We start from the raw sequence: 57,671 nt of genomic DNA, 5'->3' as shown, positions 1-57,671 counted from the left end.
AATTTAGAATTTGATCATGCTGATATTTTTGACGATCTAAAAGCGATTCAACGTCAATTTCATCATTTAGTACGTACAGTTCCTGGAAATGGACGTATTTTAGCACCACAAGGGGTTAAAAATATTGATGAAACATTAGCAATGGGTTGCTGGAGTGAACTGGAATATATTGGCAATGATGGTCATTGGCGCGCTGATAAACAGCGCGAAGATGGCAGCATGTTTGATGTTTACCTTGATGATCTTTTAGTGGGAACTGTGGACTGGGCATTAGTGGGCGATCATAATGTCAATAATGCACTCATGGCAATTGCGGCAGCTCGCCATGTTGGAGTAACGGCGAATTTGGCTTGTGAATCATTAGCTAAATTTATCAATACCAAGCGTCGATTAGAGTATAAGGGTCAGGTTAACGGGGTCACGGTCTACGATGATTTTGCTCACCATCCAACAGCGATTGAGCTGACTTTAGGTGGACTGAGAGCGAAATTAAATCAATCACGTATTCTTGCGGTGCTTGAGCCACGATCTAACACCATGAAGTTAGGGGTTCATAAACATGATTTAGCCCCTGCATTACATGCTGCTGATGAAGTATTTTTATTTCAGCCTGATAATATTCCATGGTCAGTACAAGAGATCGCTGATCAATGCCCTCAGCCTGCGTTTTGTAGCGATGATATCGATACGCTGGTGGCTAAGATTGTTGAATCCGCGCATAGTGGCGATACGATTTTAGTGATGAGTAATGGCGGTTTTAGTGGTATTCACGGCAAGTTATTAGCAGCGTTAACTGCCAAATAAAAGTGAGAGAGAATGAAACCGAAACAGATAACATTAGCATGGACGGGTGCGTCTGGTGCACCTTATGGTTTACGGTTGCTGGAATGTTTATTAGCGGCTGATTATCAGGTTTATCTGTTGATATCATCTGCGGCGCGAGTGGTATTAGCGACAGAGCATGGACTTAAATTATCAGCAGCACCAGCAACAGCACAACAACAATTAGTTGAGTTTTTACAATGTCCAACTGAAAAATTAGTGGTGTGTGGTAAAGAAGAGTGGTTCTCACCAGTCGCTTCTGGCTCGGCCGCACCTAAGCAGATGGTGATCTGTCCATGTTCAGCCTCAACATTAGCTTCAGTTGCTTATGGTATGTCTAATAATTTGCTTGAGCGAGCAGCTGATGTGGTGATAAAAGAACGCGGTCAGTTACTACTGGTGATCAGAGAAACGCCATTTTCTAGTATCCATTTAGAGAATATGCTTAAGTTATCGCAATTGGGCGTCACGATTATGCCTGCAGCCCCAGGGTTTTATCATCAACCACAAACTATTGACGATTTAGTAGATTTTATGGTGGCGAGGATATTAGATCATCTCAAAATAGAGCAAGGGTTAGTACCTCGCTGGGGTTATGAGCAACCTGAAAAATAATAGATAATATTAGTGTCGTTTATCAGCACGAGACACTATAAACGAAGGGTCTATATTTCTTGAGCATGTATATTGATGCCATACAAAGTTAGATAGACCCTCATTATCGATCAGTGGCTGTAATCAAATAGTCCACATACTGAGGCATAAAGCTCATTAGTCGTGATGTTACTGGTTGGGGTAATAAAAATCGTATCATCACCAGCCACAACACCTAAAATCCCTTCTGGTCGACCTAAAGAATCTAATAAACGTGCAATCACTTGTGCCGCACCAGGGCCGGTATGGATCACAACTAGCGCACTGTTAAAACCAACTTCCATCACTAACTCTTTTAGAGGGCTCGTGATTGTTGGAACACCCAGTTCAATCGGTAAACAATACACCATTTCCATCTTGGCATTACGGGTACGTACAGCTCCAAATTTGGTGAGCATGCGAGAGACTTTTGATTGATTAATATTATCAAAACCCTGTGCTTTCAACGCATCAACAATCTCACCTTGAGAACTGAATTTTTCTTCTTTTAAAATTAATTTAAACGCTTTAACGAGACGTTCTTGTTTGTCTGAATTTCGCATAAGTAAATATTATCTACAGGGACGAGGTAAACCATTTTTGCATAACCTGTGACTCACTGGCAAACAAAGTGAATCAAAATAAATATGTGAAGCCGCATTTTTGTTATATATAAAAAATTTTATTGTGACTTTTGTCATTGTTTTATCAAAACTAATTAATCTAATTTTGATAAATAACAGCCATTATTAAATATTTATTTTATTTGTCTGATAAAAGCGTTTGAGTGCATTTTTATGGGATTCTGCGTTACTTCGCAAAGCGAGTGGGTGAGGATTGTATTTTTTTTATGCTTAATATAACGTCCATAGATTGTTATTCAGTTACTACTATTGTTAGCTGAAGTCGATTGTACCCACGTCAAAAAATATACTTCTATCGTAAAGGAGAACGAACATGAAAGTTGCTGTAATTGGTGCGGCTGGTGGTATTGGTCAAGCATTAGCATTGTTATTGAAAAATCGTTTACCTGCAGGCTCAGATCTTGCTCTATATGATATTGCTCCTGTAACACCTGGTGTTGCAGCAGATTTAAGCCATATTCCAACCCCAGTAGCAATTAAAGGATATTGTGGTGACGATCCAACACCGGCACTAGAAGGGGCTGATGTTGTGCTTATTTCTGCAGGTGTAGCACGTAAACCGGGTATGGATCGTGCTGATTTATTCAATGTTAATGCAGGTATTGTGAAATCATTAGCAGAAAAAATCGCCGTTGTATGTCCAACAGCATGTGTGGGTATTATTACTAACCCAGTTAATACCACGGTTGCAATTGCAGCTGATGTGTTGAAAAAAGCAGGTGTTTACGATAAGCGTAAGTTGTTTGGTATTACCACACTTGATGTTATCCGTTCAGAAACTTTTGTCGCTGAACTAAAAGGTGTTTCACCGTGTGATATTCGAGTACCGGTTATTGGCGGTCACTCAGGCGTGACTATTTTACCATTGCTATCACAAGTTGAAGGTGTGAGCTTTACTGACGATGAAGTGAAAGCACTAACACCTCGTATTCAGAATGCAGGCACTGAAGTTGTGGAAGCAAAAGCGGGTGGCGGCTCTGCAACGCTCTCTATGGGTCAAGCGGCATGTCGCTTTGGTTTAGCGATGGTACGTGCGCTACAAGGTGAGCAGGGTGTTGTTGAGTGTGCATATGTTGAAGGTGATGGTAAACATGCTCGTTTCTTCGCTCAACCTGTATTACTGGGTAAAGAAGGGATTGAGGAAGTGATGGATTACGGTCACTTAAGTGCATTTGAGCAAAATGCATTAGAAAGTATGCTTGATACATTGCGTGGCGATATTACGCTTGGTGAAGAGTTCGCTGTAAAGTAAGCCAAGATAATTAACATACAAAAAATGACTAGCCCTCAATAGTTGGCAATCAATTATTGAGGGTCTTTTTATATCTGCGAAATATTAATAATAACGATCACAACCGTTATGGAGTTGAGGTTGGTCGATAAGATCAACGATATCAATTGACTGTAGTTGATGATCATGGTGGTGCTCAATGATCACTGAGTGGTGTTGATGATCAATGCCGATCACTTTTCCTACGCCATGACAAGATTCGACCCACATACCTGTGGTTAGATGCTTGATATCCATAGTCACCTTCTTAGCCTATAAGGCATAATAATTACGAGTAGCTATAGTATAGATCATCACAGATCGTGGCATCACAACGATAAGATATCGGTTACTAAAAATAAAAAAACCTGTCACCAAGGACAGGTCTTTCAATCGGAAGGGGAGTGTTATTTTTTACGTTGTACAGCCATATGCGCTAATGTGATAAGAGCTTGCTTGTAATCAGAATCAGCAATCGGTGCAAGAGCGGCTATGGCTTTCTGCGCTTCTTGTTCAGCACGTTGTTGGGTGTAGTCTAACGAACCATGCTGGCGCATACACGCTAAAATAGCATCAAGCTTATCCATACCATTAGCATGCATAATAGCGTCACGTATCATCGCTGCTTGCGCTTGATTGCCATGGTGCATTGCATGTAATAGCGGTAACGTTGGTTTACCTTCTGCAAGGTCATCACCGACGTTCTTGCCCATTTCTTTGCCATCGGCAACATAGTCAAGCACATCATCGATAAGCTGGAAGGCAGTACCTAAATAACGACCATATTCTTGAAGTGCGAGTTCAATATCAGCTGGCGCTTCAGCAATAATTGCCGCAATTTGGGTTGAAGCTTCAAATAAGCGTGCTGTTTTGGAGTAGATAACTTGCATGTAGCTATCTTCAGTGGTGTCAGGATCATTACAGTTCATTAACTGCAACACTTCACCTTCAGCGATCACGTTAGTGGCTTCACTCATGATGTCGAGGATCTTTAAAGATCGTAGGCTAGTCATCATTTGAAATGAGCGAGTGTAAATATAATCACCCACTAACACACTTGCGGCGTTACCAAACGCAGCATTTGCCGTTTCTTTGCCACGGCGCATATCTGATTCATCAACAACATCGTCGTGGAGCAATGTCGCGGTATGAATAAATTCAACAAAAGCAGCTGCTGTGGTGTGTTTATCACCGTCATAGCCAAGTGCACGTGCTGTTAATACTGCCAGCATGGGGCGAATACGTTTGCCGCCACTGTTTACAATGTAGAATCCGAGTTGATTGATGAGGGCAACATCTGAGTTAAGTTGCGCCTGTATCTTCGCGTCGACTTCCGCCATATCGTTGGCGGTGAGCGCTTGGATAGCTTTAAAATCCATTATACGTCCAGCAAGATTGTTAGCCGCGTAGGGCGGAAAATTTTTCGAATTGATACTGGAATCTTACACTAAAATAACCATATCGTCATAACCTCAAATACAGCTATTTCAAACAGTTTTTGGATTGGGTAGCTTTTCACCAATTTTCTTTCGAGAATGGCTTGCCACAAAGTCTCTTTTCGCGTAACATTCGCGCCCTATTGATGACAAGATTAAGCGCATACCCATTGCCCATTTTAGACGTGGCAAATGGCCTATGCGGAGAAGCGGAGTAAGACATGTACGCTGTTTTCCAAAGTGGTGGTAAACAACACCGTGTAAGCGAAGGCCAAACCTTACGCTTAGAAAAATTAGACGCTGAAACTGGCGCTAACGTTGAATTTGACTCAGTTCTTTTAGTAGCTAATGGCGAAGAAGTAACTGTAGGCGCACCGTTCGTAGCTGGCGGTAAAGTAACTGCTGAAGTTGTTACTCACGGTCGTGGCGATAAGATTAAAATCGTTAAGTTCCGTCGTCGTAAGCACTCTCGTAAGCAAATGGGCCACCGTCAGTGGTTCACTGAAGTCAAAATTACTGGCATCAGCGCTTAATAACAGGAGAATTTAAAGATGGCACATAAAAAAGCTGGCGGTTCTACTAATAACGGCCGTGATTCAGAAAGCAAACGCCTAGGTGTTAAGCGTTTTGGTGGCGAGTCTGTATTAGCAGGCAACATCATCGTTCGTCAACGTGGTACTAAGTTCCACGCTGGCACAAACGTTGGCCTAGGTAAAGACCACACTCTATTCGCTCTATCTGATGGTAAAGTGAAGTTTGAAGTTAAAGGTCCTAAAAACCGTAAATTCGTATCTATCGACGCTGAATAATTTTCAGAATCGACACGAATATTAAAGCCCTGCCTTTTTGGCGGGGCTTTTTATATCTGGAGGGTTTATGATTAACCGCGGCCCGATGATTGGTTTCTTTCTTGCGATGACAACTGCCGTTTTTTGGGGGGCATTGCCAATTGCAATGAAACAAGCTGTAGAAGTGATGGATCCTTTTACGATTGTTTGGTATCGCTTTATAACTGCAGCGTTGGGTTTAGGCCTGTTTTTAGCGTGGCGAAAGCAATTACCAACAATATCAAATCTTGGGCGAATAAGCTGGATGGTGCTAGTCATCGCCAGCGTTGGCCTTGCGGGTAACTTCGTGCTGTATAACAGTTCATTGAAATACCTGAACCCTCCTGTTGTACAAGTTATTATCCAATTAGCGCCAGTGATGCTGTTAGTATCGAGCGCATGGGTATTTAAAGAAAAATTAGGTCGACATCAAATTATTGGTGTAATCGCTTTAATTAGTGGTTTGATCTTATTCTTTAATGAACGGCTGATTGAGTTGTTTACCAGTTTTTCTGGCTATACTCTTGGTGTTAGTCTTGCTGTTGCCGCTGCGTTAGTGTGGGTCGTTTATGGCTTAGCGCAGAAATGGTTATTAAGACAGTTTTCATCAGCACAAATATTACTGATGATTTATATCATCTGTGCTGTAATACTGACGCCAATGGCACAACCACAACAAATTTTAACAATGGATAACCGCCAATTAGGGATGCTGTTATTCTGTTGTGTTAATACGCTTGTTGGCTATGGTGCATTTGCAGAAGCAATGGCCCGTTGGCAAGCATCACAAGTGAGTGCGGTGATCACACTGACTCCCTTGTTTACGATATTATTTGTCGATCTTGCGAGTTTGGCTTGGCCACAATATGTTGCGACAGTCTCTTTGAATATATGGGGCTATCTCGGTGCTATGGTTGTGGTAAGTGGCGCTGTTTGCTGTGCTATAGGCCATAAGTTTATTCGCCAAAGCAAATAGTCAAGGTCCATAACAATAATTACTACGCGATGATCTGTGCTAAATGCCGTTATCGCTGTATGTTAAACGCCACAGTGCGGAGAAAAAAATGAAGTTTATAGATGAAGCGGTTATTCGCGCCGATGCCGGTGATGGCGGTAACGGTGTAGTAAGTTTTCGTACTGAAAAGTACATTCCTCGTGGTGGCCCTGATGGCGGCGACGGTGGTGACGGCGGTGATGTTTACCTGTTCGCTGATGAAAACTTTAATACGCTAATTGATTACCGTTTTGAACGTTTCCATGCTGCTGAGCGTGGTGAAAATGGTCGCGGCGGTAACTGTACGGGTAAACGTGGTGCGGATAAAGTATTAACCGTGCCAGTTGGTACACGTGCCATTGATGAAGATACCGGTGAAGTGATCGCCGATCTTACTGAACATGGTATGAAAGTGATGGTTGCTAAGGGCGGTTTCCACGGCTTAGGTAACACTCGTTTCAAATCATCTGTAAACCGTGCTCCTCGTCAAAAGAGTATGGGTAGTAAAGGTGAAATTCGTCATTTACGTCTTGAATTACTACTTCTTGCTGACGTGGGCATGCTTGGTTTACCTAATGCGGGTAAATCTACCTTCATTCGCGCTGTATCGTCTGCTAAGCCGAAAGTAGCTGATTACCCGTTCACAACCCTAGTTCCAAGCTTGGGCGTGGTACGTGTCGATGCAGAGCGTAGTTTTGTGGTTGCTGATATTCCTGGTCTTATTGAAGGTGCCGCTGACGGTGCTGGCTTGGGTATTCGCTTCTTGAAGCACCTTGAGCGTTGTCGTGTGTTACTACACATGGTTGACCTACTACCTGCTGATGGTTCTGATCCAGTAGAGAATGCCTTTACTATTATCAATGAACTTGAACAATACAGCGATAAGCTAGGCAATAAGCCACGCTGGATCGTATTTAACAAAGCGGATCTTCTTGACGAAGAGCAAGCACAAGAAAAGATCACCGAAGTGCTTGAAGCATTAGCATGGGAAGGTAAGCATTACAGTATTTCAGCGTTAAATCGCATTGGTACTAAAGAGCTGACTTATGATCTGATGGCTGCTATCGACGCCTTGCCACGTGTTAAGTACGAAGTTGAAGAGCAGAAAGAAGATAAAGTCGACTTTAAGTGGGATGATTACCACGCTGAACAAATTAAGAAAGTTCAGGATGAAGACGGCGATGATGATGATTGGGATGACTGGAATGAAGATGATTACGATGTAGAGATCATCTATAAGCCATAAGTTTTGATCGTGCTTTATGCGAATAAGCCATACCGTTAAGGTGTGGCTTTTTTTTGTGCTTAATCAACGTATACGGTTGTAGGTTAGGTATGCTAGTTGTTACAAAATGGGTTTTATAATGGATTATAAATGGATATCAACATGGAGAGAGTACTGCAGCCATTAACCGAATCTCAACAACGGCAATTGACTCGATTGGCCATTGAAGCCGGTCAACGGTTATTACAACACGGTGCCGAAAGCTCGGTTATTATGGATGTGACGCGTCGACTCGGATTGGCATTGGGGGTGGAGCATGTTGAAGTATCATTATCAGCCAGCTCAATGGTGATCAGTACCCGTCATTTAGGCACCTGTATTACCACCACTCGTCGCTGCCAAGATAGCGGTATTAATATGCAAATAGTGACTGATATTCAACGTATTTGTATTCTTGTTGAGCGTGGATTATTGGACTGCCATGAGGTTCAATCACGGTTACAAAACCTCAAAACAGAGCGTTATAATCGTTGGTTAGTGGTGCTGATGATTGGCTTATCATGTGCGGCATTTAGTCGTTTAGCCGGCGGTGATTGGCCGGTATTTATACTGACGTTTTGTGCGTCATCAGTAGGGATGATTGTGCGCCAACAAATTGCCAGTTATCACTTTAATCCGCTGTTAAATTTCGCTGTAACCGCCTTTGTAACCACCTTAATATCAGGCTTAGGTGAAGTGTATAATATTGGCGAACAACCCTTTTTAGCCATGGCCTCATCGGTGTTGATGTTAGTACCTGGTTTTCCATTAATTAATGCTGTCGCAGACATGGTAAAAGGCTTCCCTAGTATGGGGCTAGCGCGCTGGACCATGGCGAGTTTACTCACGTTATCAACCTGTATGGGGATTGTGGCTGCGATGAATGTGCTTGATGTGTGGGGGTGGTTACTATGACGTTAATAATGGCATTACTCAATGATATGCTTCTAGCAATGATCCCCGCATTAGGATTTGCATTGGTATTTAATGTGCCTCAAAAAGCATTGAAATATTGTGCTATTGGTGGCGCAATTGGCCATGGAACACGATTTTTATTAATGCATTGGGGACTGTCAATTGAATGGTCAACCTTTGTGGCTGCGACCTTGGTCGGTATGATCGGTGTCCATTGGTCGCACCGCTTTTTAGCTCATCCTAAAGTGTTTACTGTCGCGGCGTTGATTCCAATGGTACCGGGAGTCTTTGCTTTTAAAGCCATGATTGCTGTCGTTGAAATTAATCACCGTGGCTTCTCATTAGCTTTATGGGGATTGATGATTGATAACGTGCTAAAAGCGATGTTTATTGTGGCAGCATTAGCGATTGGATTAGCAATGCCTGGGTTATTATTTTATCGTCGTCGGCCTGTGGTATAACTACAGCCAAATGATAATGCCGCACTGAGAGTGTGAATGGAGACGCAATAATGAAGATCAGTATGATCGCAGCAATGGCTCATGATCGGATCATTGGTAAAGATAATAGTATGCCGTGGCATTTACCAGCAGACTTTGCATGGTTCAAACGCTGTACGTTAGGTAAACCGATTGTAATGGGACGTAAAACCTTTGAATCTATTGGGCGACCATTACCGGGGCGATTAAATATCGTTATTAGTCGTAATCCTGATTTTAAAGCCGAAGGGATCACTGTTGTTAGTGATATTGCTGCAGCGAAATTAGCAGCTGGCGATGCGCCAGAGTTGATGATCATTGGTGGTGGTAGTATTTATCAAGCTTGTTTGCCGATTGCTGATAGTTTGTATTTAACCTTCATTGATGCGGATCTTGACGGTGATACTCAGTTTCCAAGCTGGGGAAGTGATTGGCAAGTGGTGACCAAAGAGCATCATGATAGTGATGACAACAATGCCTATGCGATGGAATTTGTGATCTTAGCGCGATCGTAGCAAATAACCACAATATCGATGATCAATAATGCCGACAATCACTGTCGGCATTGTTATATGTCATGATCAGGCGTAGAGCGGGCATTCGATGACAAATCGTTGCCCATCTTCCCAGCGTAGCATTGTTAAACTATTGCCCCAGACACAGCCGGTGTCTAGGCCAATACAATGCTGATCTTGGTGGCCCATCAACGCTGCCCAATGACCAAAGATGATGGTCTTTTCTATTGGTTGAGCACGTTGAACATCAAACCACGGGATCAGATCACCAACAGCGGGATCATTAGGTTGTACCTTGCAATGCATATCTAGCCGCCCTTGAGGATCGCAAAAGCGCATTCGTGTAAAACTGTTGATCGTAAATCGTAGTCGTTCTAATCGTGATAGATCCTGCTGCCACCAATCGGGGCCGTCACCATACATATTTTTCAATAACCATAAATAGTCATCAGACTGCAGCAGTTGTTCGACTTCACGTGCATGCTGACGGGCTTGTTCTAGTGACCATTGCGGCGTAATACCTGCGTGAACCATAACCAATGGATAGTGAGGGTGTTCAGCTAATAGAGGCTGGTGGCGCAACCAATCAAGTAATTCTTTGCCATCTGCTGCGGTAAAAATTTGATGGATATTATCGCTTTTTTTCGCGCGTGCTAGTTGGTGAGATACCGCTAATAAATGCAGATCATGATTGCCTAAAATGACCGTCGCATGATCACCTAATGCTTTTACAAAGCGTAATGTTTCTAAAGATTCAGGTCCGCGTGCAACCAGATCGCCCGCAAGCCATAAATGATCATGGTGAGGATCGAAATTTGCTTGGGCCAATAGTTTTTTTAAGTCGGGTAAACAGCCTTGAATATCACCGACAAGATAAGTCGCCATGGTGCTCCCATTAACAATGCGTTTATTAACATGAAATTAATCGCTAGGTTAATGAAGAATGTTCGGCATTGCTAGTCGAAATGGTGCCACTTCAACTTTAAAGTTATTACCAGCTTGATCTTCCATGGTGTATTGACCTTGCATTACACCAACAGGGGTTTCGATGATAGTACCACTGGTATAAGTGAATTCATCAGCAGCGTTAATATGCGGTTGTTTTCCGACGACACCTTCACCTTCAATAACCAATTTTTTACCATTGGCATCGGTAATTAGCCAATAACGTGTCAGTAATTGAGCGCTGCCACGGCCTAAATTTTTAATGGTGATGGTATAGGAAAATACATAACGTTGCTGATCGGGTTGTGACTGTTCTGCAAGATAATGACTAACAACATGGCATTTGATGGTTGGAGGAGATGAGATACTCACAGGCAATATCCTTTGCTGATGATTTACTCTCATTTTAGTATTGCTGGCTAATAAATAAAGAAAACCCTGTATAACACGTGAGATGTTACACAGGGTTATTGTGTTATGAGCGCTGTTGTTAAGGCGCGATAACGCTATTGCTCTTCTTTTTGGAAATTAGCATCAAGCCAATTAGCCATAGCAACAAATTGTTCTACCGTAATATTTTCTGGGCGGTGGCCTGGGTTAATACCCAATGCTTCCAGTTGTTCTGGAGTGAACAAGCCTTTGTAACAGTTACGGATCGTTTTACGACGCTGGTTGAAGCCTTCACGACACACACGATCTAGCCATTTAAGGTTAGTACATGGGAATGGCAATACTTCATACGGCGTTAAACGCACCACTGCTGAGTCTACTTTTGGTGCTGGTACGAAAGATTCTGGCGGCACTTCCAATACTGGCATTACTTTACAGTAGTACTGCGCCATAACCGTTAAACGGCCGTAAGCTTTACTACCAGGGCCTGCAGCAAGACGATTAACCACTTCTTTTTGAAGCATAAAGTGCATATCTAGTACGTCTTTATGGAACTCAAAAATGTGGAACATTAACGGAGTTGAGATGTTGTAAGGCAAGTTACCGAAAATACGTAACTTATTATTTTCTTTAATAAGTTGCGTAAAGTCGAAGCGCATTGCATCGCCTTCATGGATGGTTAGTTTTGACGCTAGATCGGGGTGGTTACGTAAACGCTCCGCCAAATCTCGGTCAAGTTCGATAACGGTAAATTTATCAACTAACTTGCCAACATATTCTGTGATTGCACCAAGGCCAGGGCCAATTTCTACCAAGTTTTGGCCTGGTAGAGGGTTAATCGCTGATACGATACCATCAATAATATATGGGTCTTTTAAAAAGTTTTGGCCAAAGCGCTTACGCGCACGGTGACCTAAATGGACTTGATCGCTGCTCATGCTTGTTTTTCTACCAATTCGAGGGCGTGGGATAGCGCTGTCCGAAGGCTACCTATATCTGCTTGCCCAGTACCTGCGAGTTCCAGTGCGGTACCATGATCTACTGAAGTTCTGATAAAGGGCAGTCCCAACGTAATGTTGACTGATTTACCGAAGCCTTTATATTTCAGCACCGGTAACCCTTGATCGTGATACATGGCTAATACCGTATCGGCATCAGCTAAATATTTTTCTTGAAAGATAGTATCTGCTGGAAATGGTCCAAGCAAATTTATGCCTTCTTGCTGACGCAGTTGTTCTAATGTTGGAATGATAGTATCAATTTCTTCCATTCCCATACAGCCGTCTTCTCCGGCATGAGGATTGAGCCCGCAAACATAAATTTTCGGCGACGCAATACCAAATTTAGTCACTAAGTCAGCATGCAAGATACGAATAACTTGCTTAAGTCGTTGTTCAGTAATAGCTTTAGAAACACTGCTTACCGGAATATGGGTTGTTACTAATGCAACCCGTAACCCTGTTGTTGCCAGCATCATCACAACTTGTGCTGTCTCTGATTGCTGAGCAAAAAACTCAGTGTGACCACTAAAAGAAACACCAGCGCGGTTAATGACCCCTTTGTGGACGGGGCCAGTAACAACCGCAGCGAACTCACCACTCATACAACCAGAAGCGGCGCGTTCTAATGTTGCTAATACATAGAGCCCATTTTGTTCGTCAAGTTGTCCACTGACAACCTCAGCGGCACTGTCTATTTGAGCTACTGTCATTGTTCCCGCTTGATGTGGCATCGCGGGTAACTCAGATTGATAGGGCAAAATAGTAAGCGGTAAACCTAATTGAGCCGCACGTTCTACCATAACCTGCGCATCAGCACAAATCACAAGTTGGTGCGGCCAATGTTGCTGACACAAGGCAATGACTAAATCTGGGCCTATTCCTGCCGGTTCACCTGGGGTGATCGCAATCCGTTGTGGGTTAGTCATTTGCTTGTTATTAGCCATTATTTACCTTATTCATTTGTTCGATGTAAGCACCCGCACGCAGTTCTTGTAACCAAGTTTGTGCTTCTTCATTGAACTTACGATTAAACAAAATTTGTGCCGCGCGGTTCTTTAAGGCAGCTTCAGTGCGATCGACATTACGACGACCTTCTACTTCTACAATATGCCAGCCAAACTGAGATTTAAACGGTTGGCTAATTTGATCGACCGGTAATGTTTCTACTTCTTTTTCAAAAGCAGGGGCATACATTGAAGGAAGTTGCCAACCTAGTTGACCACCATTGCTAGCAGAACCTGGATCTTCACTGTATTGTTTTGCCGCTGCGGCAAAGCTCTCTTTACCACTAATGATTTTCTGGCGAATTTGTTGTAATTCTTTTTTCGCTGCGGCGTCACTTAAAATAATGGAGGTTTTAATTAAAATATGACGTGCTTTTACTTCAACCGCAGATACTGTCGGCATGCCTTTAACGTCATTGATTTTTAAAATATGGTAACCAACGCCGCTACGGAAAGGACCAATGATACTGTCTTTGCTGCTGGTTTTAATTTGGTCAGCAAAAATTGTTGGCATTTCATCTTTACTCATCCAGCCCCACTCACCACCTTTAAGGGCTTTAGGACCTTTTGAGTAGCGGTAAGCCAATTCAGCAAAATTAGCGCCTTGTTTTAGCTCGCCATAAATCTTGTTAGCTTCTTGCTTCGCTTTTTCGCGGGTTGCTTTATCGGCATCATCATCAACAGCGATTTGAATTTGGCTGATGTTGTATTGCACGTTTTGCTGAGTTTGCTTTGCAAGCTGTGCTGCTAAACTATCGACTTCTTGTGGCAAAATGTTGACCCGCTTACGGACAATAATAGTACGCGCTTCAGAGGCTAACATGTCGTTACGTAATTGCTCACGGAACATCGAGAAGCTAATTCCAGCATTAGCTAACTGTTGGCGCAACTGGGCAACAGTGACATTACGTTGTTTAGCGACATCTGCAATAGCTTGATCAAGTTGGCTGTCATCAATACGTAAACCCAGCTGTTTTGCTTGCTGGATTTGTAGCGTTTCCATGATCAATTTATCCATCACTTGCTGGCGTAGGATATTGTTTGGAGGCAATTGTTGACCTTCCGCTGCAGCATTAAGATGAACGGTTTTTAGCATCGCATTAACGTCACTTTGTAAAATGACACCATCGTTAACTGTGGTAACAATTTGATTTAATTCTTGCGGTTGAGGGGCAGCCATAGCAGTTGCTGTCATCCCCATTAGCATTACGCTTATCGCCGAATACTTCCACTTTTTCATTTATAGTCCGTCATGTTGAGTGGCGATATGTATTATCGCCACGATCATTAATTTTTAAGTGTAAATGGGTCAGCATAGCCTAAGATATTGCCGCCATCATCAGAAGCTTGACCTAATGGTCGTGCACCTTGTAGTCCTAGCAGACTAAATGAGAAACTGACATTGCTATCATATTCAGTAAAGTCTTGACTTAATGGATCTTTCGCATAGCGATTATAGCTTAGACCAATCATCCAACATGCTGAGCGGTAAACTAAGCCTACACGACTCTCTAGCATTTTATTGACATTCATGTCTTGGAAATAATCTGCAGTAATATCAATATTATCGTTAATAGGGAAACCCGTCGATAGACCTAATTGTGAGATACCATCTCGTTTACCATTAGTATTAGGGATCACTGGATTTGGATTAGCAACGTATTGATTTAGATAATTACTGGATACGTAACGGTAACTTGGTTGAATGAAAACACGTCCATTACGGTATTCAACCGCGGTACTGCCTTGCTGGACTTCATTTTCACTTGAGTCATATTGCATTGAACTCTTGAAGAATAAATTATCATCAAGGTTAAATTCGGTTTCTAATGCAGTTGCAGAATAGCTTTTTGCTTCACTGCCATCAGCGACCGGTTTATCAATATAGAATATTTGACCCAATGAAAGGGTAAAACGTTCCTTAAAATTAGCATCATAATAACGTGTTGTGGCGCCGACCGTAAATTGGTTGGCAGGTGCAATGTAATCTTGACCACTGTAGGTACGGTCGCTAAACAAGCCATAATAGTCTTGTTGTAGACGGGTTGAATCGTAACCACCGCCATTATAATTAACAGGGTTATAAATCCCAGATTGATCAACATTTTTAACGTATAAGTATTGCAGCTGTGGCTCTAAACTTTGAGTGTAATGTTCACCCATAATGGAGGTGTCGCGCTCAAAATATAAGCTACTGTTAACTCTAAATTCAGGAACAGTGCGATCAACTGTTTTATCTAGGGTGCTTAAATCAGAGTTTTGTTTTACATCAAACTTTTGATTGTAATGAGCATAATTTAATTTTGCTTGGGTGGTAACCGACCACCATGGTGTCGCATAAGGTAAGGTTAATGTTGGATCAATAGTAACCCGATCTGCGGTTGGCTTAGTACGATCATCTGTATCAAATTTACTGATGCTCATCGGCAGCGTAAAATCTAAACCGTATGGTAGATCCGATTTGTAGTACGTGCTTGATAGTTGAGGCATTAGCCGGTATTGAGTGCCTTCGCCACTTTCTGTCAGTGGTTGAAAGTCACGTACCATTAAACTGGTGTCCCAGCTAGCATTACGGTATGCCAATGATGCTGTTTGCAGCAGGTTATTATCTTCACGTTGACCAATAATCGAATCAACGTCATCAAAATATTTAGGATCACTGACCTTGCTGTAATCAATATTCAGCAACCAGTTTTTATTAATAATTCCGCTGTGTGTCCATTGAATACCCCAGCGTTTATCATAATCTTGATGCTTTTTATCGTGACCTAAATATTCACCGATCATCTTGCCTTGACCAAAATCAGTCAAATAACGGAACTCAGAGGTTAATTGCAACCCACGATGGTTCATGTATTTAGGCGTAAAAGTTAGATCGTAATTAGGGGCGATATTCCAATAAAAGGGGGTTTCAAGCTCCATGCCGTTCTTGGAGCCGTAGGTAATCGATGGGTAAAGGAAACCGGTCAGACGTTGATCTGTTACTGGTACGCGTAACCACGGTAGATAAAAAATCGGGAAATCGAGTACTTCAAAACGGGCGTTATATAAATCTGCAAATGGTGATTCACCTTCACGCTCTAGACTACCAGCAGCAAAACGCCAGCTCTTATCGCGACTAGGACAGGTGGTGTAAGTGCCATCCTTCATTTCATAAAATTGAGTACCGTCAACATTGCGACGTTCAATTAACTTGGCATCACCACGACCAGCCTGACAGGTCATCTGGTAGACAGCGTCATCCATTTGAGCATCTTTAGTATCAAGATCGCTAGTTAGGCGTTTGGCATCGATATCCATGCTGCCATCTTGATAGAAAACATTACCGTTAGCGGTCACAATATTGTCTGGTTGTTGTAGGGTTGCTTTATCGGCAACAATCGTACGAGTCCCTTGCTTGACGATCACATCACCCGAATAAACGGCGGTTTTATTCTGCTGTGCTTCTACTCGGTTAGCACTGATATGGATTGGTTCGTTGTTGGTATCTTGTTGGCGATCTTTTTCTGGAATACAGACGCCACGTACCATCGCAAGAGGATCTTTGCTACCATGAGCCGCATCATTAGCGGGATCTGCAATGGTAGGTTGGTTGTGACTATCACCACTTGTAGGAGTGATGTCGGCAGCCATTGCTGGGCCATAAAGGGCCAAGCTAATCATTGTGGCTAGTAAACTGTGAGAGGTAAGTGACATCTAATTCAACATTCCTGTATCAATTTGGTGCAAGGCGAATTGTTGCGCTTTTTACAAGCATTCCCGACAAATGACAGCTATCATAATGCAAATTTAACGCGACGGCATCTTTTCAGCGCATGCTGTTGGGTAAACAGTGAAAAAATTAACGAATTACCAGAGAGTATAGAATGCAGAGAACAGGTATATGGGGAAAAATTTTCGGTGCTCTACTGGGAATCTTACTTGGCCCTAAATATATAGGTTTTTTAATAGGCTTATTTATTGGTCATCAATTTGATAAAGCTTATGCGCGCCAGATGAATGGCGGCTTTGGTGGATTTGGTGGTAAAAATGCCACTAATGCTGAGCGCCAAGCCGAGTTTTTTAATGCCTGTTTTGCCACCATGGGCCACATGGCTAAAGCTAAAGGCCGTGTGACTGAAAATGAAATTCGAGTGGCGAGTACGATCATGGATCGGATGGGGTTGCAAGGTGAGTCTCGTCGCCAAGCGCAAAATGCGTTTCGTGAAGGTAAAGAAGATAACTTCCCATTAGAAGCAACCCTTAATCGTGTTCGTAGCCGTGCTGGGCGGGCAGATTTATTACAGTTTTTCTTAGAACTGCAAATCCAAGCGGCATTTGCTGACGGTCAATTACACCCGAAAGAGCGTGAGTTATTGCATGTGATTGCGCGTTACCTTGGTTTTTCAGAAGCACAACTTGAGCAACGTTTGCAAATGCAAGAAGCCGCATTCCGTTTTCAACAGGGTGGCTTTCATCAGCAGTATCACCAGCAGGGTGGTGGTTTTCAAGCGCCGCCTACACGCGATCAGTTAGCGGATGCATTTAAAGTATTAGGTGTAAATGATGACGCTTCAGCGCAAGAAGTTAAACGTGCCTACCGTAAACAAATGAATGAACACCATCCTGATAAGTTGGCGGCTAAAGGTTTACCACCAGAAATGATGGAAATCGCTAAGCAAAAAACCCAAGAGTTACAGGCTGCTTATGATTTGATCCGTAAAGAAAAGGGCTTTAAATAGCCTATTAATCGCCACGATGGTTGAATCGTTATATAAAAAAGCGAGCGTAAAAGCTCGCTTTTTTATGGCTAAAAATCGAGGTTAAAGCTGATTTTTATCGGTGCCTAAATGGAAGCTATTAATATTATCAATCAATTGATTGACTAATGTTTGAATGGCAGAGTCTGAACCCCACGCCACATGTGGGGTTAAAATTAAATTTGGTAAATGACTATGGGCAATTAAAGGGTTCGATATTGGGGCTGGTTCTTGAGTAAAGACATCAATTCCCGCACCTGCAATTTGGTTTGTTAGTAATGCGTCAATTAACTCGACTTCATTTATTAAGCCACCACGACCTGTGTTGATAATAATTGCGCTTGATTTCATTAAAGCAAATTGTGGTTTTGCAATCATATTGGTGGTTGCTGGAGTGAGTGGGCAATGAAGGCTAATGATGTCGGCTTCACGCAACACTTGCTCAAAAGGGTGGTAACCATCTCGGCACTGGCTTGCTCCTGCATGCTCGGCAAATAACACCTCCATGCCAATGGCGCGTGCCAGTGTCGCAACAGCCTGACCTAAACTGCCGTTACCAAAAATACCTAGGGTTGAGCCTGCAACATCAGTAATGGAATGAGTGAAAAAACAAAATTGGTGCTGGCGTTGCCATTCACCGTTAGCGATATCTTGTTGATAACCTGCCAAGTTACGTTTGAGGGCAAAAATCATCGCAATAACGTGCTCTGGTACTGAGCGGGTGGCATAACCTTGAATATTAGCCACTTTAATATTGTGGCTACGACAGTAATCGAGATCAACATTATTGGTGCCCGTCGCAGCAATGGCTATAAATTTAAGCTGGGGTAATTGTGCCAGTACTTGACTATCAAGGATGACTTTATTAGTGATCGCGATCGTCGCATGTTGAAGTCGTTCAATGACTTGTGTTGGCGTTGTCGTTTCGTATTGATGCCATTGATGACAAAAATTAGGACGAGGAAGGCTGATATGCGCCGGAATGGTTCCATGATCAAGAAAAACGATGGTTTCCATGGGTAACCTCAATAAACAATGAATGCAGGCTTTACGCTAGCATTCATTATTCAAGATGCCTACCGCTTACGGGTAAATTGTTTGAGTCGGTGCTTGTGGGTAAAACTCACACGGTGCAAAAAGGTGCATCGGCTCATTGCTACCAGGATGGGTAAACGTTAGCTCTGCTGCATGCAATAACAGTCGTGGTGATGCTGCAATGGCTTCATCATTGGCATAGAACTTATCACCTAAAATTGGGTGTCCTAGTGCTTGCATATGCACTCGCAGCTGGTGTGAGCGCCCCGTGATTGGTAATAATCGAACTAAGGTGCTGTTTTCGTCGCGACTTAATACTTCATAATGTGTCACTGACGGTTTGCCATCATCAAAACACACTTTCTGACGCGGACGGTTAGGCCAATCACAAATCAAGGGTAAATCGACCGTACCACTATCATGTTCAAGATGTCCCCATACTCGTGCGTAATAGACTTTTTTGGTTTCACGTTCACGAAATTGCGCTTTGAAATGGCATTCAGCAGCTTTATTGAGTGCCAATACAATTAAACCTGATGTCCCCATGTCTAACCGATGTACGATTTGTGATTGCGGATATTGTTCTAATACGCGCGCAAATACACTGTCATGATGCTCAGGTTGACGACCTGGATTTGATAACAGACCTGCAGGTTTGTTGACGGCAATAATATCGTTATCAACAAAAAGGGTATCTAGCCAAGGATCGGTCGGTGGGTTGTAGTTCAACACAGGCAATGGTTTCATGGTGCGCTCGTTGGTGTGAGTGAAAAAATTGGTCAGCATACTAATATGAATACCTTACAATTGGTATGTATATAGCACTGCAGCGATAAAAAACCGCCGATAGCATGCAGTAAACATATCATCGGCGGCTAAATTTTAGAGCGGTAACATCAATAATTAGTTGTGGCTTACAACTATCAGACGTAATGAATCGAGTTGAATCTGAGCTTTAGCAATGTAGTCTGTTAAATCTAAAATTTGAGATTCAATTAACTCTAGCTCGTCATCACGAATGTTCGGGTTAACTGCTTTTAGTGCTAGTAAACGTTGATGTTCAGCACGTAATGTCGCTTCCATCTCAGCTTGTGCTTGGCTACGTACAGAGACTAACTCTTTGTCAATTTCACGTTCAGCATGAGCAATAAGAGTATGGATATCTTTTTGTACTGAGTTAACCAACTTACTGCCTAAATGGCGGTTAATCGGGCTTAACTGACGGTTAAAGCTTTCAAACTCAACATTGGCAGACAGGTTGTTACCTTTACCATCAAGCAGAATACGAATCGGTGTTTTCGGTAAGAAACGACCAATGCCTGATTGTTTTGGTGCTTGGGCATCAACCACGTAAATCAGCTCTAATAACAATGTACCGACTGGCAGTGCTTTATTTTTTAGCAATGAAACAGCCGTTGTACCCACGCCTTCGCTTAATAGTAATTCGATACCACCTTGAATCATTGGGTGCTCCCAACTGATAAAGTGCAGATCTTCGCGTGATAACGCAGTGTTACGATCAAAGGTGATCGTGCAGCCGTCATACGGTAAGCCTGGGTAGCTTGCGACCATCATGTGTTCTGAAGGTGTAACAACAATGGCGTTTTCACCTTTATCGTCTTGGTTAAGACCGATAGTGTCAAATAAGCCCAGCGCGAAAGAAACTAAGTTAGTATCGCCGTCTTTGCTACTGATTTGCTCAACTAATTGTTGCGCTGCTTCACCACCATTAGAGTGAATTTCAAGAAGGCGATCGCGACCTTGCTCTAATTTCGCTTTAAGTTGGTTATGCAGTGCTGCACTTTGAGTGATCACCGCTTCCAATGCATCATTGTCTTGCTTATCGCTGGCAAGTAGCGTGATTAAGTCCTCACATACCGCTTCATAAACCGGACGGCCTGTTGGACAGGTTTCTTCAAAGGCGTTTAAACCTTCATTAAACCAGCGTGCCAGTAATGCTTGTGAAGTACCTTCAAGGTGCGGCACATGAATTTCAATTTCACGTTGTTGACCAATACGATCTAAACGACCAATACGTTGTTCTAGTAAGTCTGGGTTACTTGGTAAATCAAACATCACCAGTTGGTTTGCAAATTGGAAGTTACGTCCTTCAGAGCCTATTTCAGAACAGATTAATACCTGAGCGCCACTTTCTTCTTGAGCAAAATACGCAGCTGCTTTGTCGCGCTCAATGATCGACATTCCCTCATGGAACACCGTTGCACGAATACCTTCACGTTCACGTAATGCTTGCTCTAACGTTAATGCCGTTTGTGCACGAGAACAGATCACTAATACTTTTTCATTACGATTAGCTTTTAGCATATCTAACAGCCAGCTAATCCGAGGATCAAAGTTCCACCATGTGGCAGACTCACCTTCAAATTCTTGATAGATATCTTCTGGGTAAAGCAGTTTAATCGCTTTTTCGTTAATGCTTAATTTACCTGACATCATGGCAGCAACACGCATTGCGGTGCTGTACTGATTTGGCATTGGCAATGGGTACATATTAAGGTGACGCTTAGGGAATCCTTTGATTGCAGAGCGAGTATTACGGAACAATACGCGACCGGTGCCGTGGCGATCCATTAGATTACGGATCAACTCGTGGCGTGCTTCAAGGGCCTCAGCATCATCTGCAGTGGTAGCATTTTCAATCGCAGTGATCATCGGCTCAACATCTTGACCTGCCAATAAGTCGATGAGTGTTTGCTTAGCGTTGCTATCAAGTGTTTCACCTGCCAATAATTTCGATACAGCATCGGCAACAGGTTCGTATTGACGTTCTTCTTCAACAAACGCTTCATAATCGTAAAAACGGTCAGGATCTAATAAGCGTAGGCGAGCAAAGTGGCTTTCACGGCCTAATTGTTCAGGGGTTGCTGTTAGCAATAATACCCCAGGGGTTTTTTCTGCAATCGCTTCAACTACTTGATATTGACGACTAGGACGCTCTTCGCTCCACTCTAGGTGATGGGCTTCATCGACTATCAATAAATCCCAATCGGCATCTAGGGCTTGTTCAAAGCGACGACGACTTTTGCGTAGAAAATCCAATGAACATAATACAAACTGTGCGGTATCAAAAGGGTTGGCAGCATCGGCTAACGATTCAACACAGCGCTCTTCATCAAAAATAGAAAAATGCAGATTAAAGCGGCGCATCATTTCTACTAACCATTGGTGCTGCAGGGTTTCTGGTACCAAAATTAGAATACGTTCAGCACGACCAGACAGCACTTGCTGGTGGATAATCATGCCTGCTTCAATGGTTTTACCTAAACCAACTTCATCAGCCAGTAATACACGTGGTGCGTAACGACGACCGACTTCATGAGCAATGTAAAGCTGGTGTGGAATTAAACCTGCACGCATGCCACACAGGCCACGTAATGGGCTTTTTAACTGCTCATATTGATTTTTTAGGGCACGGTAACGTAGTGCAAAACGATCCATGCGATCGATTTGACCTGCAAAGAGCTTATCTTGTGGTTTATTGAATCGAATTTGATGGCTTAAAAAGATCTCTCGTAACGCAACATCACTTTCTTCGGTGTCGGTACGGGTACCGATATAAGTGATAATTCCTTTATCTTCTTCGATCGCAGTTACTTTTAACGACCAGCCTTCATGGCTTTCAATCACATCGCCAACATTAAACATTACACGGGTAACGGGTGCATCATGGCGAGCGTATAAACGGTTTTCATCTGATGCTGGAAACATCAAGCTAACAGTGCGTGGCTCAATAGCAACGACTGTGCCCAAACCTAAATCACTTTCTGTATCACTGATCCAACGTTGACCCAAAGCAAATGGCATAGTGCTAAAAACCTTCTAATTATTTGATATAAAGGAAAATGTTATAATTCGCGTTGTCTGTTTATCGTCTATAATAAAACTAAAGGCATAGATGGATAATACGCCAACCGCATAACTCAAAAATGGGGGGAGTTATGTTACTGCATGATGTGATTAAGGTCACGGTGAAAGTGTCTAAAAGAGGCGTGAGTCTCATTGTCATTTTAGTTTCATTTATCTCGGTCTTAATAGTTATTGTGTCACTATTTAACTAAATCACTGATTTTGAAGTAAGCTAAAAGAGGGTAGTAAGTTGCTTGCTATCCACTCTACCAAGGAGGTGCTTATGGACAACGCCGAACGGAAACTATTTGTATTAGATACAAATATTCTGCTTCATGAACCTCTCGCTATCTTCTCTTTCCAAGAGCACGACGTGGTGATACCCATGACGGTTTTGGAAGAGCTAGATCGTATCAAAGACAGTAAACGTGATGTTTCCCGTGATGCAAGGGTAGCTATTCGCGCCCTTGAAAATATTTTTCACGATGCAACCCCAGAGCAAATTGCAGCGGGTATCACCTTTAATGATAAAATTGCTCACAATGGCACTATCGCTATTTTTGCTGACTATGAAGTTAAGCAAACGGTACATGCGTTTAGCGATAAAGCCGGTGATAATCGAATTCTTAATAGCGTACTTTTTTTACAACAAAAACATGCTCCAAGAAGCGTAGTCTTAGTCACTAAAGATATCAATATGCGCCTACGAGCAAAAGGTGCTGGAGTATTGAATGTCGATGACTATCGCTCAGATCAATTGATTGATGATGTGGCTTTACTTAGTAAGGGGTTTCATCGTTATAGTGGTGATTTTTGGAGTAATGTTGCGGAATGTCATTCTGAAAATCGAGGTAGCTCAACCTTACATACCTTGCCAAAATCGTTATTTGAAAGCCCTTATGTGAATCAATATTTACTGGATGATAGTCAAGAATTTGCCGCGCGTATAAAAACGATTGAAGGTGAAGAGGTCACCATTAAAGATATTAGTTATGAGCGCTTAATGCACCGTCAGGCATGGGGAGTGCATCCTAAAAATATTTATCAGGGAATGGCGTTGGATGCGATGCTCGATCCTAACATTGATTTGGTGATCTTAACCGGCCCTGCAGGGTGTGGTAAAACCATTTTAGCCATGGCAGCGGCACTGGAACAAGTGATAGAAAAAGGCATGTATGACAAAATTATTGTCACTCGAAATACCCCTGAAATTGCTGAATCTATCGGTTTTTTACCGGGTACCGAAGAAGAGAAAATGCTGCCGTGGTTAGCTGCCGTCACCGACACCATGGAAGCGCTACATAAACATGATGTCTGTACTGATGGCTCAATGAAATACATTTTTGATAAAGCCAATATTCAATTTAAATCGATAAACTTTATGCGTGGGCGTTCCATTCAAAATGCGTTTGTATTGCTGGATGAGTGCCAGAATTTAACCGCTTCTCAAATTAAAACCATTATTACCCGTTGTGGTGAAGGCACTAAGTTGGTGTGTTCGGGTAATTTGGCGCAAATTGATTCGAATTATTTATCACCTGTGACATCAGGCTTAACCTATATTGTTGAACGGTTTAAACATTTTGATGGTAGTGCCAATATTTATCTTAATGGTGTGGTACGAAGTCGTTTAGCCGAGTTTGCAGAAGAAAACCTTTAAGCTAATTATTGTGTTATTGATTAGCTTGACAAAATAAAGCGGGCTCAACGCATGGATGTGTTGAGCCCGCAGTCATTTATTTGGCTTATTTAATCTGCCGTTAATCCAAGATAGCGGCGTAAATCTGGGTGTTGCGGATGATTGAGAAGGGCGTTGGTATTCCCCTGAGCTTTAATTTCACCGTCATCAACAAAGATACACTTATTGGCTATTTTGTTAGCATCTTCAGGGCTATGAGTGATCATTAACACGGTAATTGCTTGCTGTTGCGCTAATTGTTGTACCAATTTGAGCATGTCGTTACGCAGGGCGGGATCAAGTGCCGAGAAGGGTTCATCAAGCAATAATAGTGGCCGTTGACGAATAAGACAACGCGCAAGGGCGACCCGTTGTCGCTGACCTCCGGATAGGTTTTCGGGTAAGCGGGTTAAATAGGATTCTAGCCCAACTTTGGCTGCAGCGTCGTGTACTTGCTGTTGCTGCTGAGGGGTAAGTTTCAGACGTGGATCAACCCCGAGCGCAATATTTTCATAGACGCTAAGGTGAGGAAATAAATTGTGTTCTTGAAACAACATTGATAATGGTCGTAGAGCGGGATCCAATCCAATAATTGACTGCTGGTGGATATGAATATCACCACTATTTGGTTGTAGAAAACCAGCAATAAGTGCTAAGAGCGTACTTTTCCCTGCGCCACTTGGCCCAATAAGCGCAGCAATATCCCCTTGCTGAAGGCTAAAGTTAAAGCTTAACGTCATTGGCTGTTCATGTTGGCGTTGCGGCTGATAGGTGTAACTGAGTTGGTTGACATTAAGCATGGTGTTTACCTTTAGTGCGTCGAGGTTGAACGCAGTATTCAATCGCGCTAAATAAGCCCAAACTGAGCAGTAATAGTAATAATGCCGCCACCGCAGCCCCATCCATACGGTAACTGCCCATTAATTGAAATAAATACAGTGGTAGGGTTTGGAAATCTTGACTGCCAAATAAAGCGATCGCGCCGAGATCGCCTAATGACAGCACTAAACTAATAGCCAGTGATTGTGCGATTGGTTTACGTAAGGCTCGCCATTCTACTAATCGTAACCGCGACCAGCCGCTCATGTTTAAACTTCGACATAACGTGTTGTATTGCTGGGCAATGTGTAACATCGGTTGGCTAAGCGTTTTGATCACATAAGGCAACGCCATTAACGCATTAACCCCAACCACGACCCAAAAAGCGGCGCCATAGGCATCAGTGTATTGGCGTAATAGTAAGAAGATACCGGTGCTTAACACTAACCCTGGAGTGACTAATATAATGGTACCGATCATCTCGATACTATCGGCACCAATAGCGTGTTTATTTAAACGTAACTGACGGCTAGCCAATAGGATCATCACTCCAAACACAAACGCTAACCCACATGCTACTAGCGCTATTTGCAGTGAATTAGCCACTGCATGCCATAATGCTGGCTGTTGTAATAACTGCGGTAACTGGCGATTAAGTCCTGCTACAAATACCGCAATAATCGGTGGGATCACCAGTAATATCGCAGCGGTGATCCAACTCCAATCCCAGCATTTTGCGCGCCAGTTATCTTGATAGTTGGCCACATTGTTACCAACAGAAGCGCTAAAAGTTGCTAGTGGTTTTGCAAAGCGGTGACTAAGTAGTACTAATCCACCACAAAGTAGCATTTGCCACAGCGCTAAAATAGCCCCTGTAGCAAGATCGAAGTCATAGCGAATCGCTTGGTAAATTGCCAGTTCAATGGTGGTTGATTTCGGGCCACCACCTAGCGACATGATCACCGAAAAACTGGTAAAACACAGCATGAAAATGAGCCCAGCAACATGAGGTAATTGTTGGCGTAGCCGTGGCCAAGCAACGAACTTAAATTTATGCCAGCCGCGAATGCCTAAATGGGCCGCTAATTGATGTTGTTCATGGGGGATTGATTCTAGACTTTGAAGTAAAAACCGCACCGCTAACGGCAAGTTAAGAAACACATGCGCCAGTAAAATGCCGCTTAAACCATAGATGTTTAGCCGTGGTAATCCCAACAGGTTTAATCCATGGCTAATAATGCCACTTTTACCGTAGATAGCTAATAGACCAAACACCGCCACTAATACTGGCATTACGAGCGTCATTGCAAACAAACGTAATAGCAGCTGTTTACCAATAAAATGGCGTCGTGATAGCGCGTAAGCTATTGCAATTGCAGGTACGATACTAAGTAGCATCGATAGCAAGGCTTGGTAAAAACTAAATCGAGTCACATGACGTAGATAAGGATCGTGCCATAAGCTACTTAGTTGCCATTGCCCAGCATGGAGTATCAGGCTAGTGATCGCAGCGATCACCAATAAGAGAATAAGCCCAGCACTGAATAGTCCGGGCAATAGTTGAGTTACAGGTTTATTCACAGCGGTATGCCATTATTGGGTCAGCGCTTGCTGCCACTCTCTAATCCATGTTTTACGCTTTTGAGCCACTTCATCGGCACTAAATTCTAATGCTTTATCAGGAATGGTTAATTGCTTAAAAGCGGCTGGCAGTGGCTGTTTGGTGACCGGATACATCCAGTTGTGAGTCGCGATTTGAGATTGAAAAGCGTCACTAACAATAAACTGCATAAATTGATCGGCAAGTTTAGGATGGGGGCTATTTTTCATTTTAGCGGCCACTTCCACTTGCATATAATGGCCTTCTTTAAAATTAGCCGCTTTATACTGGTTTTTGTGCTCTTCGATGATGTGATAGGCCGGTGAGGTGGTGTATGACAATACCATATCGGCTTCACCATCAAGGAACATGCTGTAAGCTTCTGACCAGCCTTTAGTTACCGTCACCGTATGTTTGGCAAGCTGTTGCCATGCAGCGGCGGCTTTATCACCATATACCGATTTCATCCATAGCATCAGCCCTTGCCCTGGGGTTGAAGTGCGAGGATCTTGATAGATGACACTGATATTTTGATCGTTAACCAGCGCTTTTAAACTGGTGGGTGGATGGGGTAATTTGGTGCTGTCATAAACAAACGCAAAATAGCCATAATCATAGGGAATAAAGGTATCGTCATGCCAGCCTTTAGGTAAGGTTAATTTACTTAGATCAACATGTTGTTTTGCCAGTAGTCCCGTTTGTTTGGCTTCAGTCATCAGGTTGTTATCAAGCCCCAATAGAATATCCGCTTGGCTGCGGTTGCCTTCTAAACGGACTCGATTAAGAATCGAGACGCCATCTTCTAAAGAGACAAAGTTAACTTTGCAACCATCGCATTGGGCTTCAAAGGCTTTTTTGATAATAGGCCCTGGACCCCACTCAGATGAAAATGAGCTGTAAGTATAAACATTAAGGGTGTTATCGGCCGCTAAGGCGTTATTTGACAATAACGCTATCGATATTAGCGGTAAAAGTGTGTAACTGATTTTCACTATGCGCTCCTGATGTCAGCATCCTGCGAACAAAATAAAAGAGAGAGCGGCACAGGCTTGAGAGGGTAAATATCAGCTGTAATAGCAGATGGGCAATGGTAGATACCAGTGCGTTTCTCAATTCCTACGCCAGCATTACCTGGTTCAGGTTCAATGGGTTCTGCTATATCAATCAAGATAATAACAACAATCTCAGCCTAGTGGCTCCCCAATGAGAACGCGAGTATTGTACCTGTAATGGTTGTTAAGTTATAGCTTCCTATTTAACAACCAGTTGTAATCATATTTGAGGCTATTAGTGTTGATTTTATTATCAGTGCGGTAATGATTTATATGCTGTAATAACGCTTGTTGATTGCCAAAATCACTACTATACCAATCATAAATAGACGATAAAGTGGTTTGTTTGGAATTGATTCGTACCCCTTTATCACTATTGATAAAGCGACTGGCAGCTGCATCAAGTTGGCTATTTAGTTGCTGGCTATCAAACACGTGTGGCAGTAAATCGGGACAGCCTAAACTGGCACAATTAACCGCATAATGGATACGAGGATCACGCCAAATAGGGCGCAATATTCGATGTTCAATATCGTTAAGACTAAGGGTTTTATTATTGATGGTTACAATGGCTTGATCCCATGGTCCAAAACTGAAAAAGCCGCCCAGTTTAGTGATTGAAGTTAGAGGATAATTATCAATGATCAATTGTACTGTTAGGGCATTGTATAGATTAACCCAGTAAGCAAATTGCACCTTGCGATTATATTGGCGTGGGTCAAGTTTAGTTAAGTGACTAATATAATTCTGTAATAGTTGTTTATCAGCAGGGGTAACTGCGTTGTAGCGAAACAGTGTTTGTTGAGGTTGTACGACTAAATATTTATCCAATAGCTGTTGCCATTGGTGATGATCAATTTGACGTTGATCTGTGGCACGTTGATCTTGCCAATAAGGTAATAGATCTGCTTTTGGCGCTGCGAAAAGATTCACCGACCATAACATTAATAACAAGCCTAAGATTACGCGCATAAATATTCCATTGATAAAAGAAGATAACAATTAAGACCGCCATAAAATGGTATTTATTACACTGTACATTATGACATGCTAAACAAACGCCTGCTGATGAGCAGGCGTTTTTATTAGCCGAGCGAGCTACGCAAGATAAGTGGGAATATTGGCTTCGTAATCGGTAATTTTTGCTTGGTGTTGCAGGGTTAAGCCAATGTTATCAAGTCCGTTTAATAAGCAGTGACGACGAAATTCATCAATTTCAAAGGAGTATTGATGGCCATTAGCACTGACAGTCATAGCTTCAAGATCAACCGTGATCGTTGCGCCAACGGTTGTTTCAACAAATTCAAATAATTGATCAATTTGTTGTTCGGTCAGGCGAACAGGAATCATTTGGTTATTGATTGAATTACCATAAAAAATATCAGCAAAGCTAGGTGCAATCATGACTTGAATGCCGTAATCAGCCAAGGCCCATGGTGCATGTTCGCGCGATGAGCCACAGCCAAAGTTTTCACGTGCCAGTAAAATGGTTGCGCCTTGGTAGCGCGAAGCATTCATTATGAAATCAGGATTAGGCTGTTTACCAGCATCGTCTAAAAAACGCCAATCATGAAATAAATGCTGCCCAAAACCTGTACGCGTCACTTTTTGTAAAAACTGCTTTGGAATAATGGCATCGGTATCAATATTGGCAGTATTTAATGGCACCACCAATCCGGTATGTTGAGTAAAACCTGTCATGTTCAAATCCTTTTGTTACGCAGATACGGGATCAAGTTGGCGAATATCGATAAAGTGACCAGCACAGGCTGCCGCAGCTGCCATGGCGGGGCTAACTAAATGGGTACGACCATCACGACCTTGGCGACCTTCAAAGTTACGGTTACTAGTAGAAGCGCAGCGTTCACCAGGGCCTAAGCGATCGTTATTCATTGCTAAACACATTGAACAGCCAGGTAGACGCCATTCAAAACCTGCATCAAGAAAGATTTTATCTAATCCTTCTTGCTCTGCTTGTGCTTTGACCTGTTCTGAGCCTGGAACGACTAAAGCTTGAACGTTAGCGGCCACTTTACGGCCTTTAGCAATCGCTGCTGCTGCGCGCATATCTTCAATACGTGAGTTAGTGCAAGAACCGATAAACACTTTATCGACAGAGTAATCAGACAGTGATTTTTGAGCTTCTAATCCCATATAAGCTAATGCTTTTTTTGCAGATGCTTGTTCTACAGGATCAGTAAAACTTTCAGGTGCTGGAATAGGCTCATCTACCGCAATCACTTGACCAGGATTAGTACCCCATGTGACTTGTGGTTTTATATCCTTAGCATCCAGTGTCACTACCGCATCAAACTCGGCCTCAGGATCGGATTTCAAGGATGTCCAGTATGTTACCGCAGCGTCAAAATCAGTACCTTTGGGAGCAAACTTACGATCTTTAATATAATCAAAGGTGGTTTGATCCGGTGCAATTAAGCCAGCTTTAGCACCAAGTTCAATTGCCATGTTACAAACGGTCATTCGACCTTCCATAGACAAATCGGTGATTGCTTCGCCACAGAACTCAACCACATAACCGGTTCCGCCAGCTGCGGTGGTTTTACCGATAATGGCCAGTACAATATCTTTAGCGGTAATGCCTTCCGCTACTTTGCCGTTAACTTCAATCTTCATGGTTTTAGCACGAGATTGTTTTAGAGTTTGAGTGGCTAATACGTGCTCCACTTCTGAGGTACCAATACCGAAAGCTAAGGCACCAAATGCACCATGGGTAGCGGTATGTGAGTCACCACAAACAATGGTCATACCGGGTAAGGTAATGCCAAGTTCTGGCCCCATCACATGGACAATACCCTGATATTTATGGTTCAAGTCATATAATGTAACCCCGAAATCAGCGCAGTTCTTGGCAAGTGTTTCCATTTGGATTCGTGCCATTTTACCTGATGCGTTGATGTCTTTGGTTTGAGTAGAAACATTATGATCCATAGTGGCAAAGGTTTTAGCGACTTGGCGAACACGACGACCTTTTTCGCGTAAACCATCAAATGCTTGCGGTGAGGTAACTTCATGCACTAAATGGCGATCAATGTACAAAATTGGGTTTTCACCCGCTGCTGCAACAACGACATGAGCATCATAAACTTTTTGATATAGTGTTTTAGCAGTCGTTGATGATGTGTTATTCGACATAATGATGCTCCTTATGCTTGCTGAATATAGGCTGCGATTTTGTCACCCATTTCGCTGGTGGTTAGGGCTACACCTGCGCCAGCTAAGTCTGCCGTCAGCTCTCCTGCTTCAAGTGCTTGAGCAACCGCTCTTTCTATGGCGCGTGCTGCTTCTTCTTCACCAAGGCTATAACGTAGCATTAAGGCTGCTGATAGAATCTGTGCAATTGGATTGGCAATATTTTTACCTGCAATATCAGGTGCTGAGCCGCCTGCAGGCTCATACATACCAAATTTTTGTTGATTTAAACTTGCAGATGGCAACATGCCCATTGAGCCTGTGATCATGGCGCATTCGTCAGAAATAATATCGCCAAAAATATTTGAACATAGCATCACATCAAACTGCGATGGATCTTTAATGAGCTGCATGGTGGCGTTATCAATGTACATGTGAGTTAAGCTGACATCGGGATAATCTGCGGCAACTTCTTCAACCACTTCTCGCCATAAAATTGAGCTTTGCAGAACGTTAGCTTTATCAATTGAGCATACTTTTTTACGGCGTAATCGTGCCGATTCAAACGCAATTTTTGCAATCCGCTCAATTTCATAACGATGATAAATTTCAGTATCAAATGCTTTTTCTTGCGCCCCTTCACCTTCACGGCCTTTGGGTTGACCAAAGTAAATACCGCCAGTGAGTTCGCGTACGACTGCAATATCAAAACCCTGCTCAGAAATATCAGCGCGCAGTGGTGAGAAGCGTTCTAACCCACGGTGAATTTGTGCCGGACGTAGATTACAAAACAATTGGAAGTGCTTACGCAACGGCAATAGAGCGCCACGTTCAGGTTGATCGTTAGGGGCTAGGTGTTCCCATTTAGGGCCACCGACAGAGCCAAATAACACCGCATCTGCAGCTTCACAGCCTTTTAGGGTAATTAACGGCAGCGGACAACCATGATTATCAATCGCAATACCGCCAACATCGAACTGGTGACAATGAAGTGTTATATCGAATTTTTGTTGTACCGCAGCCAATACCTTGTGCGCTTGCTGCATGACTTCTGGGCCAATACCGTCACCGGGTAGTACTGCTATATTATATGAACCTGCCATGGTAGATGCTCTCCGTAATGTACCAAAAATAAAATGGAATTCTTAATCCGTTATTGGCTATGTTGTTGTTTGATGGTTGCTATTTGATCTGCGCGATGAATACTATTGATAACATGGATCAGAGCCTGACCTGATGCCTCAACAATATCGGTGGCTAAACCGGTACCGTGATATTTGCGACCTTTATAATTAGCAATGATATCTGCTTGGCCTAAGCCATCTTCACCTTCGCCTTTGGCGGTAAGATCAAATTTATCTAATACGATTTCATAACCGGTTAGACGATAGATACATTGATAAAGCGCATCGACAGGCCCGTTGCCCACAGCGGCTTCACATTTTTCTTCGCTGCCACATTGAAGCTTAATACTAGTGGTGGCCATCACGCTGCCAGATTGCACGCTTAAATAGTTTATTTTGAAAAAGTCATCTTCATCGCGCAGATTAGCAAAATGCATTAATGCTTCTAGATCGTAATCAAATACTTGGCCTTTACGATCAGCTAGCTTTAAGAAGTCAGCGTAAAGTTTATCCAGATCATAGTCGTGTTCAGTGTAGCCTAATGTATCCATATGACTTTTAACGGCGGCTCGGCCTGAACGGCTGGTTAGATTTAAAGCCTGATTTTTAAGGCCGATAGAAGTTGGGGTCATGATCTCGTAGGTGTTCTTATTTTTCAGCATGCCATCTTGGTGAATACCTGAAGAGTGACTAAAGGCATTGCCGCCAACAATGGCTTTATTAGCTTGAATTGGCATATTGCATAACTGACTGACCATTTTACTGGTGCGGTGAATTTCGTCATGTTTGATATTGGTATGGACGCCCAAAAGTGATTGGCGAGTTTTAATGATCATTGCTATTTCTTCGAGGGCGCAGTTACCAGCACGTTCACCAAGACCATTTATGGTTCCTTCAACTTGACGAGCACCAGCTTGAATTGCTGCCATTGAGTTAGCGACTGACATGCCAAGATCATCATGGCAGTGAACAGAGATGACGGCTTTATCGATATTAGGCACACGTTCAAACAGTTGGCTAATAATGCCACCAAATTCACTTGGTAGGGTATAGCCAACAGTGTCTGGAATATTAATGGTATTGGCACCGGCATTGATAGCAGCCTCTACCATGCGGCATAGATTATCAATCGGTGTCCGGCCTGCATCTTCACAAGAAAATTCGACATCATCAGTATATTTACGTGCCCGTTTTACCGCGGCAACACCCATTTCAATTACATCATCATAGCTACGACGTAGTTTATCTTGCACATGAACCGTTGAGGTTGAAATAAAGGTATGAATGCGAAATGCTTCGGCGACTTTTAATGATTCAGCTGCTACATCAATATCTTTTGCTACGGCACGAGAAAGGGCGCAGATACGGCTATGTTTAATGTGCTTTGCGATAGTCTGTACTGATTCAAAATCACCGGGAGATGAGATAGGAAAGCCGGCTTCGATGACATCGACACCTAAACGTTCAAGCGCATAGGCTATTTGCAATTTTTCTTTAACGGTTAAACTGGCTGATAATGCTTGCTCGCCATCACGCAAGGTTGTATCAAAAATAATGACCTGATCTTTCATAGTGACATCCTTTTAAATATAAGCCGATATAAGGCTGAGTTCCGCATCCACTTGCGCTGGTCAAAATATGAAAAAACCCGCGCTTGTTTGCGCGGGTTTTGAAATCTTTGGTGGTGTTTCCCACTCGATAGCAACCCGCGTGATTATGTCACGATAAGGAGGAGAGCTAAGAGGATAGAGAAACGTGTTTTCATTTTATTAAAGACTTCAATTAATTTAGTTAACAAATGAATATCAAATAGACAGGCTATAGGTCAACCAAAAGTTGTGTTTTTTTTGTACTTTACATGTGGGTTTATGCTATCAACAGCGAGCAAGATGATGCTAAATCAGTTTTAGAGTAGGTGCTTACTAACGATAAGAGTAGAAGTTGATAGTTAATATTAATAAGAATATCAATTATATGTTTAATCAATAATATAATAATTAGTAATCGCTATTAATTGTTATATTTATATGTCGGTAATTATTAACTTAAAATATAGATAAAAATTAAATATATAGTAGGTGGGTATTATTTTTGTTGTGAATTTTAAATTGAAAATAAATGATAATTCTTGAAATAAAAACGCTATTTTATCTTATTTTATTAACGATTGTTTTATTTATATTAAAATTAAATGGCCTATTTTTTAATCTAAGGTATTGAAATTTAATGTTTTATTTTCCTGAATTATAATTAAATAAGTGACTGTTCATATTATCTTATTTTCTATTATTAGTTTCATCAATCTATATGGTTGATACTTAATGCATCCCAACAAGGGCATTCAAAGCAGACACTGTAGATAATTAAAATAACGTCTAAGTAAGTATGGCATTGCGATGCACTAATAATAATTAAATTTTAGAGGTATACCATGAGCCGAACGACTACTTCAGTTTCTGCCGTTGATAATTACAGTATGGAATCAACATTACGCAGTGTTGATCTTAATTTATTAACCGTTTTTGATGCTGTTATGCAGGAACAAAATATTACTCGCGCTGCGCAAAATTTAGGTATGTCGCAACCGGCAGTAAGTAATGCAGTTGCACGTTTAAAAGTGATGTTTAACGATGAATTATTTATTCGTCATGGTCGTGGTATTCAACCAACGCAACGCGCTAAACAATTATTTGGTCCATTGCGTCAGGCACTACAATTAGTAAAAAATGAATTGCCATGTTCTATCTTTACGCCATTAACATCAAACCGCACTTTTAAACTTGCCATTTGTAGCCCTTCTGATATGCGTTTTGCGCCAACAGTATTATCGACGATGCGCGATCAAGCACCAAATATTCAACTCCAACTAGAAGCTGAATTAGATGCAGAATTGCCACAAAAAATGCGTTATCAAGAAGTGGATTTTGTAATTGATTACGCACGATTTGACGAAGATGGTTTTTGTAGTACCGAGCTATTTTGTGATGAGTTAGTGGCAATTGTTGCTAATAACCACCCTCGAATTGGTGACAGTATCACTGCTGATGATTTTAATACTGAAATGCATGCAGTTCTAAAATCAGTATCAGATGTCAAAATGTTCGCTGATGACATTTATAACCACAGTGCAGTAAATTGTCAGGATGCATATCAAGGTGCAAGTCTAAACGACATTATGTTTGTGGTTAGCCAATCTGAGTTGATTGCTGTTGCTCCACGCTGGTTAGCTGAAGCGTCTGCTGATAACTTACAACTTAAGGTATTACCATTACCCTTTGCTAACGCCAAGATCACCGGCTACCTAAGCTGGCATGAATCTACGCAGAAAGATAAAGGTAATATCTGGATGCGTGATCAACTAATGGCTATCTGTGGTGATCTGACCAGCTAATAATTGATATAGCGCTACTATAAAGCCAGCTTAAATGCTGGCTTTTTTATTGGTTGAGTAAAATCATATCAGCTAACGTAATGGTATTTTAATTGGCATGACTTAAAGCTGATATTTCTGCGCTAATTATTTATTACGATTTTTGGTTATGAGGTCATGTTATTTATAGATTCTTACACTTTTATTGTTTAGTTAAAAAGTTATTGAAGACAATAAGTAAGCAGGTATACAGTGATATGGATCATTAGAACCTATAATTTAATATGCATTATAGTTGGCTTTTTAAAGACTGAATTGTAGACTGCACCTCTCAAAATAAGCTTACAAGTGTAAGCTAAAAAAATAGAGTACTTATGGCACAACATGATTTCCATATTGTTCACCGCATTCGTCAGCAAATTGCGCGCTTAGGCGACAGTCCTGCTTTACGTCATCAAGTTAATGGTGAGTGGCAAGATATTAGCTGGAATAATTTTGGTGAAAAAATTCAACAATTAGCATTAGCATTGTTAAATCAAGGGTTAGCAGTACAAGATAAAGTGGGTATCTTTGCTAATAATATGCCTCGTTGGACTGTTGCTGATTTTGCCTCACTGTATAACCGTTGTGTTACGGTTCCTATTTATCCAACCAATACCGCTCAACAAACGGCTTATATTCTGCAAGATTCGAATGTTAAAGTACTGTTTGTTGGCGAGCAAGCACAGCTAAATACTGCTGTTGCGATAGCTGACCAATGTCCAAATTTAGAACGCATTGTCGCCCTAACCGATAATGTGGAATTACCTCAGCACCCGTTAGTTTGTCATTATGCCGATTTTTTAAAGACCGCAAGTGCAGAGCATCAGCCTGAACTCGATAGGCGTCTTGATAATCTCGTAATGGATGATTTATTAACCCTGATTTATACCTCTGGCACTACCGGTACGCCAAAAGGGGTGATGTTAGATTACGCCAATGTTGCCTCACAAATTATTGCGCATGATGAACGTTTAGCACTCGATGAAGGCGATACCTCATTGTGCTTTTTGCCGTTATCACATGTGTTTGAGCGAGCTTGGACATTCTATGTGTTGCACCGTGGTGTGATTAACTGCTATCTCTCTGACACCAATAAGCTTAAAGAAGCATTGGTGGATGTAAAGCCTAATTACATGTCTGCTGTGCCGCGGGTATACGAGAAAATATATTCTGGCGTTCATGAAAAAGTGTCGCGAGCACCGTTTCAACGTAAGATTATTTTTACTTGGGCTGTGAATATGGGAGCAAGAATGTCACTTGCCCGCCAGCAATGTCGTGAACCATCATGGTTATTAAAAAAGAGTTATAACCTTGCTGATAAAATGGTGCTGTCTAAACTGCGCGCGGTATTGGGTGGTAATATCAAGTGTATGCCATGTGGTGGTGCTAAATTAGATGCTGGCATTGGTCGTTTTTTCCATGCTATGGGGATTAACGTAAAGTTAGGCTATGGCATGACAGAAACCACTGCGACGGTGTCTTGTTGGGATGATCGCTGTTATAACCCTGATTCAATTGGTATGCCAATGCCAGGTGCTGAAGTTAAAATTGGTAAAGATAATGAAATTTTAGTACGCGGTCCGATGGTGATGCGTGGCTATTACAATATGCCAGAAGAGACAGCGAACAACTTTACTGATGATGGATTTCTTAAAACGGGTGATGCGGGTTATATCGATGAGCAAGGTAATTTGTTTATTACTGATCGTATCAAAGAGTTAATGAAAACATCGGGCGGTAAGTATATTGCACCACAAGTGATTGAAGGTGCGATTGGTAAAGATCATCTAATTGAACAAATTGCGGTTATTGCTGACACACGTAAATTCGTATCAGCATTGATCGTACCGTGCTTTGAAAGCCTAGAAGAGCATGCACGTGAACTTAACATTAAATATCAAGACCGAATGGAATTGGTTAAACATAGCCAAATTGTTGAGTTAATTGAAAAACGTGTTATTGAGCTTCAAAAAGATTTAGCCCGTTTTGAGCAAGTGAAAAAATTTACCTTATTACCAAAATCGTTTTCGATGGATAAAGGTGAACTGACACCAACTCAAAAATTACGTCGTAAAGTGATTCAAGATCGTTACCATAAAGAGATTGAACATATGTACGAAGAAAGCCACAAAAAAGCCCAACAAAAAGACGACTAAGTTGTTTTTTGCTTATATTTAAGAAAGAAGCCCATTCGGCTTCTTTTTTTATGGCTGTTATATAGTGATAACCTCTAGTTTATTAGTTGGTAATAGTGGTTACTAGCAGCTTGTCAGATAATGTTTTATATAAAGCATTGGTAATTGCACCCGCAGCAGATAAAAACCGTAAATTCCTATTTTGATCTAGCAATGAATGCTGCAAAAGCGTTAAGGTTGTTAAGGTTATTCGTGGTTGTTATTGCAACTGTGATAAACATAGCATGCTTAGTCATGTATTTTATTAGGCTAAAAATAAGCCCTAACTATGTTTCATCGATCTGGAGACAAAATATGGAAATGTTGTCTGGCGCAGATATGATCGTTCGATCAATGATCGATCAAGGCGTTAAGCATATCTTCGGTTATCCCGGAGGTTCGGTTCTTGATATTTATGACGCGCTGCATGAAAAAAGCGATATTGAACATGTGCTAGTACGTCATGAGCAAGCCGCAGTACATATGGCTGATGGCTATGCACGAGCAACGGGTGATGTTGGGGTCGTGTTAGTCACTTCAGGCCCTGGTGCAACTAATGCGATTACCGGCATTGCAACGGCGTATATGGACTCAATTCCATTAGTGGTATTGTCTGGCCAAGTGATGAGTAATCTAATTGGTAATGATGCTTTTCAAGAGTGTGATATGGTTGGTATCTCACGACCGGTGGTTAAGCACAGCTTTCTGGTAACAAAACCTGAAGATATTCCCACTATTATCAAAAAAGCGTTTTATATTGCTGCAAGTGGCCGCCCAGGACCTGTTGTGGTCGATATTCCTAAAGATATGCTCAATCCAGCACAAACCTATCCGTATCAGTATCCTGAGTCGATTGCTTTACGTTCATATAATCCGACCACACAAGGTCACAAAGGCCAGATTAAACGTGGTGTTAAAGCCTTATTAGCCGCCAAACAACCTGTGCTCTATGTCGGTGGTGGTGCAATTATGTCAAGTTGCAGTGAGCAACTAATGACCTTAGCTGAAAGCTTAAATATTCCGGTGGTTAATACCCTTATGGGGCTTGGTGCTTTTCCTGGTACACATCAGAAATGTTTAGGCATGCTCGGTATGCATGGCACCTATGAAGCTAATATGGCAATGCATAACGCAGATTTAATTTTTGGTATTGGGGTTCGATTTGATGATCGAACAACCAATAACCTTGAGAAATATTGTCCAAATGCCACCATTATGCATATCGATATTGATCCCTCATCGATATCAAAAACAGTCGCGGTTGATATTCCGATTGTTGGTTCGGCAGAGACAGTACTCACCAGCATGATTAAACTGATTAATGAACAAGATAGTGTTGAGCATCAACAATTATTGCAGCCATGGTGGCAACAAATTGCAACTTGGCGTCAGCGTCAGTGTTTACAGTATGACACCACCAGTGAGCGTATTAAGCCGCAACAGGTGATTGAATCCTTGTACCGTCTTACTGGTGGTGATGCCTATGTCACTTCTGATGTTGGTCAGCATCAAATGTTTGCTGCATTGTATTATCCGTTTGATAAGCCGCGCCGTTGGATTAACTCAGGTGGACTTGGCACTATGGGCTTTGGTTTACCTGCCGCGATGGGGGTTAAATTTGCCTTACCTGATGCAGAAGTGGTGTGCGTAACGGGGGATGGCAGTATTCAAATGAATATTCAAGAGCTTTCAACCGCATTGCAATACGATATTCCCGTGAAAATTATCAATCTTAATAATCGTTTTCTTGGCATGGTAAAGCAATGGCAAGATATGATTTATCAAGGTCGCCATTCTCAATCGTACATGGACTCTGTACCTGACTTTGCCGCTATTGCAGAAGCCTATGGTCATGTGGGCGTAAGGATCTCTGATCCCAAATTGCTGGATCAGCAATTAGAGCAAGCATTAGCCTTAAAAGATAAGTTGGTATTTATTGATATTAGTGTTGATGAAACTGAGCACGTATATCCAATGCTTATTCGTGGTGGTGCAATGAGTGATATGTGGTTAAGCAAGACGGAGCGAACTTAATGCGTAGAATTATTTCGGTATTACTTGAAAATCAGCCAGGTGCGCTTTCTCGAGTGGTGGGGCTGTTTTCTCAGCGCGGTTATAACATTGAGTCATTAACCGTTGCGCCCACTGATGATGCCACATTATCACGGTTAAATATTACCACTCATGTTAAAGATGAAGCTGCTTACGAACAAATAGAGAAACAACTGCATAAGTTAATTGATATTTTAAAGGTCAGTAATATCACTGAATCGGATCATATTGAGCGTGAGTTAATGCTCGTAAAAGTCAAAGCCAGTGGTTTTGCTCGTGCAGAAGTGAAACGTACAGCTGATATATTCCGTGGTTTAATTGTTGATGTGACCAGTCAGATTTATACCATCCAAGTAACGGGTACCAGCGAAAAACTCGATGCTTTTTTAGCAGCGGTCGGTGAAGCAACAGACATTATTGAAGTTGCGCGTAGTGGGGTTGTTGGTCTTGCTCGTGGGGAGCGGGCGCTAAAAATATAGCTGCAACCGTATAAAAGAAAACCCATGCCATCAATGTGTCATGGGTTTTTTATTTAATTATTAGCGTAAAACTACAGATAAGGACTAACCGAGCTAACAGCATTTTTAGAGTGGTTATTTAGAATCGTTTGGGCAAGCTCAATATCACGATCTAATACCGCCTTCATTAATGCTTCATGTTCACCGTCATCATTGTAACGGCTATCACTATCTCGTAATTTGCTCAGCCAAATGTGGCGATAACGTTTAATTTGTTCGTAGATATCAACATAAAGATCAAGTAACACTGGTGAGTTACTGCCAGATAAAATAGCAATGTGAAAATCGCCATGGCGTTGCTCCCACTCAGAAAGATCAGCGTCATCAGAGGTTGGGTTAAGGCGGCTTAACTTATGGTAACTGGTAAGGATGTTGAGCTCCCAAGCTTCATTACCTTGTAAAATCGCTTTTCTTAACAGCTCATGTGAGATTAGTTGATGAGCATTGAAAAGATCAGTCAATTCCTCAACCGATACCGGTGCTACCCAGCAGCCTTTTTGTGGCGCAAACTTGACGTACTTTTTCCACGATAATTGGACAAGAGCTTCACGAATAGGTGAAGCGCCAACTTGATAATGTTCTTTTAAATCGGCAACAACAAGTTTTTGTCCGGGAGTCAATTTGCCAAGCAAAATATCTTGTCGTATGACCTCCATGATTTTATTTGTTTGCGTAGGACTGGACACAGTTTCCCTCTTTATTGTTATTGTTATTCGACACAATACAGACATAACATTGTCAATGTTATGTGTGCTAGTACCTATTGATAAGAAGTATAACTGGCTTTGTTTATCGCTTAAACATTAAAGAGAGGGATAAACAAGGATTCGAATGGATTGACACCAAGAATGTAACAATTACGAGCTATATATTTATAAAATGATATGCCAATAAAGTTTTGGTGGTGGTTATTTTATAAATCAAGTGAGGGTTGCTAATATTGAAAGCGAATAAGATTAAAAACAGCGTAATTTGTCCAAATAAAAAGGGAGCCAAAGCTCCCTTTTTTATCACTGTTTACGAACGATTATAGTACGTGAACAGATGCAGTATTCGTTGTGCCTGAAGCAACAAGTGCACCAGAAACCATTACAACGATATCGCCTTTAGCACCAAGACCAGTTTCTAACGCTAGCTCTTTACCACGAAGGTAGAATGCGTCAGTGCTGTCAATTGATTCAACAACAACAGGTGTAACACCTTTAGAAAGACATAGCTGTGCTGCTGTCTTAGTATTTGTTGTTACAGCAAGGATACGTGCTGTTGGGAAGTATTTACGGATTGAACGAGCAGATTTACCTGCTTCAGTTGCAACGATGATCAGTGGAGCACCTAGCTTCTCAGCTGTATCAACTGCACCTTTACATACCGCTTCAGTGATACGTAGACGTGGGCTATCTAGACGTGAACCTAGCTCAGCTTTAAGTACTTTGTCGGTACGAGAACAGATTTGCGCCATGATAGTTACAGCTTCAATTGGGTATTTACCCTTAGCTGATTCACCTGAAAGCATTACTGCATCAGTACCATCCATGATTGCGTTAGCAACATCACCCGCTTCTGCGCGTGTTGGACGTGGGTTCTTGATCATTGAATCAAGCATTTGAGTTGCAGTGATAACCACTTTACGAGCGCGGTTACACTTCTCGATCATCATCTTTTGAGCAAAGATAACTTCTTCAACTGGAATCTCAACACCAAGGTCACCACGAGCAACCATGATACCGTCAGATGCTTCAAGAATAGCATCAAAGTTATCAACACCTTCTTGGTTTTCGATCTTAGAGATGATTTGAATGTTAGCGCCGCCGTTTGCTTCTAGTAGCGCACGGATTTCTAGCACGTCTTCAGCCTTACGGATGAAAGATGCAGCAACGAAATCAACACCTTGCTCACAACCAAACTTAAGGTCAGCTTTATCTTTTTCAGCAAGTGCTGGAAGTTTTACTGAAACGCCAGGAAGGTTAACACCTTTGTTTTCACCTAGGTCACCGCTGTTAAGTACTTTACACTTAACTTCAGTTTCTGTTGTTTCCAACACTTCCATTTCAATTAGACCGTCGTCTACAAGGATAATGTTGCCTTTTACTAGGTCTTTAGCAAAACCAGGGTAAGTCACAGCCACACGGTCTTGGTTACCGATTACAGATGTATCTGTTGTGAAAGTGAAATCTTGACCAGCTACTAGAGTGAAGTCATTGCCACCTTCTAGCTTGATAGTACGAATTTCAGGACCTTTAGTATCTAGCAAGATTGCTAGTTCTTTACCTGTATTAGCCATAACTTCACGTAAGTTAGTGATACGCTGACCGTGCTCTTCAAAGTCACCGTGCGAGAAGTTAAGACGCATTACGTTCATACCAGCGTTAGCTAGTTTAGTAAGCATTTCTACAGATTCAGTTTTCGGTCCAATCGTACATACGATCTTGGTCTTTTTCATTGAGGATACTCTCCGGACGAACTTGCTACCCAAGGGAAAATTAACATTAACCATTACCAAATAACCAATTTATTTTGTTATCTGATAGTGAATAATGAATAAATAAAAAACTCTTTCAATATTACTTTAAAAAAGCGTTAATGCGCTTTTGTAAAGTTCATCTACATGCTAGAAAACGCCATTTAGTATGTCACTATTACGAGTTAACGAGCAGAAAAATGCCTATTAAACATTGATTTTAGTCTCAATATTCAAGCGCAGGATTATAGCAGATATTCCACCATTTAGCACCCTGAGATATAGCTGTTCATTGTCGATGGTGCGTGTGACATAAAAATGATGATTATGTGGAAAAATAAAAACAAAGCTTTGCTATTTATCAAGTGTCGGTGTGTTAATGATATTTTTTATGCTGGCACGACAGTAAAATATGCCGTATTGATGATATTACTGTCGTTGAAAACCAAAAAAGGCTGAAGTAAAAATACTTCAGCCTTTTGAAATTTTGGTGGCCCCTCCCAGACTTGAACTGGGGACCAAGCGATTATGAGTCGCCTGCTCTAACCACTGAGCTAAGGGGCCATATGCGGCAAATTATAGGGGATGGCGAAACGCTTGTCTAGCGATTAACACTAAAAAATTGTTTGCTTTTTCGACAGTTAGAAAAATAGAATAAGTCTCGCAAACTTTTAATGTCGTTATTGCATATAATAAAAAAGCGAGCTAAGAGCTCGCTTTTTTGATTACATTATCGCGTGTACTTATTCGTCAAGGAAACTACGAAGTACATCAGAACGGCTAGGGTGACGTAATTTACGTAACGCTTTTGCTTCGATCTGACGGATACGCTCACGAGTAACATCAAACTGCTTACCCACTTCTTCTAGCGTATGGTCGGTATTCATATCGATACCAAAACGCATACGAAGTACTTTAGCTTCACGTGGCGTTAGGCCAGCAAGTACATCGTTAGTTGCAGCACGTAAGTTTGTTGCCGTTGCTGCATCCATAGGTAGCTGAAGTGTTGTATCTTCAATGAAATCACCTAGGTGCGAATCTTCATCATCACCGATAGGGGTTTCCATTGAGATTGGCTCTTTAGCAATCTTTAATACCTTGCGGATTTTGTCTTCCGGCATTTGCATGCGTTCAGCCAACTCTTCAGGTAACGGCTCGCGACCCATCTCTTGAAGCATCTGACGTGAGATACGATTCAATTTGTTGATGGTTTCAATCATGTGTACTGGAATACGAATAGTACGTGCTTGGTCAGCGATTGAACGTGTGATTGCCTGACGGATCCACCATGTTGCGTAAGTTGAGAATTTGTAACCACGACGGTATTCAAATTTATCAACCGCTTTCATTAGACCGATATTACCTTCTTGAATAAGATCCAAGAATTGTAGACCACGGTTGGTGTACTTTTTGGCAATAGAGATAACCAAACGCAAGTTTGCTTCAACCATCTCTTTTTTCGCACGGCGTGCTTTCGCTTCACCGATTGACATGCGACGGCTAATATCTTTGATACGCTCAATAGACAGGCCGGTTTCTTGCTCAAGAATACGTAGCTTTAACGTCGAACGACGAAGATCTTCTTCATAGTTCTTTAGACGTTCAGCGTACGGCTTGCCTGAGTTAAGTGCTGTGTCAATCCAATCACTGTTTGATTCATTACCACCAAATAGGCTAATGAATGTTTTCTTTGGCATTTTGCTGTTATCAACACACATACGCATGATAAGACGCTCGTTAGTGCGTACCTTATCCATAGAATCACGTAGTGAGCTAACTAGACGGTCAAATTGCTTCGGAATCAGACGGAATTGCTTGAAGATCTCTGATAGCTCTTCAACGGCAACTTCGGTAGTAGCGTGTTGACGACCATTTTCACTAATAGCTAATGCCATTTTTTCATAGGACTGACGTAGTTCTAGGAACTTTTCACGTGCTAGTTCTGGGTCAATGCTGCCGTCGTCTTCTTCTTCGTCCGTCTCATCATCATTGTCATCATCGTCTTCAAGATCTTTATCTTCATCTTCAAGATCAGTTTCGCTTAGCTCTGAACCAATGTGCGTTGCTGTTGGTGCTGCGGTCGCTTCTTCGTTAGGATCAACAAAGCCTGAAATGATATCAGTTAGACGAAGTTCATCAGCTTCAACTTTGTCAAACTGCTCAAGTAAGTGAGCGATTGCTGAAGGGTATTCAGCAACAGAACATTGAACTTGGTTAATACCATCTTCAATGCGTTTTGCGATATCAATTTCGCCTTCGCGAGTAAGTAGTTCAACCGTACCCATTTCACGCATGTACATACGTACTGGGTCAGTTGTGCGACCGATCTCGCTTTCTACGCTTGATAATGCTTGCGCCGCTGCTTCAATGGCGTCTTCGTCGGCATTATCTTCAGTCATCATGAGTTCATCGGCATCAGGGGCAGTTTCAACTACCTTAATGCCCATGTCATTAATCATTTGAATAATGTCTTCAACCTGATCAGAATCAACGATATCTTCTGGTAGGTGGTCATTTACTTCGGCGTAGGTCAGATAGCCTTGTTCCTTGCCTTTAGCAACAAGTAACTTTAGCTGTGACTGCGGATTTTGCTCCATAGACGGTATCCAACTTCGGGTCTGAGTGATAATTTAGTATGCAGAGTTGCAAACCAGTCATTATAACAAATTTCTTAATTGTTGACTACTTATTAGACAGGGCGATTCAGCGTTAATAGCTGTAACTCCTGCTTTTCTTCGACTGATAAGCCGACAGTTCTTGATTTAGTCTGCAACTGTTCAATTTGTTGATTAACACATTGGATAATTATCTTATCCATTGCGTCTAAAAATACATCGAGGCTGTTGTCTTCATCATTTGACAACGGCAACTCCCACGCGGCAAGCCGAGCCATCATGGCTTCATTCTTGGTGCCACGCCAATATTCTAAAAGCTGTCCTGTGCTAATATTGGGGTTGCTTCGGCATTTATCAACTATCGATAGCAATAAATTTAAGCCAGCAAGCTCAATACCAGTAAATGCATCCATATCAAATTCAAGTTGTTGCACAAAGTGTGGATGCTGAATCAGCAAGGCAATAACTTCTCGCATCGGGGTGCGTTTAATTTGTACTTGGCCGACAGGCTTTGTGACTTGACCATGTTTTGAGAGTAATTGTTGTAATTGGGCTTCATCGGGTAAACCGAGTTTTTTACCTAGTAACTCACGCAAGTATAGTCGTAGCGTACCACCTGGTACTTTATCAATTAAAGGAACCGCTAAAGTGGTTAACTTGGCTTTGCCTTCACGACTGCTGGTATCAATTTGAACCATTAGACTGTTAAATAAAAAATCAGATAACGTTGTAGCGGTATCAATGCGTTGTTCAAATTGGGCTTTCCCTTCCGCACGAATACACGAATCTGGATCTTCGCCATCAGGTAAAAACATAAATTTTAACTGGCGACCATCGGTGAGGAAGGGCAATGCTTGCTCCATCGCTCGCCATGCAGCTTCGCGTCCAGCACGGTCACCATCATAGCAACACACAACGGTGCTAGTCTGACGGAACAGACTTTGAATATGATCACCTGTGGTAGCTGTTCCTAGTGATGCGACAGCGTAATCGACCCCAAATTGGGCCAAAGCCACCACATCCATATAACCTTCCACCACCATGATTTTTTCAGGCTCACGATGGGTTTGTAATACTTCATATAAACCGTAAAGCTCACGGCCTTTATGGAAAATATCCGTTTCTGGTGAGTTAAGGTATTTCGGTGTCCCATCACCTAATACTCGACCACCAAAACCAATCACACGTCCACGGCGATCATGGATCGGAAACATCACTCTGCCACGAAAGCGATCATAACGACGACCTTGGTCGTTTTCGATCAACATGCCGGTGTTTACAAGTGATTTTTGCGATTCATTATCACGCCCAAAGCGGGTGCGGACCATATCCCATTGATCGGGAATAAAACCGATATTAAATTTCTTTACAACATCGCCAGATAAGCCTCGACCTTTAAGGTAATCTACGGCAACTTGTGCTTCTGGTGCGCGTAATTGTGATTGATAAAATTGTGAAACTTGGCTCATCAACTCATAGTAATTACGTTTATCAGCCGCTTTAGGACCACGTGGCGCAGTGCCGTCATTTTCTCGTGGAACTTCTAATCCTAACTGCGAGGCAAGCTCTTCGATGGCATCAACAAACTCTAATCGATCATACTCCATTACGAAGTCAAGTACATTGCCGTGAACACCACACCCAAAACAATGATAGAACTGTTTTTCTTGGCTTACCGAAAAAGATGGTGTTTTTTCATTATGAAATGGGCAACAAGCTCCAAAGTTCTTGCCTTGTTTTTTGAGTTTTACACGCGCGTCAATGACATCGACAATGTCATGTCGAGAGATTAAATCATCGATAAATGAACGCGGTATTTTTCCTGCCATAACAAAGTAAACAACCTAGAGTAAGTCAATAAAGAGTGTAACGGTAGCCCGTTAAAGTGGGATTGTCAGATACAAACAAGCCGCGCATTCCAAAAGAATAGCACGGCTTGTTGCAGAATAAGAGGAGTGATTAACCTAGCTTGATTTTCACCAGCTTGCTAACAATCCCCATATCGGCACGACCCTGAATTTGCGGTTTCAGTACGCCCATGACCTTACCCATATCTTGCATGCTAGCAGCACCCGTTGCAGCAATAGCATCATCCATCAAAGCAGAGATTTCATCTTCACTTAACGGTTGAGGCATAAATTCTGCAAGAACACTGATTTCAGCATGTTCAACATCAGCAAGATCTTGACGGCCTGCAGCTTCATATTGAGCTACAGAGTCACGACGTTGTTTCACCATTTTGGTCAACACTACTAACACGTCGTCATCGGAAAGAGTGATCTTTTCGTCAACTTCGCGTTGTTTAATTGCAGCAAGCACCAAACGGATGGCACCAAGACGAGGTTTATCCTTCGCCTTCATCGCCGCTATTTGTTCGCTTTTTAGGCGTTCAATAAGAGTCATTACGCGATCCTTCTGTTTATAATCTAACGATTAGTACAGACGAACGCGACGCGCGTTTTCGCGAGCCAATTTCTTCAGGTGACGCTTAACTGCCGCTGCTTTAGCACGCTTACGTACAGTTGTTGGCTTTTCGAAGTGCTCACGACGACGAACTTCAGAAAGGATACCTGCTTTTTCGCAAGAGCGCTTGAAACGACGTAGTGCTACGTCAAACGGTTCGTTTTCACGTACTTTGATTACTGGCATGTAATACTCACCTCAGAGTGATTCGGTTTAATACTGACGTCAAAGTGTCAGTCGATTAAAATGGTGCGAAATTCTAATCTGATTTGGGGGTATTTGTAAAGCATTCTGCGCCTATGAACTGGTTAATTTGTGTTAACAGCGGTAACATGGCACTCAATCCCCCCCTTACAAACCTACGTGAATTATCGGTTGTTATTGAAACTATACTGATTTTTCATATTGGGTCACCGAATAGTATAGAGGCTGTTATGCGTATATTGGGCATTGAGACCTCCTGTGATGAAACAGGTATCGCAATTTTTGATGATGAAAAAGGCTTATTGGCACATGAACTTTACAGTCAAGTAAAGTTACATGCTGATTATGGCGGTGTGGTGCCTGAGTTAGCATCACGTGATCATGTTAAAAAAACCATTCCATTAATTACTGCGACACTTGCTGCTGCAGGCTTAACCCCAGACGATCTTGATGGTGTTGCTTACACGGCCGGCCCTGGTCTGGTTGGTGCATTATTGGTTGGCGCGACCATTGGTCGTAGTCTTGCATACGCATGGGATTTACCAGCTGTGGCTGTCCATCACATGGAAGGCCACTTATTGGCTCCAATGTTGGAAGATAACGCCCCTGAGTTTCCATTTGTGGCACTGCTTGTCTCTGGTGGACATACCATGATGGTGGATGTTCGTGGCATCGGTGATTATCAGATCCTGGGTGAATCTGTTGATGATGCAGCAGGTGAAGCGTTTGATAAGACGGCTAAGATGATGGGGTTAGATTACCCAGGAGGCCCGTTACTGTCCAAAATGGCAGAGCAAGGTACTCCGGGAAGATTTAAGTTTCCACGTCCAATGACGGACCGCCCAGGGCTTGATTTCAGTTTTTCAGGTTTAAAAACCTTTGCAGCGAATACGATTCGTGGCAATGATGATGATCCACAAACGCGTGCAGATATTGCTTACGCATTTCAAGATGCGGTGGTAGATACATTAGCGATTAAGTGTAAGCGAGCATTGAAGCAAACAGGCTACAAGCGCTTGGTGATTGCCGGTGGCGTAAGTGCCAATAAATCGTTACGTCAGCAACTTGAAACCTTGATGAAAGGCATGCGTGGCGAAGTATTTTATCCGCGTACAGAGTTTTGTACCGACAACGGCGCTATGATTGCTTATGCTGGCATGCAGCGTCTGAAAAATAATGAATTAATGGATCTTGGGGTTAAGGTTTATCCGCGTTGGCCTATCGATCAGTTGAAACCTATTGCTTAATGGCGATTATGTGTTAGGTTAAATAAAAAGCGAGAGTGAATACTCTCGCTTTTTTTATGCATTTTTATTGCTTTTCGTTACTTTTTCGGGCAAATTTCTGCCATATCTTGGTTTCGTCACCATCAAGTAAACGCCGAATATTGTCTTGGTGTCGAAAGATAATTAAGCACGAAAGCATAGCTACTGGCATGGTGTATTCAGGTTTAACCATCCATGTCATCAGTGGTGCTGCTAAGGCGGTGATCAGCGATGCTAGTGATGAGTAGCCTGTCAGTGTTAACGCTAATATCCAGATACTGATTAAACTACCGCTAAGATCCCAGCCGATAGGCGCTAGGGCACCAAGTGCTGTTGCAACGCCTTTACCACCTTGAAAATGAAAGAAAATCGGATAGATGTGACCTAGGCAAGCTGCAATACCTATAATACCGAGTAGAAAAGGATTTAAGCTAAAAAAGTAGCTTAACCATACTGGAATCATACCTTTAAGGATATCAGCAACAAGAACTAACGTTGCTGCAACTTTGCCACCGAGGCGAAGTACATTGGTTGCACCTGGGTTACGTGAACCATGAGTTCGAGGATCAGGGAAGTGGTACAGTTTTGAAATTAACACTGCACTGGAAATTGATCCTAATAAATAGGCAGCAATGATCATCAGTAACGCTAATGGTGTCATGCAATGTCCTGATTATGTAAACGTTAAATTGTGCTATGTGTTGACGTTAAATGTTAGTTAGATCTTATATTTATCAATATTAATACTGATAAATATCAGGGTGTTTATGGCTGTGATATAGTCGCTGTCATGGTCAATATTAACTGTATTGTTGACCTGTTAGCATTAATGAACGCTAACAATATAGCCTGATAATACGCGTTTTTGTGTGTATTAGGTATCCGACCTCTAACAAAATTAGCGATTAAATATGGACACGGTATTTATAGAACAACTTGAAGTTATCGCCACTATTGGAGTGTATGACTGGGAACAGCAAATCAAGCAAAAATTGGTGCTGGATTTGGAGATGGCTCACGATAATCGTCCGGCAGCAGTCAATGACGACGTCAATTTAGCCTTAGATTATTCAACGGTAAGCTCTGCTGTGACTGACTATATCACTCAAGGACGTTTCTTATTGGTAGAGCGAGTTGCTGAAGATATTGCTAACCTAATCATGACTCAGTTTGCGGTACCTTGGATTAAAGTAAGAGTGACTAAACCTGGTGCTATTGCTAATGCGCGTGGGGTTGGTGTTCAAATTGAGCGAGGGATGAAGTAGTGATCACTGCTTATATCAGCATTGGTAGCAATGTTGAGCGTGAACATTATTTACCTGCTGGAGTTGCTGCAGTTGCGAAATTGGCAACCACATGGCGAATGTCGCGTGTATTTGAAGCTGAACCGGTGGGTTTTGAGGGTGATAATTTTTTTAATGGTGTGATTGAAATAAAAACATCATTATCACTGGTTACTCTGCAACAATCATTAAAAGCGATTGAACGTCAGCTTGGGCGACCTGATAACGCGGTAAAAAATCAAAGTCGTACTATTGATCTTGATATTTTACTTTATGGTGATGTGATTAATGAAGCATCACCGACGTTACCTCGCTCTGATCTGTATAAATTTGCATTTGTATTATGGCCTATGAGTGAGCTGTGCCCTGAGTTAGTTATTCCCGGGCAACAACAAACAATTGCGCAATTATGGCAAAAATTTTCACCTCAACAGTCATTATGGCCTGTTGAATAATACTGAGTAAATTATTACTTGGCTGGCATGTTAAAATATCAATTAAGGATCATCAATGAGTCACTTTGAAGCGATAATGCTTGCCCTGCTACAGGGATTAACAGAGTTTTTACCTGTATCAAGTTCTGCCCACCTGATTCTACCGTCAGAAATACTGGGGTGGCCCGATCAGGGACTTGCATTTGATGTTGCGGTTCACGTAGGTACGTTATTGGCGGTAATGATTTATTTCCGTAAAGAAGTCGTTACATTACTGGGCGCGTGGCTAGCTTCAATTTTTAAACGTCAGCATAATGCTGAATCAAAATTGGCATGGATGATCGTTATTGCAACGATTCCTGCTTGTGTATTTGGTTTGTTGATGAAAGATTTCATTGAAATGTATTTACGTTCAGCATGGGTAATTGCTTGTACGACAATCATTTTTGGTTTGCTGTTATGGTGGGTCGATAAACACGCTAAGCAAACAGATAATGAATATCAAACCACATGGAAAAGTGCGCTATTGATTGGTTTGGCACAAGCCGCAGCCATTATTCCCGGCACATCACGCTCAGGTGCGACCATGACTGCTGCACTGTACTTAGGTTTTACTCGTGAAGCAGCAGCACGATTTTCATTCTTGATGTCGATTCCAATTATCCTGCTTGCCGGTGGTTACTTAGGCCTTAAATTAGTCACAGGTAGCGATCCAATTGATATCAGTAATCTTAGTATTGGTATCGCAGTCTCTTTTGTGAGCGCATACGCTTGTATTCATGTGTTCTTAAAGCTTGTAACCCGTTTAGGAATGATGCCGTTTGTTATTTACCGCTTAATTTTAGGTGTGGGTTTATTCCTGTTTTTATGGGCTAAATAAAAGCCAAGTTATGTTTTATAAAAAAGCCGACATTATGTCGGCTTTTTTGTGACTTAAACTGAGCTGCGATGTTGTTGCAAATAGTCATCAACAGCTGCAATGCGTGATTGCGCTAATTGATGCTTAATATCAGCCCCAGTAAACCCGGCTGCAATGATCGGTTTGACGGACACTGCTTGAGCAATATCAAACACCGCAATGAGAATGTCTGCTTGTGGATAGAGTGTATCTTCTAAACCTTGACGGCCTCGAGCATCAGCTCGGCAACAGATGGCTAGCTGTGCAATACGTTCTGGTTTTCGCCAACCATCTATTTGATCAAAAATAGTGATAAAAGTGCTGGCTCGCATTTCTTGTGCATGGTGTATTTTGGTGTGTTGTGCACATACAAGTAGCGCTAGATCTCGGTATTCATTGGGTACTTTTATGCGTTGGCAAAGTTTTTTAATCGGCTTAATACCATCACGGCAATGGGTTTTATGGTGAGGTAAATCATCTTTAGGTGATAATGCTTTTCCAAGATCGTGCACTTGAGCTGCAAAACGGATGATAGTGCTGTCACTTAATTGCGCTGCTTGTTTAGCAACGAGTAGTGTATGGATACCACAATCAATTTCTGGATGCCATTTTTCAGGCTGTGGTACGCCAAATAAGGCATCAATTTCAGGCATGACAACCGCTAACGCGCCACATTGACGTAGTACACTCAAAAATACTTGTGGATCATCACTAGAGAGTGACTTTTGCCATTCTTTCCATACTCGCTCAGGCGTCAGGTTTGCAAGCTCACCACTGATGACGATTTCTTGCATTAATGCCATGGTTTCAGCGGCAATAGTAAAGCCAAGGTGAGCAAAACGTGCCGCAAAGCGCGCAACCCGTAATACCCGTAAGGGATCTTCACTAAATGCAGGTGAGACATGGCGTAAGATCTTATGCTCTAAGTCATGTTTACCATGGTAAGGATCAACCAATTGTCCATGTTGATCTTGAGCAATGGCATTGATGGTTAAATCACGTCGTAATAGATCTTGTTCAAGGGTAACATCGGCTGCAGCATAGCAAGTAAAACCAGTATAGCCATGGCCTGATTTTCGCTCTGTACGTGCAAGGGCATATTCTTGCTTGGTGCGCGGGTGGAGAAATACCGGAAAGTCAGTGCCGATTTGTTCATAACCTAAATCAAGCATGGCGGTAGGGGTTGTGCCGACAACGACCCAGTCTTGATCTGTTATGGGTAAACCCAATAAGGTGTCGCGCACAGCACCGCCGACAAGATAAGTTTGCAATGAAGACTCCTTAAATACCACGCTGAGGTTAATAGTTGTAGTTCGCAATAAAAATCATCATTATCACATCATGACAATGTTAATCGGTATTATTTTGTTAACCAAGATACACTGATTTATTTAGCATCATGATAGCAAAGATTGATCCGTAATGAGAGTCGGTCGGTATTATGCAGCCGATATGGCTGCTGATGTTGTTAGTGTCGTTATCAATAGTGCTGACAATGTGTTTATAAATAACGTAAGTATCAGAGAATATATATGTACCAAGATTTTTTTGGCATAACGGAAGCTCCGTTTTCAATTGTGCCAAGTGCCCGTTTTCTCTATCTCAGTGAGCGTCATCGAGAAGCCTTGACCCATATGTTATCTGGGCTCACTGATGGTGGTGGCTTTGGGCTATTAACTGGTGAAGTTGGCACCGGTAAAACCACCGTATTACGAGCGATGATTTCGCGATTACCTCAGCAAGCGCAAGTGGCTGTTATTTTAAATCCAGCGCTGTCATCGCATGATTTGTTAGCGACTATTTGTGATGAATTAGGTTTAAATTATGTTGATGGTGCGAGTTTTAAGCAGCTAACCGATATTATTTATCAGCATCTTATTGCTAATCATGCGGCGGGTAAGCAAACACTATTGTTAGTTGATGAAGCGCAGCATTTAATGCCGGATGTGCTAGAGCAATTACGCTTATTGACCAATTTAGAAACCGATAGCCGTAAGTTATTAAAAGTGGTTTTAATTGGCCAACCAGAATTACAGCAATTATTACAGCAAGAGCGTTTACGCCAATTAGCCCAACGGATTACGTCCCGTTATCACTTATTGCCATTGACTGAAACTGAAGTCAGTGAGTATATCCATTACCGTCTAAGTGCTGTTGATTGTCTTTATCCAGTGTTTGATGCCAATGTCATTAGCTATATTGCTAAGCAAACGCAAGGTGTACCAAGGTTAATCAACTTGGTATGTGATAAATCAATGCAGCTTGGGTGTCAGAGCGGTGTACATAGCGTTACTAAAGCGATGGCGATTCAGGCTTGTGAAGATATTTTTAGCTGGCAAGTACCGTCCACAGCCATAGCGAAAACGACGTCAGCATGGCTACCTTGGACTGTTGCCGCAACATTGTGTGGTGTTATGGCTGCGGCAGTATGGTATTACTGGCCTCAACATAATGTACCGCCACAACCCAACGTTGCCACTGCACTTGCGCCTGTTTCCACTTTGATTACCCCGCCAGCACCGGTTGCAATATCGACCAAAGTAAGTGCAGAATCACGCTTAATTGCAATGATTAAAGATAGCCGTCAGCACCGTAATGCGATGCAGAGTTTGTATCAGTTGTGGGGGTTTGATACCGCGTTAAATCAAGCAACATGTGCAACCAGCTCTCGTATCGCATTAACGTGTTTTTCTGGCACCACAACTTTAGCGCGGTTAGGCTTGATTAATCGGCCAGTGATCGTGACTTTAAAGGATGGTCAACAGCAGCCATTTTATGCGGTGGTATATGCCATTACTCACGAGCGGGTTGAATTACTATTGGATCATCAACGTATTGCAGTGACACCAGCATGGTTTGAAGCACGCTGGAGTGGTCAATTTAGCTTGCTATGGCGGCCACCACTAGGGGATAAAACCACGATCCGTTTTGGTCAGAGTGGTCCACGAGTGGCATGGTTAAACCAGCAGTTGAATAGTTTCTTAGGTGAAAGCGGGCCTAAGGTAAATTATTTTGATCAAACAGTATTAGATAAATTACGTCGATTTCAGCGCGCACAAGATATTGCCGCTGATGGTATTGCAGGGCCAATGACACTAATGATCCTTGATTCAGCCCTTAATCTTCCAGGGCCTACGTTACAACCGGAGCAAGCATAATGTCTCAGTTATTAACGGCATTAAAGCAATCTGATACAAAGAATACTCAGCAATCTAGTAACGGAAACAGTGATGCTGAGGCCATGAAAATTGTGCATCCAATGCGAGCGGTAAAAGCCCAACAGTCGCGTTCTAAATGGATACTACCGATCTTGATTGCATTACTGCCTGCAGCGTCAATTGTGGCTTATAAGTTATATCAACAATCCTCAGTTGTGCCTCAAGTGGCGTTAAATAATCAACCTGTACATGGACAAGTGCTATCAGCGCCGATTAATACGGTGTTACAGCCACCACAAAAACCACAATCAGCACCGACGACAACCGCGGGTGATGTGATTTTTATGTCGTACCCAGAGATGGTTACCGAGCCTTTACCTATCAATGATAGTCTGTATTCGGCTGCACCCGCTTATGTATCGCATCCTGATGTTAACCCGTCGTTCGATGATAGTGACAGCCAATACGGTGATCTTGGTCCTACTTATGATGATGTCGTCACTAAACCAGTAAAACGTGCCGCTAAAGTATTACCGGCGTCTCATGACCCTTATAAGTTAGACAATCTCGATTTATCTGATTTATCCCCAGATTTAGCAGCCAAGCTTAAATCGGCGATAGTGGCGACTGATGGTACACACTATCAAGATAGCGATGTTGATCGAAGTCCTGCTGAACGTAATGCTTCAGCAGGCGAAGTGGTGTCAGTAACACCAGCGGTTGCCAATAACCAAGTCACGCCCATTGGATTGTTACCTGCAGCAGTACAACGACAGTTACCTAAAATGAATTTTAATCAGCATATTTACTCTTCTACCCCTGCTAAACGATGGGTAAAAGTTAATGGCCATGAGCGTCACCAAGGTGACATGGTTGCGACAGGGGTTAAGTTAGTCAAAATTGAATCAAGGGATGTCATTTTGGCATTTGATGGTTATCAATTCAGTATGCCAGCGTTATCTGAATGGTAAGGGGGGCCACAAATTAACCCCATTAAAAAAGGCAGCTAATGATGAGCTGCCTTTCGTTTTTTATACGGTGATTGATAACAGCATTGAATATCAATATCGAGGATTATGCCCAACCATTGGTACGTTTGCGACGACGTGGTGTGATATGCGGTAATATCAATCCTAATAACAACCCTGCGCCAGCGACTAGGCCACCATAAGTAAACCATTTCATTAGCAGGTCATCTTTTTGAGTATCAATTTTTGCGCGTAAAGTGCGAACTTCATCTTGAGCTGTAGTCAGTTCATTTTGTAATTGATGATTACGGGTTTCAAATTGGCTAATTTGGTTGGTGCGCTGAACTAAGGTTTTATTGAGTTCACTATTTTGAGCGTTATTGCTAGTCAGTGCGTCAGCAAGTTGCGCTTTTACTGTTGCCAGTTCTGTTTCTAAAGCGGGTAAACGCTCTTTAAGCGCGACATCAGTAGAAATAAATTTAGATTCAACCCAGCCACTACGACCACGATCATCAGTAATACGACTGTAATTTTTATTGGTTTCTAGCACTGTTACAGGAGTGCCTGCATTAACACTGCCGACAATACGGTATTGGTTACCAGGACCTTTTAATAGGTAAGTAAATAAATTATCAGAAATATACTGCGCTTGTTCAGCATTAGCGATCGGGCTAATCAGTGTAAAACAGAACAAAAAAAAACTTATGAGGTGCTTCACTATTGAATCCTTGATGAACCTGAAATAGTTAGAGTTCGAGGATAGTAAGAGCTTTATAGGAAGGGGGCAAGAAAAGAGAGAGGGGGAGACCTCTCTCTTTGAACTCTGCCACTATTTAACTAAATAATGCTTGCATAATGTAGAAGAAAATGACAGCAAGTAATGCACCTGCTGGTAAAGTCACAATCCATGATGCAACGATGTTGCGAACAACACCTAGGTTAAGAGCAGCAATACCGCGAGCGAAACCTACACCCAATACCGCACCAACAAGTGTTTGTGTGGTTGAGATAGGTAAACCTGTGCCTGATGCCAGTACAACAGTCGATGCTGTTGCTAACTGAGCAGCAAAGCCACGGCTCGGTGTTAACTCTGTGATGCCTGTACCTACGGTAGCCATTACTTTATGACCAAGAGTAGCTAGACCGATGACGATACCAATACCACCGAGTGGAAGGATCCACCATGCGATTTGGCTTTGCGCTGCAATTTGGCCTGAACTTTCAATGGTTGAAACAACCGCTGATAGTGGACCAATCGCATTTGCTACGTCGTTTGAACCATGAGCAAATGCCATCGCACACGCTGTAACAACCATCAATACGCTAAATACACTTTCCACACCAGCATAACCATTGCTATCAATAAGATCATCGTCAGCATATTTACGCTGAATGTAGAAATAACCTACAACCATGATAATCAAAGAGACACCAATAGAAACGATCCAAGCTTCACCGGTAGATAAATGCAAACCAATGTGTTTTAAGCCTTTCTTAATTGTTACCAATGCAATGACCATCGCTGTGATAAACATATAGACAGGAACAAAACGTTTTGCATTTTTC

52 protein-coding genes, 1 tRNA gene and 1 riboswitch (2 of these 54 cut by a window edge) are annotated in these 57,671 nt (G+C 42.1%); of the genes, 22 read left to right on the top strand and 31 right to left on the bottom strand.

Translation table 11 applies throughout. The features are described from left to right. Positions 1-804: the 3' portion of a UDP-N-acetylmuramate:L-alanyl-gamma-D-glutamyl-meso-diaminopimelate ligase gene (gene mpl / locus G6R09_RS17155; protein ID WP_163923682.1), read on the top strand. It extends 552 nt beyond the left edge of the window; only the last 804 of its 1,356 coding nucleotides appear in the window; its start codon lies beyond the left edge, outside the window; the stop codon is at positions 802-804. A gap of 12 nt (positions 805-816) precedes the next feature. After that, a complete protein-coding gene (locus tag G6R09_RS17150; RefSeq protein ID WP_065166895.1) occupies positions 817-1,437 on the top strand; it encodes a flavin prenyltransferase UbiX in 621 nt (206 codons plus the stop codon). 110 nt (positions 1,438-1,547) lie between these two features. Here G6R09_RS17150 and argR read toward each other — a convergent pair whose 3' ends face one another. Continuing rightward, on the bottom strand, positions 1,548-2,018 hold the full coding sequence (gene argR, locus G6R09_RS17145) for a transcriptional regulator ArgR (protein WP_065166894.1): 471 nt from the start codon (positions 2,016-2,018) through the stop codon (positions 1,548-1,550). A 394-nt stretch (positions 2,019-2,412) separates the two neighbouring features. Here argR and mdh point away from each other — a divergent pair, with 394 nt between their 5' ends. Further along, positions 2,413-3,351, top strand: coding sequence for a malate dehydrogenase (gene mdh / locus G6R09_RS17140; protein WP_065166893.1), 939 nt, complete (start codon positions 2,413-2,415; stop codon positions 3,349-3,351). Between the two features lie 84 nt (positions 3,352-3,435). On the opposite strand, the gene G6R09_RS17135 is transcribed toward mdh, so the two are convergent. After that, a complete protein-coding gene (locus G6R09_RS17135; protein WP_065176392.1) occupies positions 3,436-3,627 on the bottom strand; it encodes a hypothetical protein in 192 nt (63 codons plus the stop codon). Between the two features lie 149 nt (positions 3,628-3,776). After that, positions 3,777-4,748, bottom strand: a complete 972-nt coding sequence (ispB, locus tag G6R09_RS17130) for an octaprenyl diphosphate synthase (protein WP_065176391.1) — start codon at positions 4,746-4,748, stop codon at positions 3,777-3,779. 278 nt (positions 4,749-5,026) lie between these two features. Between ispB and rplU the strand changes: the two genes are divergently transcribed. The 7 genes from rplU (at position 5,027) to folA (ending at position 9,799) form a co-directional block, all read left to right on the top strand. Next, positions 5,027-5,338, top strand: a complete 312-nt coding sequence (gene rplU / locus G6R09_RS17125) for a 50S ribosomal protein L21 (RefSeq protein WP_036796189.1) — start codon at positions 5,027-5,029, stop codon at positions 5,336-5,338. Positions 5,339-5,356: 18 nt separating this feature from the next. Next, on the top strand, positions 5,357-5,614 hold the full coding sequence (gene rpmA, locus G6R09_RS17120; RefSeq protein ID WP_036796188.1) for a 50S ribosomal protein L27: 258 nt from the start codon (positions 5,357-5,359) through the stop codon (positions 5,612-5,614). Between the two features lie 67 nt (positions 5,615-5,681). Next, positions 5,682-6,608, top strand: coding sequence for a DMT family transporter (locus G6R09_RS17115; protein ID WP_065166890.1), 927 nt, complete (start codon positions 5,682-5,684; stop codon positions 6,606-6,608). A gap of 88 nt (positions 6,609-6,696) precedes the next feature. Continuing rightward, positions 6,697-7,872 carry an Obg family GTPase CgtA gene (gene cgtA, locus G6R09_RS17110; RefSeq protein WP_060998494.1) on the top strand — a complete coding sequence of 392 codons (1,176 nt, stop codon included), beginning with the start codon at positions 6,697-6,699 and terminating at the stop codon, positions 7,870-7,872. A gap of 141 nt (positions 7,873-8,013) precedes the next feature. Beyond that, positions 8,014-8,805 carry a threonine/serine exporter ThrE family protein gene (locus G6R09_RS17105; RefSeq protein ID WP_065166910.1) on the top strand — a complete coding sequence of 264 codons (792 nt, stop codon included), beginning with the start codon at positions 8,014-8,016 and terminating at the stop codon, positions 8,803-8,805. Continuing rightward, positions 8,802-9,266: a threonine/serine exporter family protein gene (locus G6R09_RS17100; RefSeq protein WP_065166889.1), complete on the top strand. Its 465-nt coding sequence runs from the start codon at positions 8,802-8,804 to the stop codon at positions 9,264-9,266. The genes G6R09_RS17105 and G6R09_RS17100 overlap by 4 nt, the downstream gene beginning before the upstream one ends. Before the next feature lie 50 nt (positions 9,267-9,316). After that, the gene (gene folA / locus G6R09_RS17095; RefSeq protein ID WP_065166888.1) at positions 9,317-9,799 is read left to right on the top strand and encodes a type 3 dihydrofolate reductase; all 483 of its coding nucleotides are present in this window, start codon (positions 9,317-9,319) and stop codon (positions 9,797-9,799) included. A 66-nt stretch (positions 9,800-9,865) separates the two neighbouring features. Here folA and G6R09_RS17090 read toward each other — a convergent pair whose 3' ends face one another. The 6 genes from G6R09_RS17090 to lptD form a co-directional block, all read right to left on the bottom strand. After that, positions 9,866-10,684 carry a symmetrical bis(5'-nucleosyl)-tetraphosphatase gene (locus G6R09_RS17090; RefSeq protein ID WP_065166887.1) on the bottom strand — a complete coding sequence of 273 codons (819 nt, stop codon included), beginning with the start codon at positions 10,682-10,684 and terminating at the stop codon, positions 9,866-9,868. 48 nt (positions 10,685-10,732) lie between these two features. Further along, a complete protein-coding gene (gene apaG, locus G6R09_RS17085) occupies positions 10,733-11,149 on the bottom strand; it encodes a Co2+/Mg2+ efflux protein ApaG (protein WP_373423722.1) in 417 nt (138 codons plus the stop codon). A gap of 101 nt (positions 11,150-11,250) precedes the next feature. Next, positions 11,251-12,072 (bottom strand): 16S rRNA (adenine(1518)-N(6)/adenine(1519)-N(6))-dimethyltransferase RsmA, encoded by an 822-nt coding sequence (gene rsmA, locus G6R09_RS17080; RefSeq protein WP_060998499.1) that lies wholly within the window; start codon positions 12,070-12,072, stop codon positions 11,251-11,253. After that, on the bottom strand, positions 12,069-13,061 hold the full coding sequence (gene pdxA / locus G6R09_RS17075) for a 4-hydroxythreonine-4-phosphate dehydrogenase PdxA (protein WP_065166909.1): 993 nt from the start codon (positions 13,059-13,061) through the stop codon (positions 12,069-12,071). The genes rsmA and pdxA overlap by 4 nt, the downstream gene beginning before the upstream one ends. A 10-nt stretch (positions 13,062-13,071) precedes the next feature. Beyond that, a complete protein-coding gene (gene surA / locus G6R09_RS17070; RefSeq protein WP_163923680.1) occupies positions 13,072-14,379 on the bottom strand; it encodes a peptidylprolyl isomerase SurA in 1,308 nt (435 codons plus the stop codon). A 47-nt stretch (positions 14,380-14,426) separates the two neighbouring features. Then, positions 14,427-16,835, bottom strand: coding sequence for an LPS assembly protein LptD (gene lptD / locus G6R09_RS17065; protein WP_163923679.1), 2,409 nt, complete (start codon positions 16,833-16,835; stop codon positions 14,427-14,429). 170 nt (positions 16,836-17,005) lie between these two features. Between lptD and djlA the strand changes: the two genes are divergently transcribed. After that, the gene (gene djlA, locus G6R09_RS17060; protein ID WP_065166883.1) at positions 17,006-17,860 is read left to right on the top strand and encodes a co-chaperone DjlA; all 855 of its coding nucleotides are present in this window, start codon (positions 17,006-17,008) and stop codon (positions 17,858-17,860) included. An 81-nt stretch (positions 17,861-17,941) separates the two neighbouring features. On the opposite strand, the gene G6R09_RS17055 is transcribed toward djlA, so the two are convergent. The 3 genes from G6R09_RS17055 to rapA form a co-directional block, all read right to left on the bottom strand. Next, complete coding sequence (locus G6R09_RS17055; RefSeq protein WP_163923677.1) at positions 17,942-18,895, bottom strand: D-2-hydroxyacid dehydrogenase; 954 nt, start codon at positions 18,893-18,895, stop codon at positions 17,942-17,944. A gap of 66 nt (positions 18,896-18,961) precedes the next feature. Continuing rightward, the gene (rluA, locus tag G6R09_RS17050) at positions 18,962-19,660 is read right to left on the bottom strand and encodes a bifunctional tRNA pseudouridine(32) synthase/23S rRNA pseudouridine(746) synthase RluA (protein WP_065166908.1); all 699 of its coding nucleotides are present in this window, start codon (positions 19,658-19,660) and stop codon (positions 18,962-18,964) included. A gap of 156 nt (positions 19,661-19,816) precedes the next feature. Beyond that, positions 19,817-22,738, bottom strand: a complete 2,922-nt coding sequence (gene rapA / locus G6R09_RS17045; protein WP_163923675.1) for an RNA polymerase-associated protein RapA — start codon at positions 22,736-22,738, stop codon at positions 19,817-19,819. A 325-nt stretch (positions 22,739-23,063) separates the two neighbouring features. Between rapA and G6R09_RS17040 the strand changes: the two genes are divergently transcribed. Then, on the top strand, positions 23,064-24,440 hold the full coding sequence (locus tag G6R09_RS17040; RefSeq protein WP_065166880.1) for a PhoH family protein: 1,377 nt from the start codon (positions 23,064-23,066) through the stop codon (positions 24,438-24,440). 89 nt (positions 24,441-24,529) lie between these two features. On the opposite strand, the gene thiQ is transcribed toward G6R09_RS17040, so the two are convergent. From thiQ to leuA, 8 genes are all read right to left on the bottom strand, one after another. Then, entirely contained in the window at positions 24,530-25,258 is a 729-nt protein-coding gene (gene thiQ / locus G6R09_RS17035) for a thiamine ABC transporter ATP-binding protein (protein ID WP_065166879.1), read from the bottom strand. Next, positions 25,251-26,858: a thiamine/thiamine pyrophosphate ABC transporter permease ThiP gene (thiP, locus tag G6R09_RS17030; protein WP_163923673.1), complete on the bottom strand. Its 1,608-nt coding sequence runs from the start codon at positions 26,856-26,858 to the stop codon at positions 25,251-25,253. Before thiP ends, thiQ begins: the two co-directional genes overlap by 8 nt. A gap of 12 nt (positions 26,859-26,870) precedes the next feature. Next, on the bottom strand, positions 26,871-27,869 hold the full coding sequence (thiB, locus tag G6R09_RS17025) for a thiamine ABC transporter substrate binding subunit (RefSeq protein WP_163923671.1): 999 nt from the start codon (positions 27,867-27,869) through the stop codon (positions 26,871-26,873). 104 nt (positions 27,870-27,973) lie between these two features. Continuing rightward, positions 27,974-28,090: riboswitch (TPP riboswitch) on the bottom strand. 28 nt (positions 28,091-28,118) lie between these two features. Beyond that, positions 28,119-28,901: a DUF547 domain-containing protein gene (locus G6R09_RS17020; protein WP_065166876.1), complete on the bottom strand. Its 783-nt coding sequence runs from the start codon at positions 28,899-28,901 to the stop codon at positions 28,119-28,121. A 126-nt stretch (positions 28,902-29,027) separates the two neighbouring features. Then, positions 29,028-29,630 carry a 3-isopropylmalate dehydratase small subunit gene (gene leuD / locus G6R09_RS17015; protein WP_065166875.1) on the bottom strand — a complete coding sequence of 201 codons (603 nt, stop codon included), beginning with the start codon at positions 29,628-29,630 and terminating at the stop codon, positions 29,028-29,030. Between the two features lie 15 nt (positions 29,631-29,645). Beyond that, entirely contained in the window at positions 29,646-31,082 is a 1,437-nt protein-coding gene (leuC, locus tag G6R09_RS17010) for a 3-isopropylmalate dehydratase large subunit (protein ID WP_163923669.1), read from the bottom strand. 11 nt (positions 31,083-31,093) lie between these two features. After that, positions 31,094-32,182, bottom strand: coding sequence for a 3-isopropylmalate dehydrogenase (leuB, locus tag G6R09_RS17005; RefSeq protein ID WP_163923666.1), 1,089 nt, complete (start codon positions 32,180-32,182; stop codon positions 31,094-31,096). Between the two features lie 50 nt (positions 32,183-32,232). Next, the gene (gene leuA, locus G6R09_RS17000; protein ID WP_163923663.1) at positions 32,233-33,774 is read right to left on the bottom strand and encodes a 2-isopropylmalate synthase; all 1,542 of its coding nucleotides are present in this window, start codon (positions 33,772-33,774) and stop codon (positions 32,233-32,235) included. Between the two features lie 860 nt (positions 33,775-34,634). On the opposite strand from leuA, the gene leuO reads away from it, so the two are divergent. The 4 genes from leuO to ilvN all read left to right on the top strand — a co-directional run bounded on the left by leuO (position 34,635) and on the right by ilvN (position 40,320). Next, positions 34,635-35,594 (top strand): transcriptional regulator LeuO, encoded by a 960-nt coding sequence (leuO, locus tag G6R09_RS16995; RefSeq protein ID WP_065166871.1) that lies wholly within the window; start codon positions 34,635-34,637, stop codon positions 35,592-35,594. A 353-nt stretch (positions 35,595-35,947) separates the two neighbouring features. Next, positions 35,948-37,771 (top strand): long-chain fatty acid--CoA ligase, encoded by a 1,824-nt coding sequence (locus G6R09_RS16990; protein ID WP_065166870.1) that lies wholly within the window; start codon positions 35,948-35,950, stop codon positions 37,769-37,771. Positions 37,772-38,104: 333 nt separating this feature from the next. Further along, complete coding sequence (locus G6R09_RS16985; protein WP_065166868.1) at positions 38,105-39,823, top strand: acetolactate synthase 3 large subunit; 1,719 nt, start codon at positions 38,105-38,107, stop codon at positions 39,821-39,823. Then, positions 39,823-40,320 (top strand): acetolactate synthase small subunit, encoded by a 498-nt coding sequence (ilvN, locus tag G6R09_RS16980; RefSeq protein WP_163923660.1) that lies wholly within the window; start codon positions 39,823-39,825, stop codon positions 40,318-40,320. Before G6R09_RS16985 ends, ilvN begins: the two co-directional genes overlap by 1 nt. A 71-nt stretch (positions 40,321-40,391) precedes the next feature. Here the strand turns inward: ilvN and G6R09_RS16975 are convergent, their stop codons facing one another. The 7 genes from G6R09_RS16975 to rpsU form a co-directional block, all read right to left on the bottom strand. Beyond that, positions 40,392-41,015, bottom strand: a complete 624-nt coding sequence (locus tag G6R09_RS16975) for an FCD domain-containing protein (protein ID WP_065166867.1) — start codon at positions 41,013-41,015, stop codon at positions 40,392-40,394. 371 nt (positions 41,016-41,386) lie between these two features. Beyond that, the gene (pykF, locus tag G6R09_RS16970; RefSeq protein WP_163923657.1) at positions 41,387-42,799 is read right to left on the bottom strand and encodes a pyruvate kinase PykF; all 1,413 of its coding nucleotides are present in this window, start codon (positions 42,797-42,799) and stop codon (positions 41,387-41,389) included. Between the two features lie 506 nt (positions 42,800-43,305). Continuing rightward, positions 43,306-43,381: transfer RNA gene (locus G6R09_RS16965), tRNA-Ile, on the bottom strand. Between the two features lie 179 nt (positions 43,382-43,560). Then, positions 43,561-45,414: an RNA polymerase sigma factor RpoD gene (rpoD, locus tag G6R09_RS16960; protein ID WP_065166865.1), complete on the bottom strand. Its 1,854-nt coding sequence runs from the start codon at positions 45,412-45,414 to the stop codon at positions 43,561-43,563. Positions 45,415-45,506: 92 nt separating this feature from the next. Next, a complete protein-coding gene (dnaG, locus tag G6R09_RS16955) occupies positions 45,507-47,261 on the bottom strand; it encodes a DNA primase (protein ID WP_065166864.1) in 1,755 nt (584 codons plus the stop codon). A gap of 130 nt (positions 47,262-47,391) precedes the next feature. Next, complete coding sequence (locus tag G6R09_RS16950) at positions 47,392-47,835, bottom strand: GatB/YqeY domain-containing protein (RefSeq protein WP_163923654.1); 444 nt, start codon at positions 47,833-47,835, stop codon at positions 47,392-47,394. 30 nt (positions 47,836-47,865) lie between these two features. Next, positions 47,866-48,081 carry a 30S ribosomal protein S21 gene (gene rpsU, locus G6R09_RS16945; RefSeq protein WP_005301411.1) on the bottom strand — a complete coding sequence of 72 codons (216 nt, stop codon included), beginning with the start codon at positions 48,079-48,081 and terminating at the stop codon, positions 47,866-47,868. 248 nt (positions 48,082-48,329) lie between these two features. Between rpsU and tsaD the strand changes: the two genes are divergently transcribed. Next, a complete protein-coding gene (tsaD, locus tag G6R09_RS16940) occupies positions 48,330-49,346 on the top strand; it encodes a tRNA (adenosine(37)-N6)-threonylcarbamoyltransferase complex transferase subunit TsaD (RefSeq protein ID WP_065166907.1) in 1,017 nt (338 codons plus the stop codon). A gap of 64 nt (positions 49,347-49,410) precedes the next feature. Here tsaD and plsY read toward each other — a convergent pair whose 3' ends face one another. Further along, positions 49,411-50,025, bottom strand: a complete 615-nt coding sequence (plsY, locus tag G6R09_RS16935; protein ID WP_065166862.1) for a glycerol-3-phosphate 1-O-acyltransferase PlsY — start codon at positions 50,023-50,025, stop codon at positions 49,411-49,413. A 250-nt stretch (positions 50,026-50,275) separates the two neighbouring features. Here plsY and folB point away from each other — a divergent pair, with 250 nt between their 5' ends. Genes folB through G6R09_RS16920 form a run of 3 tightly spaced genes read left to right on the top strand, consistent with a single transcriptional unit; the run spans position 50,276 to position 51,961 of the window. Further along, positions 50,276-50,629 (top strand): dihydroneopterin aldolase, encoded by a 354-nt coding sequence (folB, locus tag G6R09_RS16930; RefSeq protein ID WP_065166861.1) that lies wholly within the window; start codon positions 50,276-50,278, stop codon positions 50,627-50,629. Further along, complete coding sequence (gene folK, locus G6R09_RS16925; protein WP_065166860.1) at positions 50,629-51,102, top strand: 2-amino-4-hydroxy-6-hydroxymethyldihydropteridine diphosphokinase; 474 nt, start codon at positions 50,629-50,631, stop codon at positions 51,100-51,102. The genes folB and folK overlap by 1 nt, the downstream gene beginning before the upstream one ends. Positions 51,103-51,157: 55 nt before the next feature. Continuing rightward, the gene (locus tag G6R09_RS16920) at positions 51,158-51,961 is read left to right on the top strand and encodes an undecaprenyl-diphosphate phosphatase (protein WP_065166859.1); all 804 of its coding nucleotides are present in this window, start codon (positions 51,158-51,160) and stop codon (positions 51,959-51,961) included. Positions 51,962-52,014: 53 nt separating this feature from the next. Here G6R09_RS16920 and G6R09_RS16915 read toward each other — a convergent pair whose 3' ends face one another. Next, positions 52,015-53,250, bottom strand: coding sequence for a multifunctional CCA addition/repair protein (locus G6R09_RS16915; protein WP_065166858.1), 1,236 nt, complete (start codon positions 53,248-53,250; stop codon positions 52,015-52,017). Positions 53,251-53,511: 261 nt separating this feature from the next. Between G6R09_RS16915 and G6R09_RS16910 the strand changes: the two genes are divergently transcribed. Together G6R09_RS16910 and G6R09_RS16905 are read left to right on the top strand one after the other, a co-directional pair. Beyond that, positions 53,512-55,137 carry an AAA family ATPase gene (locus G6R09_RS16910; RefSeq protein ID WP_181315011.1) on the top strand — a complete coding sequence of 542 codons (1,626 nt, stop codon included), beginning with the start codon at positions 53,512-53,514 and terminating at the stop codon, positions 55,135-55,137. Further along, complete coding sequence (locus tag G6R09_RS16905; RefSeq protein WP_163923650.1) at positions 55,137-56,108, top strand: general secretion pathway protein GspB; 972 nt, start codon at positions 55,137-55,139, stop codon at positions 56,106-56,108. The genes G6R09_RS16910 and G6R09_RS16905 overlap by 1 nt, the downstream gene beginning before the upstream one ends. A gap of 103 nt (positions 56,109-56,211) precedes the next feature. Here the strand turns inward: G6R09_RS16905 and G6R09_RS16900 are convergent, their stop codons facing one another. Then, on the bottom strand, positions 56,212-56,823 hold the full coding sequence (locus tag G6R09_RS16900; RefSeq protein WP_107204581.1) for a TIGR04211 family SH3 domain-containing protein: 612 nt from the start codon (positions 56,821-56,823) through the stop codon (positions 56,212-56,214). A gap of 115 nt (positions 56,824-56,938) precedes the next feature. After that, positions 56,939-57,671, bottom strand: the 3' portion of a protein-coding gene (locus G6R09_RS16895) for an inorganic phosphate transporter (RefSeq protein ID WP_065166855.1). Its footprint extends 533 nt past the window's final position; the window shows 733 of its 1,266 coding nt (coding positions 534-1,266); its start codon lies beyond the right edge, outside the window; it ends in the stop codon at positions 56,939-56,941.

The organism is Photobacterium sp. Alg240-V54 (assembly GCF_900537155.1).
In the GTDB taxonomy this organism is placed as follows: Bacteria; Pseudomonadota; Gammaproteobacteria; order Enterobacterales; family Vibrionaceae; genus Photobacterium.
This window is presented reverse-complemented; position numbering and strand designations above follow the sequence as displayed.

What these genes read in the sequence shown, in the direction of transcription:
- G6R09_RS17150 (WP_065166895.1), top strand. Translation starts at nt 817, where the DNA reads ATGAAACCGAAACAGATAACATTAGCATGGACGGGTGCGTCTGGTGCA.
- argR (WP_065166894.1), bottom strand. Translation starts at nt 2,018, where the DNA reads ATGCGAAATTCAGACAAACAAGAACGTCTCGTTAAAGCGTTTAAATTA.
- mdh (WP_065166893.1), top strand. Translation starts at nt 2,413, where the DNA reads ATGAAAGTTGCTGTAATTGGTGCGGCTGGTGGTATTGGTCAAGCATTA.
- G6R09_RS17135 (WP_065176392.1), bottom strand. Translation starts at nt 3,627, where the DNA reads ATGGATATCAAGCATCTAACCACAGGTATGTGGGTCGAATCTTGTCAT.
- ispB (WP_065176391.1), bottom strand. Translation starts at nt 4,748, where the DNA reads ATGGATTTTAAAGCTATCCAAGCGCTCACCGCCAACGATATGGCGGAA.
- rplU (WP_036796189.1), top strand. Translation starts at nt 5,027, where the DNA reads ATGTACGCTGTTTTCCAAAGTGGTGGTAAACAACACCGTGTAAGCGAA.
- rpmA (WP_036796188.1), top strand. Translation starts at nt 5,357, where the DNA reads ATGGCACATAAAAAAGCTGGCGGTTCTACTAATAACGGCCGTGATTCA.
- G6R09_RS17115 (WP_065166890.1), top strand. Translation starts at nt 5,682, where the DNA reads ATGATTAACCGCGGCCCGATGATTGGTTTCTTTCTTGCGATGACAACT.
- cgtA (WP_060998494.1), top strand. Translation starts at nt 6,697, where the DNA reads ATGAAGTTTATAGATGAAGCGGTTATTCGCGCCGATGCCGGTGATGGC.
- G6R09_RS17105 (WP_065166910.1), top strand. Translation starts at nt 8,014, where the DNA reads ATGGAGAGAGTACTGCAGCCATTAACCGAATCTCAACAACGGCAATTG.
- G6R09_RS17100 (WP_065166889.1), top strand. Translation starts at nt 8,802, where the DNA reads ATGACGTTAATAATGGCATTACTCAATGATATGCTTCTAGCAATGATC.
- folA (WP_065166888.1), top strand. Translation starts at nt 9,317, where the DNA reads ATGAAGATCAGTATGATCGCAGCAATGGCTCATGATCGGATCATTGGT.
- G6R09_RS17090 (WP_065166887.1), bottom strand. Translation starts at nt 10,684, where the DNA reads ATGGCGACTTATCTTGTCGGTGATATTCAAGGCTGTTTACCCGACTTA.
- apaG (WP_373423722.1), bottom strand. Translation starts at nt 11,149, where the DNA reads ATGAGAGTAAATCATCAGCAAAGGATATTGCCTGTGAGTATCTCATCT.
- rsmA (WP_060998499.1), bottom strand. Translation starts at nt 12,072, where the DNA reads ATGAGCAGCGATCAAGTCCATTTAGGTCACCGTGCGCGTAAGCGCTTT.
- pdxA (WP_065166909.1), bottom strand. Translation starts at nt 13,061, where the DNA reads ATGACTAACCCACAACGGATTGCGATCACCCCAGGTGAACCGGCAGGA.
- surA (WP_163923680.1), bottom strand. Translation starts at nt 14,379, where the DNA reads ATGAAAAAGTGGAAGTATTCGGCGATAAGCGTAATGCTAATGGGGATG.
- lptD (WP_163923679.1), bottom strand. Translation starts at nt 16,835, where the DNA reads ATGTCACTTACCTCTCACAGTTTACTAGCCACAATGATTAGCTTGGCC.
- djlA (WP_065166883.1), top strand. Translation starts at nt 17,006, where the DNA reads ATGCAGAGAACAGGTATATGGGGAAAAATTTTCGGTGCTCTACTGGGA.
- G6R09_RS17055 (WP_163923677.1), bottom strand. Translation starts at nt 18,895, where the DNA reads ATGGAAACCATCGTTTTTCTTGATCATGGAACCATTCCGGCGCATATC.
- rluA (WP_065166908.1), bottom strand. Translation starts at nt 19,660, where the DNA reads ATGAAACCATTGCCTGTGTTGAACTACAACCCACCGACCGATCCTTGG.
- rapA (WP_163923675.1), bottom strand. Translation starts at nt 22,738, where the DNA reads ATGCCATTTGCTTTGGGTCAACGTTGGATCAGTGATACAGAAAGTGAT.
- G6R09_RS17040 (WP_065166880.1), top strand. Translation starts at nt 23,064, where the DNA reads ATGGACAACGCCGAACGGAAACTATTTGTATTAGATACAAATATTCTG.
- thiQ (WP_065166879.1), bottom strand. Translation starts at nt 25,258, where the DNA reads ATGCTTAATGTCAACCAACTCAGTTACACCTATCAGCCGCAACGCCAA.
- G6R09_RS17020 (WP_065166876.1), bottom strand. Translation starts at nt 28,901, where the DNA reads ATGCGCGTAATCTTAGGCTTGTTATTAATGTTATGGTCGGTGAATCTT.
- leuD (WP_065166875.1), bottom strand. Translation starts at nt 29,630, where the DNA reads ATGACAGGTTTTACTCAACATACCGGATTGGTGGTGCCATTAAATACT.
- leuC (WP_163923669.1), bottom strand. Translation starts at nt 31,082, where the DNA reads ATGTCGAATAACACATCATCAACGACTGCTAAAACACTATATCAAAAA.
- leuB (WP_163923666.1), bottom strand. Translation starts at nt 32,182, where the DNA reads ATGGCAGGTTCATATAATATAGCAGTACTACCCGGTGACGGTATTGGC.
- leuA (WP_163923663.1), bottom strand. Translation starts at nt 33,774, where the DNA reads ATGAAAGATCAGGTCATTATTTTTGATACAACCTTGCGTGATGGCGAG.
- leuO (WP_065166871.1), top strand. Translation starts at nt 34,635, where the DNA reads ATGAGCCGAACGACTACTTCAGTTTCTGCCGTTGATAATTACAGTATG.
- G6R09_RS16990 (WP_065166870.1), top strand. Translation starts at nt 35,948, where the DNA reads ATGGCACAACATGATTTCCATATTGTTCACCGCATTCGTCAGCAAATT.
- G6R09_RS16985 (WP_065166868.1), top strand. Translation starts at nt 38,105, where the DNA reads ATGGAAATGTTGTCTGGCGCAGATATGATCGTTCGATCAATGATCGAT.
- ilvN (WP_163923660.1), top strand. Translation starts at nt 39,823, where the DNA reads ATGCGTAGAATTATTTCGGTATTACTTGAAAATCAGCCAGGTGCGCTT.
- G6R09_RS16975 (WP_065166867.1), bottom strand. Translation starts at nt 41,015, where the DNA reads ATGGAGGTCATACGACAAGATATTTTGCTTGGCAAATTGACTCCCGGA.
- pykF (WP_163923657.1), bottom strand. Translation starts at nt 42,799, where the DNA reads ATGAAAAAGACCAAGATCGTATGTACGATTGGACCGAAAACTGAATCT.
- rpoD (WP_065166865.1), bottom strand. Translation starts at nt 45,414, where the DNA reads ATGGAGCAAAATCCGCAGTCACAGCTAAAGTTACTTGTTGCTAAAGGC.
- dnaG (WP_065166864.1), bottom strand. Translation starts at nt 47,261, where the DNA reads ATGGCAGGAAAAATACCGCGTTCATTTATCGATGATTTAATCTCTCGA.
- G6R09_RS16950 (WP_163923654.1), bottom strand. Translation starts at nt 47,835, where the DNA reads ATGACTCTTATTGAACGCCTAAAAAGCGAACAAATAGCGGCGATGAAG.
- rpsU (WP_005301411.1), bottom strand. Translation starts at nt 48,081, where the DNA reads ATGCCAGTAATCAAAGTACGTGAAAACGAACCGTTTGACGTAGCACTA.
- tsaD (WP_065166907.1), top strand. Translation starts at nt 48,330, where the DNA reads ATGCGTATATTGGGCATTGAGACCTCCTGTGATGAAACAGGTATCGCA.
- plsY (WP_065166862.1), bottom strand. Translation starts at nt 50,025, where the DNA reads ATGACACCATTAGCGTTACTGATGATCATTGCTGCCTATTTATTAGGA.
- folB (WP_065166861.1), top strand. Translation starts at nt 50,276, where the DNA reads ATGGACACGGTATTTATAGAACAACTTGAAGTTATCGCCACTATTGGA.
- G6R09_RS16920 (WP_065166859.1), top strand. Translation starts at nt 51,158, where the DNA reads ATGAGTCACTTTGAAGCGATAATGCTTGCCCTGCTACAGGGATTAACA.
- G6R09_RS16910 (WP_181315011.1), top strand. Translation starts at nt 53,512, where the DNA reads ATGTACCAAGATTTTTTTGGCATAACGGAAGCTCCGTTTTCAATTGTG.
- G6R09_RS16905 (WP_163923650.1), top strand. Translation starts at nt 55,137, where the DNA reads ATGTCTCAGTTATTAACGGCATTAAAGCAATCTGATACAAAGAATACT.